The following is a 57,671-nucleotide window of genomic DNA, read 5'->3' on the forward strand; positions in this document are numbered from 1 at the left end:
TCGCTCCAGTAGCCTCCGCGCCACGCCGTTCGCACGCGTATTCAGCTCCGCATAGCTCCAGCTCCGCTCCCCTGCGCGGATCGCGATCCGCTGCGGCGTCTGTCTTACCTGCTGCTCGAACAGCTCATGCATCGACCGATCACGCGGGTAGTCCGCCGCCTCCCCATGCCATGCCTCTGCTGTTCCCTGGCGCTCCTGCTCCGTCAGCAGATCAATCTCGCCGACCGCAACATAGGGATTGGCGATCGCCTGCTCCAGCACACGAAGATAGAGCGAAGCGAGCTGCTCCGCCGTCTCCTTGGCATAGGCATGCGAATTGAACTCCAGCCGTAGCTCCAGCTCATCGGGCTGCCTCGTTACCAACATCCAGCCCATCTCCGGCTGAAGCGGAACCGACTCGTGTAGGCTATCCATGGCAACTAGCAGCGGGACGCGCATCTCCTTGGAGGAAGACGCCGAGCCAACCGCATTCAGCCTGTTCTGTTCGAGAAGCTGCTGCTTCACCTTCGCCATAATCTCCAGAAAGGAATCCGTGCGGGCGATAGCGGTGCGCACTTCAAGCCAGCCCCTCAATGGAGCGTTGGTCTGCTCCGACCGGAAGGGCAATGTGCCAGCTACGACCGTCTCTGCACCGGACACACGCGCCAACAATACCTGCACCGCACTCAGCAGACAGTAGAACACCTCATTCTCTGCAAAATGCACCCTGCGCTGCAATTCCAGCAGCAGCGATTGCGGGATGTCCTGGACAACCCGCTCCTTGCTGTATTCTCCGCGAGCCATATAATCTGTTGGCCAGCCTGTCATAGGCGGGGAGTCGGCGGACGGGCCGCTTGTATATGCTGTAGTTGCCGAGCTGCTCGATCGATTTACCATATCTGCTTATTCCTCCCCATGCGGATTTTTATAGACCGTATTGACTCCAAGGCTCTGCCATGGCTACAACGACCTTGCGCTCTCCGGCAAAGGGCTGGCGTCCATGGGCATTCAACATGTTGTCTAGGAGCAGAATATCGCCCTGCTGCCACGGGAAGATTAGCATCGTCTCCTCATATACACCGCGAATCTCATCGAGGATCGAAGCTTCGATCGGCGTGCCGTCCCCATAGTACACATTGCGCGGCAGGTTCTCTTCTCCCAGCGCAGCCACCATATATTCGCGCATCTCCTCAGGCAGACTCGTCACATGGAACAGATGCGCCTGATTGAACCATAGCATCTCATGGGTAATCGGGTGCCTCGCAAGCGCGCCACGTACAGACCGCGTTCTCAGCCGATCCTCGCCCAGCCATTCCACATCAATCCCCGCCTTCTGGCAGTAGGCATTGACATCATCACGGCTGTCCGTCTGGAAGACCGTCTGCCATGGAAGATCAATTCCGCCCCCGACATTGCGGACATACATCAGCTTTTTCTCTGCGAACCGCTCACGGATGCGGGGGCTGATGCGCTCATAGATTTCTCTGCTGTCCGCAATCGGCGTCTCCCCGCCGCTCCGTGCCTGAATAGCGCAATGAAACCAGATTTTCAGCGGCCAGGCGTGCGTGTAGGAATTTTCATTGTGAAGCGGAATGAACTGCTCCGCCGGATACTCGGTAGAGGTATAGATCTTGCCCTGCACCTCACTGCGCGGCGTCGAGCGCTCCTTGTACTCCTCCAGCATCGGAGTCAGCGCCTGGGACACCCGCTCAAAATAATCGATCGATGGCACCTCAAAGCCGCGAAACAGCACTCCCCCCGCCTGAGGCAGCTCGCCAAGCACCCACTCGCGATGCTCCGCGACCCAGTCGATCAGATCGATGCCCGCTTGCGCAGGCTGAACCAGCAACTGACGGTGCGCCGGGTGTATGCGCTTAACTTCAACATTATAGATGGATTGCAGCTCGCTCATGATATGATACGCTCCTTTTCATCGGCTTCAATGCCCTGGATTTCTTCCTGTACAGCAGGGGACAGCTCCACTAATCTTCGTGACCATAGCTCATGCAGCTCCGTCGCAAGCGAACGGCATAACTGCTCATCCTGTCCATAGGCGGCGAGCATCATGTCATGGATCGTCCGCTTGCCCTCCGCCTGCACCAACAGCTCGAATAGCTCGGCAGAGATCGGCATGTGATGGCGCTCCGAGTCATTCCTCCCGATTTCGGCCACCGTTGCCAGTTGCCCATCCGGCCCATGGCTCCGCTTTTTGCGAAGTACAGCATAGCAGGGCAGCTTGGGATACAGGTGCAATACGGCCTCCTCGCTGACCGCCTTTTTCCGAATCAGATAATTGCCGATGACCAAATAATGCAGCCTGGTGGTCAAATAACTGACAATCGCATCCGTTGCCGAGTCAACGATCGGCTCCACATTATTGTTGAAGGAGGTATTGAGCACGATCGGCACGCCCGTCAAAGCCTCAAAAGCCCGAATAAGCGACCAGTACCTCGGGTTCGTCTGCCTGGAGACCGTCTGGATGCGGGCCGTGCCGTCCACATGGGTAATCGCGCCAAGCAGGCTGCGCTTGTCCTCCTTCACATTCAGTACAAAGATCATATAAGGGAATTGCCCCGTCCCACCAGGAATCTCGAAGAAGTCTGCCGCCCTCTCCTCCAGCACCGATGGTGCAAAGGGTCTGTAGCCCTCCCGCATTTTGACCATCGCATTGATGATCTCCTTGTTCTCCGCCGGTCGCGGATCAGCAATGATGCTCCGGTTGCCGAGCGCACGCGGGCCGAACTCCGAGCGTCCCTGCACCCAGCCGATTACCGAGCCTTCTGCCAGCAGCGAAGCTGTCCGCTCCGCCAGTTCATCGCCGATATGCTCCCATTCCAGCCACGACTCCCAAGGGCGCAGCGTCTCCAGTATCGCTGTATCCTCCCCGATGTCCGGCCCCCAATACAGATGCTCCAATGGATAAAAGGGGTCCTCCGGCCGCTGCTCATAGTGAACACACAGCGCGGCGCCCAAGGCAGCACCTGCATCATGCGCCGCAGGCTGGACGAAAATATCCTCGAATAGCCCCGAATAGAGCAGCTTGCCGTTCATCGTGCAATTATGCGCCACACCCCCGGCTAGGCACAGATGCCCAAGTCCCGTCACCTTCTGATAATGAGTGACGATATGGGTAATGATCTCCTCCAGCGACTCCTGCAGTGCTGCGGCAATGTCCTTATGCTGCTGAGTGAACGGCTCTGACTTCCTGCGCGGTGGAACCAGCTCGAACAGCATCGCAAGATGAACATGAATCCGGTAGCTGCCGCCGGGAAGCAGACTATAGAATGTCTTGAACAGCGCCCGGTATACCGATGGATCACCATAAGGAGCCAGTCCCATAACCTTGTACTCGTCGAACCGCTTATAACCCAGGAATTGAATGATTCGCTCATAGAAATCACCTAAGGACTGGGCACGCGGCAGTTCATGAAGCGCTTTCATCTGCTTGTTCTCAGCCGACAGCAGCATGCCGGAGATGCCGTCTCCGCTGCCGTCCACAGAGAAGATCAGCGCCTGCTCGAAGCCCGACATCGCGTAGGCACTCATCGCATGAGCGAGCTGATGATTAATGAACAGGATACGCTCGCCGGGAAACTCATAGCCGAAGGCGAGACGGATATATCGCAAGATGCCCTGACGTGTCTTGTCCAGCTCCGACCTTGCCCGCTCGAAGGACAGATAAAAGGCAATATAGTCGATCTCCGCGATGCCGATGCCCCCTTGCTCCAGACAGTAACGGATGGCCTGTACAGGTGCTTTGGACGAATGCTTGATGCGATTCAGCCGTTCCTCCTCCACCCCCGCGATCACCTTACCATCTTGCAGCAGTACAGCAGCCGAGTCATGGGAATAAGCAAGCCCCGAGTCCGAGGCCTCCTCATAGGCCAGATCGGGCCCCGCATTCAAACCTAATATGTTCATCGATATGCCCCCTATGATTGTCCTTGTCCTACCGAATGGGATGGCTCCAACAGGATCAGCCGCTGCTCCCATAGCTCTCTTACAGACTGTAGGCAATGAGAAGCCTGCTCCCTGTCTGCCGTGATGCCAGCCGCCTCCATCAGCTCACCTAGTGGACGATGTCCATCGGCCTGCATCAGCAGCGCATGCAGAGTGGGCGACAGGCTGGCCTTCCATTGATCCGCTTGGGCACAGACTAACTCTGTGCTGCGTGCCATCTGATGCTCAGATCGATAGCCGATCCGCTCCACCATGCTCACATGTTGCGGCAACGAAGGCCGCAGCGATAATAACCCCCGCTTCTGCTGATCTTCGCGTCTGCTCAATAATGTATCTTCCACTGCCAGATAATCCAGCTTGCAGGACAGGAACGCCGCCATCGCTTCAGATAACGTCTCCACGATCGGCTCCACCGGGTTACGCAGGGAGGTATGGAGAAGAAATGGGAATCCGCTCTTGCGCTCGAAGCGCTCCAGTAATTGATAGAAGCGTAAATTATCACGCTCGGATACCGTGTGTACTTGTGCATACACCGCAGGCTCCATATAGTCATTGCCTGGCTTCCACTTCAGCAAGTAGTTGCCGAATCTGAATTGTGAAGCCGCCGCAGCGGCAGGAACGTCGAAATAATCCTTCAACCGATTCTCCTTAATCGATACCATCAAAGGATATGAGCTGCCAGCCTCGCTCCAATGCTTATACAGCTCATTGCTCGTATGGAACGCCTCGTAGGGATGCAGCAGCATACTGCGGTTGCCGAGGGAGCAGGTACCAAACTCTGCCCTCCCCTGCATCCATCCTACCGAATGGCGGCGAGCCAGCAGGTCGGCCGCCTGCTCCGCAATGCTCTCTGCGGATTCTTCCCTGATGGTGACCCAATCCCGCCACTGCTCGGCCTTTTCCTTAATCTGGTCTTGCGTTCCAACCGCAGTCCCCCAATACACATGCTCCATTCTTAATTGGGTCAGCCAGGTTTGCCATTCGCCTTGCGCTGTTGGGAGCTGTGACAGAGCCGCGCCCAATGCTGCTCCCGCATCATGTGTGATCGGCTGAACGAATACGGCGGCGAACAAGCCCGACGCCAGCAGCTTCGAGTTCAGCGCCTTATTTTCGGCAAGCTCCCCTGCCAGGCATAATCGATCCAGCCCAGTCTCTGTCTGGTAATGCCGGGCGACATGAAGCACGATCGACTCCAGCACCTCCTGCAGCGCAGCCGCCAGATTGCGCCGCTGCTCCATCCCGTCCGAGCGACCCTCCAATCGCAGCCCTTCAATCAGCGCATGGGGGTCAAATCGCAAGCTGTAGCCGCCATTAGGCAGCAGCTCATAGCAGCCCTGGAAGAAGACACGGTAAGGGGCAGCGCGACCCTCCATTGCGAGGAGCGACAGCTCTGTCAGGCTGCTGACCGGAGGACTCATAATCTCACCAACCTGATGACACAGACCAACCAATGAGTCAACATCATGAAAGGTATGAAGCCGCTCCAGTTGCCCCTCGCGGCCCTTGGCCACCAGCCCGGAGAAGCCATCCTCTGCACGATCAAGCGACAGCACCAGCGCTTGCTCATAACCGGAACAGGCCCAGGCGCTCATCCCATGCGCATGCTGATGCTTCACGAAGGTGATCGCGCGTTCATCTATCACATAGCCGCACGCCTTCTTCAGATACTGCTGAATAAGCTGCCGCATGGTCGCGTAGGTGGGATACCGATTCGGATTCGCAAGATAGCCCCTCTGAATAAAATGATTATAAAACTTCTCCTCACCATAGACCGCTACCCGGTCGATGTCCGCCAGTGTCAAGCCGGCTTCGTTCAGACATTTCTGAATCGCTAGCACAGGCCGCTTATTCGTGGCTGGGATGCGGTTGAGCCGATCCTCCTCGATAGCAAAGCGCACCCGTCCATCCTCTACCAGCACAGCAGCAGCATGCTCACGAAGCTTGCTCCAATTGAAATTGCCTGGCTCATCGTCCCAGATTGAGTCTAATCCCCCGCTTAACCCGAGTACTCTCATCATTTCGCCCCTTTGCTTATGTCTTTCATCCGTTTTCTTCTGAACGTACAGGCACAACCTTCAAAATATTGCGCGGGTCGATGATGACGTCGCCAATCACAATCGTCTGCGCCTGCCGCTCATTGATTTTGCGATTGATGTCTTCCGGGTTGTAATGCTCCACCGTCGTAGTGACCTTATTGTAGTCCTGCGTATAGATTTCGAGCTTGATCATCAGCATTCACCCCCTTCGACACCTGAATGATAACGTTTACATAATTAGGTTATTCAATATGCGTTCAGTCAGAGCTTCATCGGCCGTCTGCATCGCCAGAGCGAGCGTGCGAACCTTATCGACCGCCTCCCTGTCTGTGCCTAGTGTAATCTTGAGATAAGCATGACGCAGCCGCATCGTCAGATCGACCATCTCTCGGCATTGGCTCTGCAGCTCATCCGCATGGTTCAGCCGATGCTGCCCTTTCAAGTATTCCAGACGCATCGCCATGCATTGCTTATGCTCCATTAACAGATGAGTCAATCTGATGTCATAGTAGAGCTTGTCCTCTCTGACCTTATCCAGATGCTCCAGAAATCCGCGGTACACCCCCATGCCGAACTCATGTTGATCCGACAATGGGCTAATGAATGACCGCAGCCTTTTGCTAGAATTGTAGGCATGGATATAATCGGTCAGCGCGTTCTGAATTGCCTCCATATCCAGCTCATAATGAATCGTTTTCTTGTAGATCTGAGTGATGACGGCATCGACGCTCATAATCCCCTGCTCCATCTGTTCAAATCGCACCTTGGTCTCTCGATAGATCATATTCTCGTCATAGCCAACAATCGTATAGGTTCGGTCTGTGAGGTCATAGCCGCTGATTAAGACATCATGTCTGAAATGCTGCTGTCGGTAGGAACGCCGGTGGGGAATATAGTATTCATCTACGAAGGTATAAATATATAGCTGCTCTTGCAGTGAGGCTTGCAGTAACTCATGGATATTGCATCCTAACTTGCCCAGGAACACATCCTTGATGATGGGGCAGTAATCCAACCATGGAAAAGCTGTGTGGAAATCCTCCGACGCATTCAGAAAATCAATACGGTATGCATCCCGGTCGGCTCCTCTGCGGCCCACCAGTTGAATGAAATTGGAGTAGAACCACGGCCAGCTCTCTTCATGATGCAGAATAATAGATAGCCTGTAGGCATGAAGCTGTAAATACTTAATTGGTGAATTCGCTAAAGGAAGCGAGCATCTCTCCATTCATTCAACCCCTTTTTGCATCTTTTTTGTTAAGACTAGCACACTTTTCCAATCCAGTGAACCCTATAAATTATACTTTTTGGAATAAATTATAATGAACTTGAAGTAATTGAGAAAGGAGACTGTGAATCGGATCGGCAGGGGGATCAAATAAAGTACTGCCTGCAAACAGGCAGTGAGCGAGGCAAAATGAACAGGCTACGAGTGTACCCGGAGCAATGGACAGGAGGGTGGACAGAAGAGGGACAGGGGTGAGGCAGGCTCACCTCTTGCGGCACACACTGATGATGGAAGGAGACACAGGAGAGAATGGCGTCTTGTCCCAATCAGAATACTGGTTCTCTATACTGAAGCCGTGGCTTGCTAATAGACTTGTCAGCGTATCATTATCCGTGAACCGACAGGCAATGCGTGAGGTGGTTCTTCGGAATCCCCAATCACGGAAAGTAACCCAGTGCATAATCTGATTGGCGGCATCATAGGACTGCATCCCCGACACCTTGACAGGATGACCGTCCTTATCGATAAATGCTCCCCACTCGCTCTCCTCCTCGTCTGACAGATCCGTTCCTAAGGGATTGCGCGTCTCGAAGGAGAACACCCCGCTCGGCTCTAAGTGGTTATGCACGGTCGTGAGCAGAGCGGCCTGATCCTCGTCACTCAGAAAGGCTTGGAATGCATTGCCCGTCAGATAGATCATGGAATAACGCTTCTCGGATGTGAATGTGCGCGCGTCGCCTTCAACAAATTGCACAAGCAAGCCCTGCCCTTTGACTCGTGCGTATGCGAGCATGGCTGAGGATAGATCCACACCTGTTATAGGAATCCCGGCCTCGGCCAGGGGGATAGTCGTTAAGCCTGTGCCGCATGCCAGCTCCAGCACATCCCCCGGATTCAGTTGTGCCAGCTCAAGAAAGAACTTGTATTTGCCAGACTCTCCGCCAAATTCCAGATCATAATTCACCGGGTCCCGGTATTCTTCAAGATTGCTATGATCGATTACCATGCGTATGCACCTGCCCTCTTGATAGGTAGTAAATTGGAGTCTGCTAGGCTCTATTTGGGCCGTGTAGCCCTAGATAGGAGCACCCGAGCAAGTTAGTATCACGCATCCGTGTAGGATGCGACGATAATATCCATCCTTAATGCCACCTTATTTTTGTTTCAATCCACGCATCCGTGTAGGATGCGATGCAGCTCGTAAGCAGTTGGGTTTTTCTATCGATAATTTCAATCCACGCATCCGTGTAGGATGCGACGGTGCGGGATCTGCAAGCAGAGCTGGAGCGGCTCAAATTTCAATTCACGCATCCGTGTAGGATGCGACGTGCCATCACCAAGATCTGAAATGTACTAAACATACCCATTTCAATCCACGCATCCGTGTAGGATGCGACTTCCCGTAATGTCCTAGACTACTGCGAGACCGTCATTTCAATCCACGCATCCGTGTAGGATGCGACGCCTCTGACAACAGTGACGCATGTGTGTGTCTCAATATTTCAATCCACGCATCCGTGTAGGATGCGACTGTTTGAACTTCCGAACGGTGATCGAGTCAAGGGGATTTCAATCCACGCATCCGTGTAGGATGCGACGCTCTTTTCTTTTAAATGCGCCTTTGTTACGGATGATTTCAATCCACGCATCCGTGTAGGATGCGACACGCACGAACACCGTAAAGAGCGCCGGTCACGTAGATTTCAATCCACGCATCCGTGTAGGATGCGACCGAAGCAATGGGCGTTTCTAAGCAGCCGGGAGCAAATTTCAATCCACGCATCCGTGTAGGATGCGACATCAACAAAAAAGAAAACATGCAAAGCCATATAAATTTCAATCCACGCATCCGTGTAGGATGCGACGGATACAGAGAATAGGCCGATATTAATAGAATCCATTTCAATCCACGCATCCGTGTAGGATGCGACCAGGTCACCAAGGCTGAATGCCTCGACCTGCCCAAATTTCAATCCACGCATCCGTGTAGGATGCGACTGCGCTTGTCGCTCCTTCACCGCGGGCGTAGTGAAATTTCAATCCACGCATCCGTGTAGGATGCGACGATAACAATACCCTTGTGCCCAGTTGCCGAATACGATTTCAATCCACGCATCCGTGTAGGATGCGACGTTGCTCCATGCCCTTAGCAAGACCTTCGGCTATATTTCAATCCACGCATCCGTGTAGGATGCGACTCAATAACTCCTGACCAGTCTTATCCGCCTTGAATTTCAATCCACGCATCCGTGTAGGATGCGACTACAGCAGCTTGGGAAGAGAACAACGCACTAACTATTTCAATCCACGCATCCGTGTAGGATGCGACCCTTACTCTCAAGCTGCTGAACCTTCCCGTCCATTACATTTCAATCCACGCATCCGTGTAGGATGCGACACTGCGACTGGCTAAATCAAAAGGGGGAGGAGCAATATTTCAATCCACGCATCCGTGTAGGATGCGACTACCGGCTGCCTTAACTATTACGAGGGAGACATTGTATTTCAATCCACGCATCCGTGTAGGATGCGACCGCCTGCAGAAAGAAGTAGACGCGCTGAAAGAAGATTTCAATCCACGCATCCGTGTAGGATGCGACTTGGGTGCTGTCTAATGCGCCCAAGCAGCCAGCAATTTCAATCCACGCATCCGTGTAGGATGCGACTTTTTTGAACCATCCTCAATTTGCGTATGGTTCAAATTTCAATCCACGCATCCGTGTAGGATGCGACACTTCCCAATGTTTTTGAGGAATGCCATCTCGACATTTCAATCCACGCATCCGTGTAGGATGCGACTCCACTTATGCTTGATCTTGTGGAGCGCAACAAATTTCAATCCACGCATCCGTGTAGGATGCGACTTGGGCGAGGGAGTAGATGACATTAACACCGAAGAATTTCAATCCACGCATCCGTGTAGGATGCGACAATCACTATGGGGGGACAGATCTGTCACCCATATATTTCAATCCACGCATCCGTGTAGGATGCGACGGTTCGCAAGGAGATTCAGGAGTCGATTAAACAAATTTCAATCCACGCATCCGTGTAGGATGCGACAATCCAACAGGGCAAGAGGGGGAGCATAACGGCGTATTTCAATCCACGCATCCGTGTAGGATGCGACGAGGGTGGCTGACACAAGAGGTAACATGAAAAATATTTCAATCCACGCATCCGTGTAGGATGCGACAGCGAAAATAGGGTAAAACAAGGCATAAACGACGGCACAAGCTCGTTTTTATCCTCTTCAATGCTAACATCGATCAGAAAAATGAGCTAATCCATCATTAATCTATCATTTCAATCAAGAATTAGGTGCGAATCTCCTAGGGAAATCATGTTCACCTCACATTCGCACCAGTAAAATAATCCTTAGTATTAACCAATAAAAGGGATGGATAATATTTCTTCTATCATACCTTTGATGCAGTTCGCTGTAAAGTCAGCCACCACCGATTCCGTCATTTTCACCATGCTATATCCTCATCTTCACGACAAACCATCCTAAAAATCTAACAACATAAGCAGCCTTACAACAACAACGGCCCTTCCAAGTCCAATGCGGGTTTGGCACCGATATGTGTTACCTTGGTTTTATGATTATTGCCGAGCTGGTAGAAACGCAGACTGTCGACTTCTTCGTCAATTAGATCCGTCAGCTTTAATTTGAGCGTCGCAAACTGTGTAGCATCTACGATACATTCAAAGACCGAATTTTGCACACGCTGCCCGTATGCCTGACAGGTCTTCGCTACCTGTCGCAGCCGACGGTCACCGCCGCTGCTTACGGTGCATACATCATATGTGATTAATACCAGCATAAACTCCCCTACTTCCACAGAAATGGCGGATATTCATCCAGATCACCTCGTAAATAGCGCGCCAGCAACAAGGATTGAACATGCGGTACCAAGCCCCAGGTAATCTTCTCTCCCAGATACGGATGAGTCAGCGTCTCCTGCTTGCGGTTCTGCCAGGCGGTCATGAAGGTGCGCCGCGCTTCATCTTTCATTAGTACGGCACCGGACTCCTTGCGGATAAAGTCATCACCCGTCACAACCTTCTTGTTAATGAGCGACAATACGAACCGATCTGCATAGACTCCCCGTAGCTCCTCCATCACATCCAGTGCCAATGACTCGCGCCCTGGCCGATCCCGATGCAGAAAACCTACATATGCATCCAGCCCAACCGCTTCCAAGGCGGAGCGCATGTCATGTGCAAGCAGGGTATACGCAAACGATAGCATGGCATTCACATTGTCCATAGGCGGCCGCCGCGAGCGGATATGGAAGAAGAAGTCCTCCTTGTTTTGCAGAATCATCTGGTCCAGTAAGCGGTTATATTGAACGGCTGCCTGCCCCTCAAGTCCTCGCAGCCGCTCTAGATCCTCACACTCACGAACGACGTGCATCAGTTCGGACAACTGTGCGGATACCGCCTTGAATGCCGCCACGTCGATTCTCAGCGGATAGTCCCGAGTCATTCGTTCGAGCATCCATTTATGGTTAAACAGCTTCCCTACGATGAAATTACGCGCAATCCGCGCAGATGCTCTCTCGTCCTCCGAGAGCAGATATTGCTTTTTGCGCAGTACAACGTTCCCCTTGCTCTCGCCGATGACGCGTGCCAGAAATCGCCCGTTCATGGTCAGGAACACCAAGGAGATGCTGCGCTCCGCACAATATCCCATTAACGCCGGACTCGCTCCCGTGTACCCGAATGACACTACCGATTCAAAGTTATGCAGCGGCAACTGAGCTACCTTTTCCTGTTCGCGCTGGAGGACGATATTGTCTCCCTCTAATGATAAATACGTATTGGGCTGGGTGACATACAACGTATTCAGCAATTTCCTCATGCGTCCAGCTTCCCCTCAATATAGCTTTTGACGGTCCGTTTGTTCATTAACTCGGGCAGGCATCTGTGCTGTAGGGAACAGCTTTTGCAAAAGGAGCCGGTCTTCACCTTCGGCGTATGCTGGCGTTTCCTGTACTCGTGCATCTCCTGCACCGTTCGCTTGAGCTTGTCCCGCACCTCTTGCGTGATCGGCACTTCGACGCGTGTCCTGATCTCATGATAATAGAGATAGCCGGATTCCACTTGACACAGCAGCATCTCTTCGAGACACAAGGCCTGTGCCGCCAATTGCAGCACATCCTCGTCACCTCTCTTGGGCTTGCCTCGCTTGTATTCTACAGGAACCGCGATGTACCTGCCCTCTGCGCCACTGATCGGCACGCCCTGCTCATCTTCGATAAATTCGACCACATCGCAGCGTCCGCTGATGCCAAGCACTCTGGATTTCACTGCCATTGCACGTACAACCAATTTATCCCCGCGTTTTTCCCGCACGAAGGGCTGATCTGCCTTCTGATGCAGATATTGACCTTCCACGGTCAGGACATTCTCCTCCCATTGCTGCTCGATGTGAATCAATGCCCACTGTCGCTTGCAGAACTGGAAGTGCTGAATGTCCGACATCATTAGGAAGTCTTCCTCATCATAGTCCATCTATAATCTGAACTTCCAATCCATCCAACTGTGATACGGTAAAATTGAAATCCTCATACCGCTTCGCCTCGGGTTCCTTCCTCTCAATCACCAATGAGCGATGAACCTTGGCCGATGAGTATTGCCCCAGCTTGGATTTGTGCTCCCACCAGTACACCTGATGAACCTCCATACTGCCTTCTGGTCTGGCCGACGACACATCGTTGGCGAACAGGGTGATCAGCGCTTGCTTGATCTTATCGGCATCTTCTACCGTGAAGCCCGTTTTCTCAGCCAACTGTGTGTTGATGCTGCCATAGAACACATACACACCCGAATCCACCCGGTGCTTCATCCCCATCGTATCGGAGCCCCTGGAGGCTCCAGGCTCGGAGTTCACGCTCTTCGTAATCTGGGTGCTCGTAATGTCAATCGGGTGTAAGCTTGTAGCCGCGTGGAGCGAGACAGGCCCCCGGACGCCGACAGACACGCCCGTTCCAGTCTTCTCCCCCTTGAACGCGAACACCTGACCGAAGCTACGCACATCAATCCACGACTGGCAAGCCAATCTGGCGAACTCGTCCCCAGACCCGTTCTTGCTCTTCATAATCTTGTCCAGCTCCGGATTAGCATCCGCCCGTTCCCTAAGACTGCTGTAGCTATCCACCTTACGGTCGTTGGACTGAACAAAGATTGCCTCGCCCATATCCTGCAACCGATTGCGAATCTTGCGCTTGAGCGCTACATCCGAGATTTCACCGTAACCATCATAGTTTTGACGAGGACGGTTGCCATTCAGAGGGTCTCCGTTGGGATTGGCCTTTGTTACCGATAGCACCACGGCAAAATCTATCTTGCGATCCAATATCGTCATCTCTCATCGCTCCTCGTAATTAGTCTAATGTCGTTTCTTCCGAGATTTTCGGTTCCTTATCCCTCTTCTGATACAGATCATGCCGCTGACTGTAGAATCCTAACAGGTAGACACCGGTGAGCGGCTGGTTATTGAATTTCTCGATTGGAATACGGGAGCCTATCTCATCAATAATCTTGTTCCAATACGTCGCCTTGACTCCAAGCTTAGCCTGATACGGCTGCAGCGCTTGCTGAATCGTCATCCATGTTCGGGCAGGATGCCTGGAGAATTCATTCATATATCGGATCGCATTGGTTGTCCGCTTCTCGCTAGTTAACGCGCGTGTCTCCAACACATCAGCCACGGCCAGCAATCGGCCAAACAGGTAATCTCGGTTATCCGTCTCAGTATCCAGTGCCACAGGCTTTCTCTCCTTCTGATTAATTAGTGCGCAAGCAATGCTCAATGTCTTCTCCCACTCCCAGCTCTCCATACTTACGGGATTGGAGGCGCGTGCCATCGCGCTCTTGATGATGTCCCAAGGGATCGCTCGACCGTCGATAATACTGGGGAGCATCCGCTCCATCAGCCCTTTTACAAGCTTGTCATCTGCGCGGGAGCCATAGGCGGCAAAAGCAATATCCTTCGTTGCGGGGGCACCATAGAACTCCACCCACTCCCCCCCTTCATTTTTACGGTAACGATGGAGCCACACACAGCCTGCATGCCATTGGGCTAGTCGCTCTACGTAGGTATCCTTATAGAGGCTCCGGTAATATAGTACCGCCATCCGTCCCGTCGTCGCAGAGTCCAGGACGAGAATATTGACCTTATCATCCTTGATCTGCGATTCATCAAGCCGATTCTTATAGCCGCCCAGCGCCAGACCGAAGGACTTGGCGAATTCAGGGAATGTCCAAGAGCTGCGTTCCGGCCGGTTGGCCTCCTCCGGTGCCAGCGCGAAGAGATCCTCCGTCAGATCATCTTGCTCCGTCTCCTGATTGCCCCACACGAGGAAGACACGCTGGTCGATAGTCTTGCCTTGCCGGTTGATGAGCCATTTCAACGCATTATGTGCCTTCTGAGAGACATCATAGCCGACGCTGGCCGCTTCGCCACCGGACAGGAACCGTCCCCGAAATGTGAAGCCCGTATCATCATTAGAGGAGATGAGCTTCGCATTGTCTCCGGCGTGACGAATGCGCTTCGCATGACGCTCTGTCGTAGGCACACGTTCCCCGCTCACGTAACAGATGTCTTCCTCTCCTAGAATCGTAGCGTAGTAACGGATGAACGATTCATAAATCTCCTTATCCCGCCATACATCGGTGTATACACCGCTGGAATAGACATTGAATCGGATGAAGGCATCCTCCTGAGGGCCGGTAACAATGGTGAATATATCTGGCTTGGCTCCCCGTGTCTGCTCATGCGTCTTCTCCCACTTCTCGATCAATTTCCCGTCGGTATCTAGATGAAGTGCAGGACGAGGCATGTCCACCAGATCGCGGATCAGCGTCCCCTTGCTTAAGTAGCGATAGATACTCTGCACCTTGGCATGACTGTGAGGGGAGTTCGCCCATCTGCCCAGGGCTTCAAGATATTTGCCGTGATGCTCCAGCTTCTTGGGATTACGCCCATATATCGCATAGTCTCCAGCTACATAGCTCAGCTTATCGTGCAGCGGATAGGGTGCATTGACGCTGCCAGCTCGGCCTGCCGAATCCTCTGTGGCAGGGATGAGAGTCTCAAGCTTTCCCTTCTCCAGCACGATCGCCGAGTGAAATTCCCCTTGCTCCGTCACACGCACCTCGATATGTGCATTCTGAGTGGTATGGGCGATCGGCAGCAGCGTATATTCCTGATTCTTGCGATTCTTCTCTACGACACCGATCAGATCATGATTGGAATCGTAGGTCTCATACAGGTTCAGCAGCCAACTCATCGCTCCATTCCCTCCTCTCCCAGTTGCTCATATAGCGCATCGACGGATTCCATCTGTCCGATGTCAAATGCCTTCGGCTTCATCTCCTTCACCGTCCGCACCAGTTCACATGCTTCAGGCCGGATGAACTTCACCACACCGCGCTCCATTACTGGACGCCAGAGCCGAACCTCCAGTTGATCCCTGCCCGTCTCATCAGGATAGTTCAGGCCATGCACCATCGTGCCCATCGGCATCTCTTCATAATCATCGTAATACCCTTCCCCTTCGTCAAAATCACATGGCTCGACATAGCCCTGACACTCGCGGGTACCGAGGAAAATATCCCGCCGTCCCCCCGCTCTAAGCGAACGCTTCATAATGTTGTGATGCTTGTGCTCGTTATGATCTGCCGCCAGATCAGGCCGGTGCGGGTTGAACTCGAAGTAGGCTCTCACCCGGTAACGCACATCGCGCAAATAAGTGTAATTCGCCAATGTATTCCCTCCGCTGTACTCCAGTGGCCGAATGCCCTTGGATTCCATCCGAATCGGGTTCATCACACGCACTGCATCAATATAAATGATCAGACTCGGTTTCCAGTAAACGCTTTCAACTATTCCCTTGAGCGCCTGGTAAGTTGGAACATGGTAGGATAACTTCTCACCGCCAATCTTCGTTAGCGGATCGGTAAACAATGCGTAAGGAGCTGTTAGCTGAAATTCGATGGAGTTTCGCAGCACAAGATCACCTCCTTTATCTAAAAATGGTTGTTATTAGTATGAATCTATTGTATCTTGCCGAAAAAACAAAGTCAATAATATTCTTTTAATATTATATAAAGAAAAAGGTAAATATAGAACTGTGCTATACTCTTACCGTCTCACCGTCTTGCTCCCCACTCTTGTGAGTCGGGAGCCTGTGGATTGAAAAATATAGTATTAGAAGAACGCACGGAACAGGAACCTACCCTTCAAGCACAGGGTAGGTTTTTGTTAATAACCGCAAAACCCAAAACCACTATCATTTTCAATGCTCACACCATATTTCTTATCATACGCCCCCTCCTTCAACACCAAGACCCTGCCATCCAGAACTGCCTCCAGCCCCTGATGCCTTGTGAGCGTGTCACGCTCATGAAGGAATAGATTGACGCTGTACTGCTGCGCCTTGCGCAGAATCAAGCCTAATTCTGCAATGGATTTGCCGCTATTCAGCTCCGCGATGAGCTGCTTGCCCTCTCCATAGGGCGCGATGGCAGATACCGTCGGGCTGTTGATGACCTCAAAATGATCGGCAGCGGTACGCGGACTGTTCGTCATAAACAACCACGGGCGTGTGCCGTGACGAGCGACGTAGTTCTTGTAGAAGGACATCGGATGCTGCTGCGACTCCATCAGCAATGTCGTCATATTCAGTTGGAGGTCAGAAATATAATAATCGATCTTGTCCTGCATCGCGTGATAGAACCGTCGGAAATATAACTCCATCGCTTGTCTGGATAGCATATGCCCGCCGTGGCAGTCGGAGCTGCGGCGCAGGTCGATCAGAATTTCCCGTGTCTTCTCCTTGCCGATCTGAATTTCTTCCAGATGCTTGAGATTCTCCTCCTCATGATCGATGACATAGACCGGCTGGATGCCCTTCTCCCCATGACGATTGCACCGCCCCGCCGCTTGAGCGATGGAGTCAAGACCACTCATGGAACGGATAACGCGATGGAAGCTCACATCTACCCCGGCCTCAATTAACTGCGTACTGACACACACCACGCGCTGCTCATTGCGCAACAGCTTCCGAATATCATCCAGTTGATCCTTGCGATGCTGTGCACACATCGATGTGCTCAAGTGGAACACCTTGGCATTGCAATCAGCTAAGCGCTCGTAAAGCTTCTTCACGACTGATTTGGTATTTAGAATGACCAACACACTCGGTACCTCCGCCAACTGCTCCTCGACGAAGGAAGCCAGCTTGTCGGTATCGAAGGCCTCTTCTGTGGCACGATCAATCATCTCGACCCGCTTGAACGCTGCTTCTACCTGCTCCAGAGAGCCGATCATTTCGCCTTCAGGTTTAATATCCAGCTTGTGTCGAACAAAGTCGAGTGCCGGCTGCGTAGCGGTGCAGAGCACTAGTGTAGATGCGGCGTAATCCTTCAGAAAGTTAAGTGCAGTGTTAAATAACGAAATACAAGAAACCGGAACCTTCTGCACCTCGTCGAAGATGATGACGGCTTCACTCAGGTTGTGCAGCCGTCGAATATTCCGTGTTCCGCGAGCGTAGAAAACATTGAGAAACTGTACCATCGTCGTGAAGATAATAGGCACATCCCAGTTATCACGAGCCAGCTTCAGCTTCTCGGTTGTCGTTAGTTGACCATCCGTCTGCTCGTCATCTGCCAGATCATCAAGTACGATATTGGAGTGGTGCTCCAGCAACTTGCTGTCCTCCTGAATGATTTGGCGTATATCCTCGGCATTCTGCTCGATAATTGTCGTGAAGGGAACCACATAGATGATTCTCTTCTTCCCGTGCTCCATAGCATGCTTCAGGGCGTAGCGAAAGCTTGCCAGCGTCTTGCCGCCGCCTGTCGGAATGGAGAGTGTATAGATGCCGGATGGACGAAACGCAAAATTGTCACACTCTTCTGACATTTCCTTGCGCAATTGCTTGATATCCGTCTGCTCCTCCTTAGCGTAGCTGTTAAGACGCTCCATCAGTCGGTCATAAAACCCGGTAAATAATACATGACGCTCCACGGCTACTTGCTCAGGCTTGGCGGGGGGCGGCTCGTTGAGTTCAAATTGACGCGTATTCGTCCGATCCGCATCAATCAGCGCGCTGAAGATATATTTATCGAGGCAGAATAGCTTCTGCTCAGCGGTCAGCACTGATGGTCGCGCCATATAGCGCTCTAGCTCCTGGATAGCCTGCTCAATATACGCGGCGAATTCCGTTTCGCTCATGACTTCTTTGAAGAATTGACCCACTGCCGTGTCATAGTCGATGGCTTCGGCCTTCTTATCCTGTACCCTGCGCAAATAGTCCGATTCTAATGACTCATTCAGATAGTCGTGCATGTACGAATGATGAGAGATAACGGCATTCCCGACCAACTCAGCCAGCAGCCAGGTCATACGCGTAGGTTTGCCTTGATGCAAGCGGTCGAACAACAATTTGCCGCCAGCGGTGGAGTGATCTACTTCGCCACGTCTTGGCGCCTTCTCCGGGTGGTAGACAGCGTTCCAGAGATAGTCGCGAAACCTTGGCGTAAATTTCCCCAGATCATGCAACAGTCCAGCCAGCCCTGTAATATGAGCGATCCCCAGTTTGCTCCCGTAATACTCGGCAAGCTGCTTTACATCCAGCAGATGCTCGCGTACCGTCTGGATCATATGATCGCTCTCACGAATATGTGCAATGAAGGGCATGACTCACCTCCTAGTGAGCTTTTGTTCGAAATCAGGTCTAAAGACATGGTTATTTTATACTAAACGATGATATTCGACATAATCACCCAATATCCTCCTTTATTTATAAAATAATCATCTTTCTGCAGAGGCTTATAATTACTCGGAGCAGTGCATCACACATCACTCTCAGCACTACCACAAACAATAAAAGAGGAGAGCGTCTCCGCCCTCCCCGTTATCACATATGCTCTACAACGCCTTCAAATCCGCCAATATCCGCTCTACCGCCTCCAGCGGCACACGCATCATCGCATTCTCGCTAATCTGCTGCAAGGAGCATGGCTTGGCGATGCTCAGCAGCGCGCCGCCCAGCAGATTCGGCGCATGGCGTCTGACGATCTCGGTTGCCCGCTCATCCATCAGCAGCTCATTCATCCTCGTCTGCATCGAATATTCCTGACGGAACAGTCCGCTCGCCTCATAGATGAAGCAGTACGTACCGGAGCCTGCGCGGAGCAGCAGGCCACCCTCTTCCATCACAATCTCCGTAATTCCCTCGGCATCCTCAAGCGCACGCCCGCTTTCCGTGACACCACCTGGCACCGCGCCGCGCAGTATGATCTCAGCCGTCGTATTCGCTGGAATCGTCACGCTCAGCTCGATCCGCACGCCGTCACGCCGCCAGCCTGATTCGATCCGCCCGTACATCGACTGATGCGCTGCCCGCGCATAGGTCAACAGTGTGGAGCCATACAGCGGCTCGATGCGGATTCTCTTGTAGCCCGGCTCGGATGAATCCATATCCAGTCCCGCAATCTTGCGGTACATCCAGTCGCCGATCGCACCATAGGCATAATGGTTGAACGAGTTCATATCGTCGCTCCAGAACGAGCCGTCCGGCTTGATGCTGTCCCAATGCTCCCAGATCGTCGTCGCACCCTTGGAGACCGAGTACAGCCAGCCCGGATAGCTCTCCTGCAGCAGCAGCCGCACCGCCGTATCATGATAGCCGTTATTCGACAGGGCGAAGCACAGATACGGCGTGCCGACGAAGCCCGTGGTCAGATGGTAGTCATTCTCGATGATCAGATGATTCAGATCATCGGCCACACGACGCTTCGCTTCCCCATCCACCAGCTCGAACATGAGCGCCAATATATGCGCCGTCTGGGTTGGCGAAGCGACTCGCCCGTTCGCCGTGATGAATTCATCGCGGAAGGCCTGTACGATGCGGCGATGCAGCTCGCTATACCGCTGTGCATCTGCATCATGCCCGAGCGCCTGCGCCGCATCGCGCACGAGCCGCGTCGAATGAGCATAGTAGGCGGTAGCGATCAGCGAGGTCGGTGTTGCGCCAACATAGCTGTTCTCCTTGGCATCCAGTGCCAGCCAGTCGCCGAAGTGGAAGCCGGTATCCCACATGTCCTCCCGCTCGCCCTGGGCGCGGATATATTCCACCCAGCGCTTCATACTCTCATATTGCTCGCCCAGCAACCGCAGATCGCCATAATATTGGTATACGGTCCATGGACAGATGACCGCTGCATCGCCCCACGCCGCAGAGCTTGCTCCACCCACAATATCCGGGATGACGAACGGCACACCGCCGTCCGCAAGCTGCTCTGCCTTCAGATCGCGCAGCCACTTGGTGAAGAACGGGCCGCCCTGGTAATTGAACAGCGCCGTCGAGATGAACACCTGCGCATCCCCAGTCCAGCCCAGCCGCTCATCACGCTGCGGGCAGTCGGTCGGCACATCAACGAAGTTGCCGCGCTGTCCCCAGCGGATATTGCGCTGCAACTGATTCACGCGCTCATCTGAGCATTCGAACTCCCCTGTCGATGCCATGTCCGAGTGCATCACCTCGCCCTGGAAGGCTTCGATAGGCAAGATACCCTCGCGGAGCGGGAAGCCCTCTACCTTCACATAGCGGAAGCCCATGAAGGTGAAATGCGGCGCGTAGCTCTCCACGCCTGTCCCGCTGGCGATATATTCTACCGTCTGCCTGGCAGGACGCAGATTGCCGAAGTAAATATTGCCGTCCTTGTCGAGCACCTCCGCATGGCGCAGCACAATGCGCGTACCTGCTGGAGCTTCGACGGTCAGACGCATCCGGCCGACCATATTTTGACCCATATCGAGCACATGATCGCCCGCTGGCGTAACCCAGGCCGCAACTGGACGCAGCACCTCCGTCACCGTGACTGGCCAGCTCTCCTGTGCGACCAGTTGATCGTAAGGCAGCTCCACCCGCTCCACTGCCTTCCACCCTGCATCGTCGAACGGCTCGCTACTCCAGCCTGGCTGCTCCAGTCGAGCGTCATAGGTCTCTCCGTGATAGATATTGGAATATTGAACCGGAGCCAGCGCCGCCTTCCAGTCTGCTCCTGTGGCGATGATCTCTTCCGTCCCATCCTCATAGCGAACATGCAGCTCCGCGAGCGCAGCGCGGCAATCGCCATACATATAGTTGCGCTCATCAAAGCCCAGCCCGCCGCGATACCAGCCATCGCCCAGCATAATGCCGATGCCATTGCCGCCTGCCTGCAGCAGCGCGGTCACATCATAGGTCTGATATTGAATGCGGGTGCTGTAGCTTGTCCAGCCCGGAGCGAGCAGGTCGCCCGACACCTTGGCGCCGTTCACATACAGCTCATATACCCCCGCCGCTGTAGCATAGACACGCGCCGCTACTACGCCAGGACGAAGCTCGAAGCTGCGCCGCAGCAGGTACGCAGGCTGTGCGTCCGCTGCGATCTCGTCCCGATCCGGCGTAATCCACTGCGCCTGCCATGCTGACGCACCGCCTATGCCAGTCTCCAGGATGCCGTCCGTACTCCATTCCGACGGCTCGCCGGCCTCATTCCACACCATCACCCGATAACGGTACATGGTGCGGCTGCTCAGCTCCGGCCCTCTATATTCAACATGCACCGACTGCGAGGACTCGACCTTGCCGCTATCCCAGATCAGTGTCTCCACCCCGGCATCAGCCGTTATCGTACCCTCGCCATCGGCGCCGTCCTCACCCGCGCTTCCTCTATTCGCACCGCCTGCGTCCACGCTTCCTGCAGCACCGCTTGCGTCCACATTCCCTGTATCTCCAGCATGCGCATGTGTAGCAGTCGCCTCGCCGCCCTTCCCTACAGCGGCCCCTGGCTCTGCCAGCACCACCTGAATACGGTATGCAGACTGCGCTGCACCGCGTCGCTCTCCGGCATTGAGCACCCAACTGAACCGCGGTGCCTGGAGCTCCGTTCCTACCAGCCTAGTTTGATATTCGCATGTGACGGATTCAACACTCCATTTGGACATGTATCGCATTCCCCTTTGCGCAATAATGAGTACGGACATCATTTAATGATCGTTCATGAATTCGCTTTCCTTACTATCTTAACCTTTGACAGAGCCTGCTGTCATCCCGGCTACGATGCGTTTATTGAAGAACAGGAACAGCACGAGCGGCGGAATCGTAATGAGCAAAATATTCATAAACAGCAAATTGTACTGCGTGACAAACTGGCTCTGGAAATTGTACATCGTCAACTGCACCGTCGGCGTCTTCGAGCCCGGCAAGAAATAGAGCGGATTCGTGAAATCATTGAAGATCGTCACCGAGGAGAGGACGATGATCGTCGCTGTGACCGGCTGCAGCAGCGGCAGGATCATGCGGAAGAACAGCCTGAACCCGCCACAGCCGTCGATGACCGCGGCCTCGTCGATCTCGCGCGGTATCGCTGCGATGAAGCCCTTGTACAGCAGCACCGAGAAAGGAAAGCCGAGCGCCACCTCTACCAGAATCAGCCCGCCCAGCGTCTTGAACAGACCCAGCCCATCCAGCACCCAGATCGTCGGCACGATCGCTGGAGGGATGATCAGCCCCGCCAGAATAAGGAAATCAAAGATCGGGGTCGCTCTGTCCTTACGCCGCTGCAAGACATAGCCCGCCATGGCGCACAGCACGATGATCAGGACGATCGATACGACCGTCAGCACGGTGCTGTTAAGAAATGCCCGCAGCAGCATGAAGTCCCGCGCTTCCACCACAGTCTTGATATTGGACCAGAACTGCGAGGAGGTCGGCCAGCTCAGATTGAGCAGCGCGGCATCCTTCTCATTTTTGCCTGCATTCACGATGATGAAATAAAATGGAATCCAGAAGGCGACGACCGTAAATAGTACGCCGAGCAGCTCATAGCTGAATTGTCTGATGCGTCTCATCCTACAGGTCGACCTCCTTGCGGTTCAGATACGTATACAGCGGGAACGCCAGCGCGGTTACGACGAGGAACAGGATGACATTGCCTGCCGTCGCCAGGCCGTAGAAGCCGCCCTGATATTGCTTATAGATGATCGAAGCGATCAGGTCGGTCGTGAACCCCGGACCGCCCTTGGTCATCGCCCAGACAAGATCGAAGGAGCGCAAGCCGCCGATAAAGGCCAATATGATGACCGAGTTGGTCGCCGGGCGGCTGAGCGGCACGATAATACTCCAGAACTTGTTCCACCCATTGCCTCCATCGATCTGGAGCGCCTCGTAATATTCATGCGGAATCGACAATATTCCTGCAATATAGATGACGGTCGCAAATCCGACCCCTTTCCATACATCCACCATCGCGACGGACAGCAGAGCCAGCTTCGGGTTGCCCAGCCAATCCGGGCCTTCAATCCCGATAGCCGCGAGCGCTGTATTGATTACTCCCTCTGTCGGGTGCATCATCATGCTGAAGGCGATGCCGACCGCAATCGTGCTCACCAGTGTAGGAAAGAATACCACCGAACGCAAATAGTCCTTCGTCCGAATCTTCGAGGTCAACAGCACGCCGAGCAGCAGGCCGAGCACAACCTTGAGTGAGCAGGTGACCACCGCGTAGATCAGCGTGTTCTTGAAGCCGATGCTGAGCGACTGCTCGCGGAAGAACATGACGAAGTTCTCCAGGCCAATGAACTCCCATTCCGACAGATCCCAGCGCGTCAGGCTGAAGAAGAAGGACATTACCGTCGGCATGATGAAGATAATGAGGTAGACGATTGCCGCTGGCACCAGAAACCAGTAGGAATAAGTTCGCTTAAATACAGTGTTCATCACAATCTCCTCCAAGTGTAAACGGCTTCGACAGCCTCGACGGGCATAGATTTCGATTCGCGCAGGAATCGAAGACAGGTATATTTGTGCAGCCCATACTCTCTTTCGATTCCAATTGTAAACGTCTATATCGCTTTGACGGGCGCGGCTTCATTTCGCGCAGACATCTCAGACCCGCATACATAGACAGCTTATACTCTCTTCGACTTCTAACCTGTACACGGCATTCGCCAATCGTGGCGGGCAACGCCTCTTGCGCGTAGTCCGGCAACTAGGCTGCTGCGGTTAACCTCTGTTTGGTTCCTGCCGCTATCCTTCGACAAGCAGGAAGGGCGCCGGCCCTGCGCATTCACAGGGCCGGACATCCACTCGTGGCTTCAAGCTCTATATGCCTTCGTCCGATCGTGTATCTTACCAGCCCTCCAGACCAAGCTGCTTGGCCTGCTTCTCCACATCGCGGTCATACGCCTCTGCGCCCTGCTGGGCATTCTTGATGCCTGAGCCCACCTCTACAGTGATCTGCTCAAGGCTCGGCCCCTTGACCGGAGAGACAAATTCCAGTGCTGGCGCATTCTTGTTATCGTCGAAGTAAGGCATCATATCCTTGACGAGTGTCGGCACGCTGTCAGGCACCGTGGCTCCCTTAATCAGATAAGGACCTACCGGCGAGGAGGCGGCAGATACGGCCTCCGTTCCTTCGACGGATGCGATGAAGCTCACGAGCAGCTTGGCTTGCTCGATATGGCTGCTTTCCTTATACACATAGGCTGCGCCTGGCATCCAGACCGTCAGACCATTCTTGGAGGCATCATCCCCTGGCTGGGCGAAGAAGCCGATATTCTCAATCTCGTCCGGGAAATTCTGCACCAGCGACGGTGTCGCGAACGTCAGCATCGGGTAATGCACACCCTTGCCCTCCGCCAGCATCTTCATGCCTGCATCATAGGTCGTGGCAAGCGAATCCTTGTTCATATAGCCCTTGTCGTGAACCTCCTGCAGCTTCTCAAACGCGCGAAGCATCGCCGGCGTACCTGCATTGGTTGCCTTATGAGCCGTGAAATCCTCGGCAAAGGTAGGCGCCTGCGCCTGAACATTATAATAATCGGCCAGTACAATCAACTGGGACGTCCATGTATCCTTGTAGCTGCCGATGACCGGGGTCAGTCCAGCCGACTTGATCTTCTCATTGTTCGCCATCAGCTCCGCCCATGTCTTGGGCACCTCCAGCCCCAGATCGGCATAGAGCTTTTTATTGTAGAACCAGCCGCCCGCCATCGTGGAGGACACCGGAACGCCATATACCTTACCTTTATAGGCAACCGTCTGCTTGAAGGAGTCCATGACGTTGTCCTGGAATGCCTCGGCGGTCAGGTCGAGCATATTTTTTTCGGGGTTAAGCGCTTGCATTAAGGAGCCGGAGTTGTAGAAGAAGACATCCGTCATATCTCCCGTTGCCAGACGAGTCTTGACGATATTATCGCCCTCTCCCCCGCCAGGCCGGGTCTCCAGTTCCACCTTGATATTCGGATACTTCTTCGTGAAGGCATCAATATACGCATTGGCCTGGTTCACTGTATCCTGGTTGTTATCCACCAGCAGTGTCAGTGTAACTTCCTCGCCGCCCTTGTTCGCATTCGCTGAATTCGCGCCGGCATTCGCCCCGCCCTCTGTAGCTGTGCTTCCGCCGTTGCCGCTTCCGCAGGCAGACAGCAGTACCGCCGTCATTAGCGTACCTGCTAGCACTGAATACGTTTTTTTACCTTGTGCCTTCATTCGCTATTCCCCCTGACGATCTGTTGTGATGCGCTCTGTTGCGGGATGTTGTCCCGCTTATTCTCATTGTAAGGGGTGTTGCTACGCCATTAAAGCGCTTCATTTTTCAGATGAATGTCCGGTTTTTTTAGACGACTGCTGTTGAAAACGCAGGACAACCCGTGTCCCTTCACCCGGTCGGCTCCACACCTCCAGCGAGCTATCCTCGCCGTAATACAGCTTCAGCCGCTCCTTCACATTGCCCAGACCGAAGCCCTGACCGATACGCTCCATATCATCGATGCCTATCCCGTCATCCTCCACAGTGAACAGCAGCCAGCCTCCCTCACGCACTCCCGTCAGCCGGATCGTTCCCTCGCCCAGCTTAGGCTCCAGCCCGTGATAGATCGCATTTTCCACCAGCGGCTGCAGCAGCAGCTTGAGCATCTCCATACCCAGAATCGATTCCTCCACCTGCTCGATATAGCGGAACCGCCCATTGTATCGGATGTTCTGTATGCGCAGGTAATGCTCGATATGCTTGAGCTCGTTGTAGACGAGGATCGTCTCCTTGCCCTTGTTCAGACTGAGCTTGAAGCTCTCTGACAGCGATTCGGCCATCTGCGCTACCTGCTCATTATGCTGCAGGATCGCCATCCAGTACATCGAGTCCAGTGTATTGTACAGAAAATGCGGCTTGATCTGCGACTGCAGCGCTCTCAGCTCGGCCTCCCGTTCCTTGAGCTGCGACTGAATCAGCTTGGCGGTGAGCTCGTCATTCTCATACGCAATCCGCCGGAACGTCTCGCCGATCACACCCACCTCATCCTTCGCAAAGCTGTCGGGGAACTGGCGCGTGCCCAACGTCCAGTCCAGCATCATCTTCTTCAACCGCAGCAGCGGACGTGTAATCGTGCCGGAGAGCAGATAGGACAGCAGCAGGGCAATGACGGCGATTCCCGCGGCAATAGCTGTCGTCGCCCAGCGAATCGTCTGCGATTGCTTAAGCAGCTCCTTCTCCTGCACGACATGGACAAAGGTCCAGCCTGTCGTATGGTTATAGAGCGGATTCACCAGGTAGCCCTGCCCCTCCAGCTCACGGATCGTCTGCGGAATATCTCCGGTTAGCGGTGTCGGCGCTGATGCCGTCCCCTTCTGGTTGAATACGACAGAGGTCGCGCCATCCTTGGTCGCCAGTGTCAAGTAAGAGCCATAATCACCGGGCATACCGAATACTTTGCCGAAGATGCCCTTGGAGACGTTAACGACAAGGATGCCAATCGGCGCTCCGTTCGTATCGCCGGCATCGCGGAACAGCTTGACCGTCGAGAACGAGTCATCTGCCTCCTCGAACACATCCTTAGGGTAGTAGACCACCTTGCCGTTGCCGTCATACGCGCTGCGATACCAGTCGGAGGCGGTGATCCGGCTAACCTTGTCCGCGCCTTCATAGATGCCGGCATCGTCGGATCTGCCCGAGCAATAGGTCTGGAATTGCAGGTCAAACAGGCAGATGGACTTCACATATCGGGTATCGGCATAGCTGCTGCTGATTAGCCGTTGCAGCCGTGTGGACATCGTGACGCTCTGACTGTTGGGCTGTAGCTGAGGATCGCGTCCTGTCACTCGCATCTCGTCGCGGATCGCCTCGTTCACCACGATGGAATAATGCAGATTATTAATGTTGCGAAATAACAGATCAGCGATCTCACTGGAGGTGCGCAGCCGATCAATATTCGATGTCTTGTTCATCGTAACAACGGTATCGCGGGCGATATTAAATGAAATAAAGCCGACGAGCATAATAGAAGGCACCGACAGTACAATCATCGCGGCGAGGATGCGGCTGCGGATTCGGGTCATACGGAATCGTTGTCTCCACTTGATGTTCAGCATAGCGCTTCGCTCACTTTCCGCCCTGCCGGGCATCCCGATACTGTCCAGGTGTCATGCCGACGATCTTCTTGAACAGCTCTGTAAAATGTCTGTAGTTCAAATACCCCACCCGCTCGCTTACCTCCTGAACACGCAGCCCGGAGCGCAGCAGCGACTTCGCATGCTCCATACGCAGACGGGTCAGATGCTTGATATAGGAGATGCCCATCTGCTCCTTAAACAGCAGGCTGAAATAGGCCGGATTCAGTCCCACATGCTCCGCCAGCTCCTGCAGCGACACATCCTGTCCATAGCGCTCAGTCATATAGTGGAGCGCCTTCTCGACTGCAGGGTGGCGCTGGCTGCGCCTCCCCCCTGCCACCCAGGAGAGCAGCGCCTCCAGCTTGGCGCGCAGCCAGCGGAACATCTCCTCGCGCGCGTACATCTCATGCAATTCAAGATGGTGTATCTCCGCCAGCCCCGGCGGTTCGCCACCAGATTCGCGGGCAATCTCCAGCGCGAGATAGAGCAGCTTGAGCAGCTCCTGCTCCACCCGCTCAGGCGGCAGCTTCTGCTCCTCTGTCCATGCCTCGAAGCCGTCCAGTGCTTGTTGCATGCCTTCACGGTCTCCCGTGCGCAAGGAGACGATCACCGCTTCCTCATGCCGCGGCAGCTCGGCCAGCATGGAGGACCCGTCCCGCCCCTCCACATCCTCTATCCGCGTCCAGCCGTTCTCCTCCAGGAACAAGCCATAGCGCAGCGCCCGCAGCGCTTCGCGATAGCTGCGGGTCGCCTCCTCCAATGAAGCATAGGTTCGACCGGAGCCGAGCGCCGTCCGTGCTGTGCCCCCAGGCTCCCCGTCTACTCCCGCTTGCTCAGAAGAACCGGCTGTGCTATTCCCGGCAGCCCCCCTGCCAGACGGCGGTGACGCTCCCTGCGCCATATTCCCCGTACCGAGTGCCCCTGATATTGCGCCTGCCGTTCCAGACGCCAGCTCTGTAGAACTCGTGACATCAGCGACTTCAGCGACTTCAGCGGCTTCGGCGACTTCAGCGGCTTCAGCCACCGCCTCCGGCCCAGTCACAGTCACAGTCTCAGCACTGGACACAAGAAGAAGCGCATCCCATAGCGCTTCCGGTGGAAGCTCGCGGTGAAGCACCAACGATACATATTCGTTGCCGTTCGTCACCCGAATCACGTCATAGGAGGCGTGCTCTGGAAGCTCAGCGTGCTGCTCCCGGAAGGCGATTGCAGTCACACCCGCAATCTCTCCAGCCGCTAGGCTGCCGTATACCTCCCGCCACTTGGCGGCAGCCCTGCTACCTGCGAGCAGCAGATCCAGCGTCGCCTTCTCAAGCAGCTCGCTATGGCTTGAGACCAGCTTCTGCTTCATCTCCGTATAGGCCTGTTCCCTGTCTATGCGCTGAATCGTCTTACGGAGCACCTCTTCAATCTTCGCTACCGTAATCGGCTTCTCCAGATAGTCGACCACGCCGAGCCCGATCGCACGGCGCACATAGTCGAACTCGTTGAAGCCGCTGAAGACGATAAACATCGTCTGCGGCAGCTCAGAGGCTGCCGTCTCTATTAATTGCAAGCCATCCATCCCCGGCATCCGAATATCGGTGAGTACGATGTCTGGTCGGCTGTCCCGAAGCAGTTGCAGCGCCGTCAGTCCATCCGCTGCTGTGCCTGCCAACTGGACACCGTAACGCTCCCAGTCAATCATGCGTCTGAGCCCTTCCAGCACAATATATTCATCATCACATATAACCGCTTTCAACATGACAATCCCCCCCTGCTGCTGCTCTCTCGTTCCGATTGTTGGCTTGTTCACTGCGAGCCTGTTGCTCTGCATTACCCACAGTATACAGGCTGGAATCTGTTCTTATCCAGCGTATACGAGCGGTAAAGATATGCCTATGGCGGTTATTTTTGGCTGATGTCCGATTTTTTTGGGATGGGCAGGACACCTTGTAACAAGACAGGCCAGGTTCCTCGGAAGGAACCTGGCCTGCTACTTTATCACGTAGCAAAGCATCGCACGCTGGGTGCTATGCGCGGTGCTAGGTAGTATAAGTTAGGTCGGGCGGCTGAAGTAGCGCATCGCAGGCGAGCGCCGACTCGAAGTCCAGCACCGTCAGCCCGCCAGCATGCCACGTCGTATAGGTCAGCGTCACCCTGCGGTAATCGATGGCGATGAACGGATGGTGCTGCATCCGCTCCGCAGCCTCCGCCACGCGCACCGTGAAGGCAACCGCCTCAGGGAATGAAGCGAACAGGTAGCTGCGCCGTATCCGCTTCTCTTCCTCCCTCGTCCATCCAGGCAACAACGCCAGCTCCCGCTCGATCTCGGTCTCGCTCAGTCGTTCCGCTTTTGCCATTACATCCGCTCCCCTTCCCTTAATGATGCTTGCTTCATCGCAGCTTGCTTCTCCAAGCATACGTCATATTACCATTCCATCTTGGCATGAGCCTAGCACAGGAGGCGGGTGTGGTTCAACCGTAAACTTCGACAGGGTAATCTGACTTGGCGGCAGCTTCTTAGTCCTCTCCCATAGAACGTGACCAGTCCGTCCTTCCGAAGAAACGATAATACATAAAGAAAAGGACAGCGATAAAGATGATAACGAAGACGAAAAATTCGATCCTGTAGCCATATCGATAAAAAAACGTGCCTGCTACTGGCCCGATCGTCATCCAGACATAGCGACAAAAGTTGTAGACTCCCGTTGCGGTTGCTCGATGATTCGGCATTTCATTGGCCAGTATCGTGATCTGAACGGGCAGCGATAATCCAAGGCTCAAGCCAAACATGGCCAAGCTTATTACCATCGCGGGGATCGACAACGATGCCGTCAACGCGAACAGCAGTACGGACATCATATTAAACGATGCTAACAGCAACAGCAGCTTTTTGGCTTCGACATGCTCCTGCACACGTCCGCCAACCATGCTGCCGATGACGATACAGACCGATATGGGCAGAAACAACCACCCGATGCGGCTTGGCGTCAGGGCATATACATCGACCATAATGTTCGGAAGCAGAACAAGCAACGTATAGAACACCGCGTATTGAACAGAACCCAGTACAACAATCGCCAGTCCGATGCGGTGAGTCAGAACCGCCGTCATCTGCCGAAGCCGGAATTGACCGCCATCGACATGGGCAGCCCGGGTCTTTGGCAAACCAAAAAACATCACCAGCCAAAACGCTAAACTAATGGCAAACAGAAGCCAGAATAAACGATCAACACCGTAATGTTGTCCCACAATACCACCCACGACCGGCCCCAGACCGGGCCCCATGGCCACCAGCATTTGATAGATCCCCATAGAGCGTCCCCGTTTGTGCCCTTCAAACAAATCTCCGATGATTGTAATCGCCGCTACCGATCCGGCAGCAACCCCCATGGCCTGTAGCGCCCGAAATACAAGCAACTGCGTGACCGTCTCAGACAGGGCCGCGCCGATCGTTGCGCATACATAGAACATAAATCCAATCAACAATAATTCGCGCCTTCCAAATCGATCCATCAACGGCCCATATACGAGTTGCATACAAGCAAAAAAGATCGGATAAATGGCTATCGTTAAATTGACAGCGTCTTGAGAGGCTTGAAGCTGCTTGGCTAATTCCGGCAGCAACGGCGAATAGATGGTTTGTGTGAATGGGCCAAAAAACGCTGCCATCGAAACCAGATATACCAAAAACGTTTTGCGCATCTCTTCCACCTCCATAAATCTCTATTTACAACGCTTATCATACAAAATATACTTACAAAAGATAAGTACACACTTTTTCGTGTTAAACTTACCGGAAGGGAAGTGTCATTATGGAAACGCCTGCTATTCAATATGAATTCAATGGAAAGACGTATCAATGTCCAATCGAGCTTTCAGTCTCTCTCTTCTCCGGAAAATGGAAAACAACAATTATATGCAAATTAATGGATGGCACGAAGCGATACGGAGAATTGAAGAAGCTCATCGACGGAATTAACCATAAGATGCTTGCCGAGCAGCTTCGCGAGCTCGAACAGGCAGGAATTATTAACCGTAAGGTCTACCCTGTCGTCCCTCCCAAGGTTGAATATGCTCTAACCGAACTGGGCGAACAATTAAAGCCAGCCATCCGGCTCTTGCAGCAATGGGGCAGTCAGTTCGGGACGGAGCTTCCTATTGAGAGCCCGGCCCCTATCTCCATCCCATTATCCGTGGATAGCTAGACCGCTCCTAGCTTCCTCTGCCAACAAACAGCACAAAGGCAGCCTTGCGCATGATGAACATGCCAGGCTGCCTTTTTCAGCTCACTTACTATACTGTAAGTATCCACCCGAAAAGTGCGTACTTACTTTTATAAAGTAGATTGATTATGATGTAAAGGGTAAACAAACAAACTGCGAATGGAGAGATGTATATGAAAACATTGATTATCGTCGCTCATCCCGATCTGGCCTCATCTCGGATTAACCAAGCTTGGGAGCAAGAATTGCAGCGCCATGATCATATTACCGTGCACGACCTATACCGCCAGTACCCCGCTGGAACGATCGATATAGGTCATGAACAACTGCTGCTGGAGCAGCATGACCGTATCATCTTCCAATTCCCACTGTATTGGTATAGTAGCCCGCCACTGTTGAAATGGTGGTTTGACACTGTGCTCCAGGCAGGATTTGCCTATGGACCCGGCGGAAGCAAGCTGCAAGGAAAACAGATTGGCGCTGCCATATCGACTTATGGTACGGCTGAATCTTATCGGCCATCCGGATCCAACCGCTTCACGATTGAGGAGCTCCTGAGACCTCTGGAGGCGCTGGCTCGTTATGTTGGTGCAGACTATCTGCCTCCTTATTCGCTTCATGATGCTTCTAATATAACAGAGGAGCAGTTGGAGCAGAGCCAGTTACAGTATCTCCAGTATGTCAACGCTCCTGCTGTGCAAGCCGAAGGTCAACACATCTCCTCTTGATGCCTTCTGCGACTCGGCTCCCTCCACGGTGAACCGTCCAGCCAGCCGAACGACTCAGGAAGGGCTGCCTCAGGTCTCTTGTCTTGACCTGAAGCAGCCCTTCGCGTGCATTGCGACATAACCATGACGGTGAACGCCCATCTGAGAAGGAATATTCTCAGACCGTTGCCTAGGCACTCTCGGCTCTACCCCCAGCAGGCTGCTCCCGCTTCCGCTCATACGCCTGCTCGTGTGAGGGCGAGACCAAGAACAGCCCGAACCCGGTGCAGCTCCACCTGCACTTATTGCTCATGCCAAGAGGATGAGCGGTCTGAGAACAGAATTACGATAGCTCAGAGCCACTGCGATGGCCATACCTAGAATGGAGTATTTGTGACCGATTAGGCAGGTACGGCCTATTCCAGATTACATATAGACTCGCCTACCCACGCTCTCCGCTCATTTGTCTCCTGAAGGCTGCCACTGCCAGACACCCGATAGCAAGCACATAGCCAGACACCCATAGCAGATGCGGCCAGTACGCACTCCAGTCTCCGATTACGGCCGCTCTGCCCGCCTGTACAGCATGCACAAAGGGCAAGACATCGGCGATTCGCTTGAACCAGCCTCCGACCATTTCGAGGTCGAACCAGGTACCGCTCAGCCACGCAGATACATTAATCAGCAAGGCGCCACAGACGCCGCCAACCAGCTTGTCGCTCAGCACACTGCCTGCCCACAGCCCGATCCCGATGAAGAGCATCCCGGTTGGCAGCATTGCCAGGAGAGAGAGCACCGTCTGGAACGTCAACGGCAATCCGAGGAAGATCGCACCTGCATAACTGATCAGCAGTTGAGCCATAGCGATCGGAAACATCGGCAGCAGGTAGCCCAGGATATAATCGCGTGAAGGCATTGGTGTCGTGAATAGGCGCAGCAATAGCGACGTCTCCCGATCCTTGGCGATCAGCATCGCCGCGAATAGCGACAGAAATGAGAAGCCAAATACGACGATTCCAGGAAATAAAGGCTGAATCTCAAATATGGAGGCTGGAATGTGACTCTGTAATGCCGTTATTATCCCCAGCAAGATCAGGGGGAAGCCAATGCCAAAGGCCAGATTGAGCGGCTCTCGCCTGATTTCCTTCCAGTTGCGTCTTGCCAATGCCATCCATCTCATCCCACTCGCTCCCTCCTTTCCCTGGTCACAGCTACAAAAGCCTCCTCCAGTGAAGGGGTTCCTGTGCGACTCATCAGCTCCGCCGGGGTACCCAGCTCAATCATCTGTCCGCCCACCATAATGCCGACCCGGTCGGCTAGCTCCTCGGCTTCCTGCATATAGTGTGTCGTCAGCACCATCGTGATGCTCCCCTTGAGCTGGCGAATGCTTGCCCATAGCTCCCGTCTTGCCAGCACATCCAGCCCGAGTGTCGGCTCATCCAGAAATAGCACCTCAGGCTCTGGCAACAGCGCCATCGCCAGGCTCAAGCGCCGCTGCATCCCGCCTGACAGCCTCTTGCCACGGACATTGGCGGATTCCTCCAGTCGGAACGTCCGCAGCATCTCCTGTATTCTCCGTGCTCCTGCGCTCGCTTCCAGTTGATAGATACCGGCAATCAGCTCCAGGTTTTCGCGAACGGTCAAATTTCTGCCAATCGCACTCTCCTGAGGAGAGACACCGATGCGCTGCTTGCAGGCCTGTGCCTCGCTCACAATTGAATGCCCCAGGATGCGCGCCTCACCTGCCGTCGGCATCACCAGACCCGTTAGCAGCTTGATGGTCGTCGTCTTGCCAGCTCCATTCACACCCAGCAGGGCGAACAGCTCCCCTCGCGGAATCGCCAGCTCCAGCTCCTTGACCGCATGATGCTGCCCATACGACTTGGACAAGCTCCGTGTCTCGATCGCTAACATCGTTAGTCCTCCCTCTGTGCGTCCGCTTGCAGCACACCCTTAGCGAATTCTACATACTGCTCCCGTCTCACGAGTGCCAGACCGCTCTCTTCATCCCCTAGCAGCAGCCAATAATCCCCAGGCACGATGCCGAACAGCTCGCGCGCTGCCGCAGGCAGGACGATCTCCCCCTTCTCCCCAACCTTCACCATGCCAAACATATGCTTGCCCTTAGGCCCTATGCCGATCCCTAATGCTTCCTCCTCATGGTGCACCAGATCATCCAGCGTAACCTCGTACATAGCTGCCAGTGCCTTGCAATGATGAATATCCGGCGTCGTCTCCCCGCTCTCCCACTTGGCAATGGCCTGCCGGGATACGCCAATTTCATGAGCGACATCCTCCTGAGTAAACTTATGGAAGCTGCGCAGCCGCTTCAAATTTTGATGTATCATACGCTCCTCCGCCTTTCCAACTGCGTATTCTCCTCGCTGCCTCTTCCTATATCTTACAGCAAGCCAAGTGGGCGTACCACCACCCGATACGAACACAGCATGTTGTGACAGGTTGACAGCCGTTCTGTCAAGGGTACCTCCGTTCCGATTCGTCTTCATCTGATTGTAAGACCGATCACAATCTGGTTTATCACACGATTTTTCCTTGTATTTTGATTGCAATTAGATCGACTTAGCCCCTAAAATAAATGCATGGAACCATGCGAATCTTATCGCTGTTCATGAGACTTCCGGCTCATCGTGGCGGGGGAGAGTCTATCACTCTTGCCTGCGGCTGCTCATGAAGGGAGTAATCTATATTATCCAGTACGCTGACAGTCGAGGTGTCACCACATGAAAGGTATACATTCCCATAATATCCAGTCTGATTATACGCAGCCATCAAAGGAGTCGGGAGAGCTGCTGACGCTCAGGCAATGGATGAACCGGCGGCAGGAGAGCTTGCCTCAGACATGGATTCAGATGGCTCGGTCCATAACCGCCAGTATCGGAAAGCTGCATCAGCAGCACAAGCTACATCTCGCACTGCACCCTGAGCTAATCGCTGTCACGCCGGACGGACGGCAAGCAGAATTGCTCGATCACGGCTTGGCAGCAAGCATTCAGGCAGGGGAAGGGGCTCCCCCGGCGGCAGGAAGCTTACCTGCTGCTGCGCTGCCCTATTGTTCACCAGAGAATACTGGCCGGATGACCCGCACTGTCGATGAACGGAGCGACCTCTATTCCCTTGGCGTACTTCTCTACGAGCTGCTCGCTGGACATCGCCCCTTCGAGGCGGATGATCCGCTGGAATGGGTCTACAAGCATCTCACCCATAGCCCCCCACCCCTTCACAAGCTACCGCTTGCTGAAGAGCTTGAACCGATCATCATGAGGCTGCTGGAGAAAAACCCGGATCGGCGCTACGCCAGCGCTGCGTTCCTGCTCGCCGAGCTGGACAAGATCGGTCGTCCGCAGGAACGGATCGCCGCCAAGAGGGGCTTTTACGGAAGAGAGCAGGAGCTGGCTCTGTTATCGCAGGCCTTTCACTCCGTCTGTCTCGGCTCCTCGGAGATTGTTCACATCTGCGGCGCTGCCGGCATCGGCAAAACCAGCTTGATGGAGGAGCTGTTCCACAGGCATCAGCATGAACGGCCCTTCTATTATATTGTCGGCAAGTTCGACCCGCTCTCGACAGACAGTCCGTACCGGCCGCTTATGCAGGCCTTCCGCGGGCTCATGAGGCATATATTGGGCGAGCGCAACGAGCAGGTAGAATGGTGGAGAGAGCGCTTGCGCCAGGCGCTTGGGTCTGGCGCGGGCGTGATTGCCGAGATGATCCCGGAGGCGGGCTTGCTCCTCGGCACTGTACCGGAGGTTGAGGAGCTGCCTGCGCATGAGTCGAAGAAACGCTTTGTCTACACCTTTCGGAAATTTGTGCAGGCGCTCGCTTCCAGAGAGTACCCGCTTGTGCTATTTGTCGATGATCTGCAATGGGCAGACGCCTCCTCGCTGCAATTAATTCATGCGTTAGTCAGCGATTCGGAATGTCAGTACGTCTTGCTCGTCTGTGCCTACCGCGACAGCTACGTTCGCTTCCGAAATCTGCCCGGATATGAGCAGGATGGCACGGTGGCCAAGCAGGTGATGGTTCATCATCTCCAGCTCGAACCGCTCCAATTGGAGGAGATGAACCGGATCATGATGGAATCGCTCCAGCAGCCTGAACAGGCCACACTGTCCTTAACCGAGCTGCTGCACCACCAGTCGGGCGGTAATCCGTTTCATCTGGAGCAGCTAATACGTCGCCTCCAGGATGACCGGATATTGAGCTATAATGACGAATTGCGCTGCTGGCAATGGAATCTGGGACAATGGCTGGAGAACTCGCCAGGGTATACACTGCATGAGCTGGTGGAGCACAAGCTCATGCATCTGCCCCCGCTGGCACAAGAGCTGCTCCGTATCGCCGCTTGCCTGGGCACCTCCTTTCACCCGCTCGTTGCCAGCCTTGCTGCTGGCCTGGAGGAGGAGGAAAGCCGCGCGCAGTGGGACAGACTAGAGGCTGAAGGGCTAATTATGGCGGACGAAGCTGGCCTGCTGCGGCTGGCGCATGACAACATTCAGAAGCTCGTCTACCAGAATATGGATCATGGTCACAGACAAGCCTTGCACCTGGCGATCGGACGACTATTGAATGGAATGGAAGCGCGCGGAGAACGGCTTCCTGCCGCCGATTGGAGCGAGCGACTGTACGATGCGGTGAACCATCTGAACCGGGGTGCAGAGCTGATCAAGCTCGAGGAGGAGAGGCTGGAGCTGATCAAGCTGAACCTCAAGGCAGGACAGCGGGCCAAGGCGACATCCGCCTATGACATTGCGCTTAGCTATTTTGCAAAGGGTACAGAGCTGGCTGGGCCCGTCTATTGGGAGCAGCAGTTCGAGCTCATGTTCGAGCTGCACGCCCAGCAAGCAGAATGCGCGTATCTGTGCGGACATGCTGTCCAATCCGGCCTCAACATCAAGGAGCTGCTGGAGCGAGCGCGCACACCACTGGAACGGAGCCGCATTCAGATGATCCTCATCACGCAGTTGATTAACCAGGGCAAGTATCTGGAGGGGACGAGGCTCGGCCTGCAAAGCCTGAAGGAGCTGGATGTCATTATCCCTGCCGATCCCGGGGGCCTGATGCTCGCGATGGAGATCAAGCGGACAGAGCTGCTGCTTCGCAAGGGCGCGGACAAGCTGGAGCATATGGAGGAAATGACCGACCAGGAACGGATTGCCGCGATGAATCTACTGTTTGCGGTCATTCCATCCACTTTCTTCACAGATAAAAAGCTGTTCTTCCTGCTCGTCTGTCGCGCTGTTCAATTAAGCCTCAAGTACGGCAGCACCCCGGCGACGACAGCGATCTACTCTGCCTTCAGCATGCTGCTTGACCAGGCATTCCAGCAGCCTGAGCAAGCCTATGCGCTCTGCAAGACTGGAGTGGAGCTGTCTGAACGCTACGGTGTTGCTTCCGTGACCAGCAAGACCTACACAATGCTTGGCGGCGTCCTATGCCAATTCGCTGGCGATGCGCGCGAAGGGGACCGCTATCTGCAACGCGCGGCCCAACTGGGTATGGAGTCGGGAGACTATGTGTTTGCCAGTTTTGCAGCCGGTGCGCATGTCAACTCTCTGTATACTCGTGCTCCACTTGACGAATTAGCTCGCACCATTGCTGACTATATGGCCATCCTGGATACCACGAATGATGAGTTTGTGCGGCAAAATTTTCATCTGTACCAGCAGCATATTCTTGCACTCAAGGGGCGGACAGAGGCGCCGGACTCGTATAACAGTGTCGGGTTTGATGAGGAGCAATATGTCAGCCGCATCCGCAAGGAAGAAACGTCGAGCACCTCGTTGTTTCAGTACCATACGTACAAGGTGCAGCTTTACTATCTGCTTGGCCGCTACGAAGAGGCCAGGTACTGGGCGGAGCAGGCTTCACGCTATGAGAGCTATGCTACACACTTGCCTCATTTGCCGGAGTGCCGCTTCTATGGCCTCCTGGCCGCCATGTCCGACTCCGGGCAATCGCGGGGCAAGCTGCGGGAGATTAAGCGCGAGCTGCGTCGCTTCCTGCACTGGACACGCTGGGGGGCTGCGAATTACCGCTCCAGATATGAACTGCTGCAAGCCGAATACGCCCGGCTCCAGGGCGAGACACAAGCGGTCGAAGCCCTGTATGATCAGGCGCTGCGCGAAGCTAGGGAACACGGGCATCTCCATGTCATTGCCCTGGCGAGCGAGCGGGCAGCGAGGTATTATCAGGCGGCTGGCAAGCTGAAGACGGCGCTGTTCTATCTGGAGACGGCCATGGATAGCTATGCTCAATGGGGTCTGGAGGTTAAGCTATCCGAGCTCCGTGGATGGCATAGCCAATGGTCGAGCGCGGAACCGCGCCAGCAGCTCCCGGCGCGCACTGCATCGCCACAAGACAGTCGTCCAACCTCTGCTCTGCTTCACGACGCTGCCCAGCTTCGTGACGCTGTCCCGCTTCGTGACGCTGCGTCGCAATCCGCGGTGATCGCTCCGCAGCAGACGGGGGGAGCCGCCGAAGCACTGTCACTGCAAGAGGCCGATCTGACGGCCATCCTTCGAACGACACAGGCGATCACGAATTCAATGGATCTGTATGCCCTATTAAATGAAGTGCTGCGCACCATCCTTCAATATGCCGGAGCAAGCAAGGGAGCGCTGTTGACCGTGAACAAGGATAGGCTCTACGTGCAAGCTTACGCGAATGGTACGGAGAGCGGACTGCAACCGCCCGCAGAGCTGGAGGACAGCCTGCTGCTGCCGGAGGGCATCATCCGCTATGTCTACCGGACACAGGAGGATGTGCATTATTCCGGGGATGGCGGCAGTTGGCTATCCCTTAACCCGTATTTTGCCGCACAGCGGCCACAGTCCGCGCTCTGCATACCTGTCCAGGTGCATGGAGCGGCACTAGGCGTGCTTTATCTGGAGAATGAGCTAGCCAAGGGGCTCTTCCCGCCTGAGCGCAGGTCTGTGCTGCTTGCTATGGCGTCTCATGCCCTCTTCATCTGTATGCTCCAGCACACTCATGTACAGGAGAGCATGGATGAGCAGCATGAACAGCATGAGCTGGAGGTGCAAGCGCCGATGCCTGCGAACATGATGGAGGAGCCGCTTACAGACCGAGAGCTGGAGGTGCTGACACTGCTCGCCAAGGGGCTGTCCAACAAGGAGATCGCTGAACAGCTCATCATAGCAGTAGGCACCGTAAAGGTGCATGTGAAGAACATCTTTGCCAAGCTTAAGGTCAATCGGCGGATGAGTGCCGTGGCTCAAGCGAAGGAGCTGCGGCTGCTAAAGGAGGGAACACGGGGGCATTAACCTCTTCCCTGTCGGACAGCCCTGAGGAAGGCGGCTATGTTATATTGCTTCTATATAACGGAATGGGGCAGGCCTGGCACTGGAGATGCCAGACCTGCCCCATGATCTGTGATAAAGCCCCTTCCAGACTGTGACCCGTGGCTTCCTGCTACAGGGGTGCAATCCTGGTTGTATTCACGACATTCACAGGCTGGATGGCTGGGGCGAGCTAGTTAAGCTTGCAAGGGCAGAGCTTGCATCATAGACTATTAGTTCGTGCTGTTAATCAAGCTGGCGAGCGCCTCTTTGAGCGGTGTAGCTGGACGTCCGAGCAGCTTCTTGAAGTCATCGCTAGCTACTGCCAGCGTGCCCGCCTTGATGTCCTTCTGAATCTGACCCAGCAGTTGCACCACGAAATCAGGCAACGAGGCATTGGTCAGGATGGCGGCATAAGCGGCATCATCCACATGCTGTACCGCAACCTCCTTGCCAAGCACCTCTCCTACTGCCGCTGCCAGCTCATCTTGGGTCACCAGTTCCCCGGACAGCTCATAGATCGTATTGTCATGCCCGCTACCTGCCAGAACGGCCGCCGCGGCTGCCGCGTAATCCTGGCGGAGCGCATAGCCGACCTTGCCGTCTCCCGCGGCGGTTACCCATGGAGCTCCCGCCTGCACTCCCTGAATGCCGGACAATTCATTCTCCAGGTACCAGTTGTTGCGCAGGAAGGAGTAAGGAATGCCCGTCTTGGCGATGGCTTCTTCCGTTGCCTTGTGCACTGGAGCGAGCGATAAGCTGCTTGCCGCAGCATCCACTACACTTGTGTAAGCAATAAACTTCACCTGCGCGCGCTCTGCCGCCGCGACAGCAGCCGCATGCTGGCGAATGCGTGTCTCTGTATCTCCGTCTGCCGAGATTATCAGCAAGCGATCCACACCGCTAAAGGCTGTCTCTAGCGTCTCCGGGCGGTCGAAATCTCCGAGACGGACATCCACTCCGCGGGCCTTCAGCCCTTCCGCCTTCTCAGGATTGCGAACACTGACAGCCAGCTCGCTTGCCGGCACCGTTTGCAGTAAAGCCTCGACTACTTTCGATCCCAATTGTCCTGTTGCCCCTGTTACCAAAATTGTCATGTCGTTCTTCCTCCATTTATGTTATTTTTCGACATCGTTATAACCATAATAGTTACAACGAAGCGATAAATAAAAGCTCATCGTGAGCTCTCATTTTCCTGAACCCTGTCATTCAGTGCGCTTAATGTCGTCTGTGCCAAGCGCTGCTCCAGCGCAGCTTGCGCCGCCTGCAGCTCATCCTGCAGCACCTGTTCGATGTTGCGCCCGATCGGACATTGAATGCTGGGGTGCTCATGAATACGGAATAGCTGCTTATCTCCAGCAAGCTGCACGGCGCGATAAATATCCAGCAACGTAATCTCGCCCGGTGGCCGCAGCAGCGATGCCCCGCCTACACCAGGGCGAATCTCCACCAGCCCCGCCTTCTTCAGCATCCCCATTATTCTGCGGATCATAACCGGGTTCGTATTCACACTGACAGCTATGAAATCCCCAGTGCAATCCTTGCTGACGGATATGAGCGACAACGCGTGCACCGCCATCGAAAATCTTGAACTAATCTGCATCAAGGATTCACCACCCTTGTAACTATTATAGTTACACCAATGAGCAATGTCAACCCATCTGATCCGATTGATCCGCTCAACCGATCTGTGCCTGTTTCTCTCTCTACTATGTAAATGAGGCGCGCCCTCTCTGATGAGAATAAGAAACGCTCTGCCTTATGAAGGGCAAAGCGTCTCTCGTTCATTGCTGCTGTTCTCGTTGTCCTGTGCCTTAGCTCTGCAGCAGTAAGGCAATGACCTTGGCTGTCTCGGCGCGGCTGGCCAGGCTGTGCGGCTCGAACTGCCCCTTGCCATTCCCTTGCACGAGGCCGAGCTCGGCGGCTGCATCTACTGCGGCGACCGCCCACGCTGCGATGTCTGCCTTGTCGGCAAATTCGGCTCCAGCCGCCGCAGTGAGCTGCTTGCTGCTACGCAGCTCATAGGCACGCATCAGCATCACTGCCATCTCCTCGCGGGTAATATGCTGCTCGGGTTCAAAGCGCTTGGTGCTCTGGCCTTGCACGATTCCAGCAGCGTGCGCGGCAGCAACAGCCGGGGCGTACCAGTCCGTTGCTGTGACATCCTCGAACACTGCTTCAGTCGCCGTATCAGACCCCAAGCCAAGTGCCCGGACTAGCAATGCGGCAAATTCAGCCCGAGTTACACTGCGATCCGGCGCGAAGTGTTGCGGGCTTATGCCTGTCACAATCTGCCTGGCAGCGAGCTGCTTAATATATCCGGCCGCCCAATGATCGCTGCCGACATCTTGAAAGTCCTTATCGAACTCAAGCAGCCCATATGTGCTGAAGTGAGCAAGTCTTGCTGTCATCACTCCGTCCTCCAGCTTCCCGTCCACATATGCCAGCTTCCCGTCCTGCCCGATCGCATAGATGCCCAGCAGTTCGGTTGAGGTTGCTTCATCGACCTTCCACTGTAGAACGATCGGCTCCTTGAATGTGGCGAGCTCCTTAACGCCTCCATCCGTCTCCGCCAGTCCCAGCTCCAGTCGAAGCAGCGCCCCGGCAGCCTTCAAGCCTGTGCTGCCGTCGGCTGCTTGCGCCCGCTCCAGCACAACCTTCACTTCACTCTCCGCCAGCTCGGACATGCGGAGCGAGACCGACGCGCCGCTCTGTCCATCGCTTACGAGCGCCTTCACCTCATCCAGCACCGCTGCCGGAACCGTAACGGTAACAGAACCGCGCGTCACCTGCAGCTTGCTGCCTGTGGCAATCTGTGCCACAGGCAGGAGCACACGCTGCTTCGCCTGCTCCAGCTTGACAGCAATCGTACCGTTGCTGTCCGCTTGCGGATGCACCGTTACACTATCCTCAGGGCGCTGCGGCGTGGCAGCTCCATCTGTTGCCGCCGGCGATGCAGGTGAGGACGGATAATAGACAGTGGCTGTCGGTACTGCTGTTACTGCCGCGGACAGCTCCGATTCATGACCGTCGGCATTTACCGCCGATACCTGGAAGGTATACGATGTGCCGTTGGTCAGCCCCGTCACCTTGTAAGCAGCAGCAGTCGTCGTTGGCCCATTGCCTGCAGCGGCTGGCACACGTTTGCCATCCACGTATACGTTGTAGCCTGCCAGTTCCTGTGCGGCTGCCTGTCCGCTGGCGCTGTCCCAGCTTAATTGCACTGCGCCGCTGCCAGCGGCTGCCTTCAAGCCGCCCGGTACAGCCGGCGCCTCTTGCCCAGGCAGCGCTCCAAGGCGGATCAGCTCCCAGTCATCAAAATCTCCGCCAGCATCGATGCTGTGCGTCACCACCGCGCCGATCTCCAGCGTGCCATTGGCAACCTCAATCTGCTTCACCTGATTCAAGTTCCAGGCGCTCCAGCCGGAGACCGTCAGCGGGGTCTGCTTGCGCACACCTTCCGTCTCGGCGTACAGGTAGCTCTCCCCGATCGGATCGCTATTCGCACCAATTCGGGATTGCATCGATAACTGGTAGACACCCTTGGGCAATCCGGTAATCGTCTGCTTCACCGATACCAGCTCGCGATTCCAGAAGTGGATCGCGTAGGAGCCGGAGAACGGCGCTTCACCAGAGCGGTTGCTGCCCACAAGTGTCCAAGCGCTCATGTCGCTGTCCTCCATTCCCGGATTCACCACATAGTTGCGCGGACGTACTGTAATGACCGCCTGAACCGATTGGCCGTTGCCGAGCGCTGCGACAGCATGGTACGTACCTGCCTTCGTATAGTCATAGGCCGCAGGCGTCCAGGATGCGACCGGCAGATGACGATAGGCTCCATCCTCCATCAGCGCCTTCACAGTAGTTGGCAGCGGCACCTCCACACCCTCGCTGGTCGTAATCGCTACATCGGCGATTTCTTTAACTGCTGGCGGGGTGTAGCTGCTGTCAGAACCGCGTACTTGAGTAAATACACGGATAGAAGGCAACGCTTCTCCGAAGTAGGTGAACAAGGCCTGATTGGCCCATCCGCTGCCCCCATCCTCAGCGATCTCCTCGCCCTGGTAGGAGGAGGCATGCTTCGTTCCCCAGCCGGTATCTACGCCTGGCAGCCATGCAGGCTCCCAGTAGAATACGCCAATTCCCTTGTTGCCGGGCACCTCGGCGACGGCTGCAATCACATCACGCACTGCCGACGTCTGGCCAGCAACAGTGGCCTCATATCCGCCCGTCTTCGCCAGCGCCTCATTAATCACACTGCCGGTGGCGCCGTTATTCGGTACATCCTCAAGGGTGAAGCCGTAGGAGGTCTCGGCGACAGCCACTTCCTTGCTCAGATTGGCTGCCAGCCCGTTCATGACCTCTTTGATATTAGCGATCGTACCATGCCAGAATGGATAATAAGACAGTCCGATCACATCATAATCCAGATCAGAGTACGTGCTATAGAAGCTCTGTACCGCATTCAGCCCGTTATTCGGGTTGGCGCGATGAATCATAATCTTGATTCTGCCGCCATCCAGCGCCGCCTCCGCATCGCGTACCGCGCGAATGCCCTGGGCGATGAATGGCTTCGCCTTGGCTGGACTGTTGCCAGTCGGCCACAGCATTCCGCTGTTGATCTCATTGCCGATCTGTACCATGTCCGGATAAGCATCGGCAGCGGCCAATGCTTCGATAACCTCAGAGGTATAATCGTAGACCGCCTGCTCCAGCGCTTCCCCCTCCAGCGCTGCCCATGCCTTGGGCTTCGTCTGCCGAGCCGGATCAGCCCAGAAGTCGCTATAGTGGAAGTCGACCAGCACCTTCAAGCCCGCCTGCTTGGCCTGCTGCGCCATGTCTACGACACGTTCCTTATTCGTATTGCCTGCGCCGTACCAGTTCCCTTGCTCATCCCGCGGGTCGTTCCACAGCCTTAGCCGTATCCAGTTAACTCCATTCTCCTTGAGAATTGTCATCAGCGGCTGCTCTTGTCCCTGCAGGTTATAATAATGTCGTCCTGACTCCTGAATGCTCAGAATCGTCGATATATCGGCACCCATAATAAAATCCTCGCGCTTGCCATCCTGTAGCTGCGGTATCGGCTGCACGAACGTAACCGCGTTGCCAAGCTGCTGCATCGTAGCCGACACGAATACATCTGTCCGTCCACGCCACACCTGCTCTCCAGCAGTCGCTGTCACACGAATGACAGCTTGTCCGTCGCCAGTGGCCGTGACGAGCCCGGAGGCATTCACTGTCGCAACCGCCGGATTACTGCTCTCATAGGCAATTACAGCGTTCGCCGCAGCCTGCGGCAGTGCGAGCTTCAATTGCTGTCCTGCTCCCGGACGCAGGTTGGCACTGCTTGGCGACACCTTGAGCGACACGGCCTCCGCACCCGCCTCCAATGTCACATCGGCGAGCTGCCCCCAGTGGCCTGCACCAGCCTGAAGCGCGAAGCCCAGCACTGCAACCCCGTCACTGCCGACCTCGATACCGCTCACCGTCAGTGTCGCCCATACAGGGGGCGTTCCCCAGGCGCTGCCCGTGTAGCTGATGGGCGTCGCATAGGTCTGGCCGCCTGAGCGGGCATACATCTGCGAGCCGGCATTCGGCGCATCGCCTCCATATACCTTGGCCTTCATCGTATAGATGCCGGGCTGCAAGCCGCTCACTGCATGCTCCAGTGTAAAGTCCAGCGTGCCGGCATCCCAATAGTTGAAGCTATATTGCTGGTCTGCGAAGGTCGCCGGCTCGCGGCCGCCAACGCTCCAGTCTGCCACCTCCCCATTGACGGTGAGCTTGCTGGATGACTTGACCCTGGTCAAGATCACCTCGTCCACATAACCATAATGCTGCCCCCCGGCCTTCACCGTGAAGCCGATCGTCGCTATGCCATCTGCTCCAACGACGATGCCTGGCACACGAAGTGTAGCCGGGCTGCCCCAACTGCTGCCGACATAGCTGATCGGCGTCGAGAATGTATCCACACCCGTCTGGGCGAACATGACAGAGCCAGCCTGGGGTTCCCCTTTGTCCCCGTAGGTCTTCGCTGTCATCGTATAGGTGCCTGGCTCAAGCCCCGTCATCTCATGTATAAGAGTAAAATCGATGGCTTGTCCATCCCAATAATCAAACGCGCCCGAGGCGCTTCCATCTCCAAAGGTCGCTGGTCGCGTCCCACTCATCGTCCACTTCGCTACGGCTCCGTTAACGGTCAGATTGCTGGTCGCCACCAGCTCGCTGTCGGCCGCATGCGCCACCCCAAGCTGAAGCGGCAACGCTGCAACCGCTACGATGATTGCCATCATTGCAGCCAATCGGCTTATCCATGTGCGTGTCATATAACTCCTCCTCCATTCAAATCATATCTATTGTAGTCGCTTCATTCCCCCTCAGGGTAGGGCATATAAACAAGGTATCTACACTTTTAATAGTCAATGCTCCGTATCAGCATGCACGACAAACAGGCGAGTCGCAGTCACTAATAGACTGCGCTCGCCAAGACTGATGACCGTTGTTAGTTCAGGAAGCCCTCCAGCGCCACGGTCGGACGTCCGTCCGCCTGCCAGGCGCCCTTGTTGTAGCCGCCGTTATAGCCTGGAGACGCTTGCGGCTCCCAGTAGAAGACGCCTTTGCCCTTGCCATTTGGCAAATTGCGCACCTTCGTCTTCATGTCTGCAATAAAGCTCTTCGCTGCCGCAGGCTGGTTATAGTCCATGCCGATCTCCGAGATGATGATCTCCTTGCCATAGCGCGTAATCATATTATTTGCATTGCTGATCGTCTGGTTCACCAGTGTCGACCAGTTGGAGGCTGTCGGATATAGCGACATGCCGATCATATCAAAGTTAGCGCCGTTGGCGATCAGTCCGCCGATGTTCCACACATACAGTGCATTATCCTCACTAGTTGCCAGATGGACGATCGTCTTCGTGCCGCTGCTGATCGATTTGACCGCATTATGTCCGGTATTGATCAGCCAGGCGTAGTTGCGCATGTTGACCGATGCCTTGCCGTCCTCCCACAGCAAGCCGTTGTTCGTCTCATTGCCGATCTGTACCCAGTCCGGGGTAACCCCTCTGCTGCTCATCGCATTCATTACATCGCGCGTATAGTTCCAGACCGCATCCATAAGCTGTTGGAACGTGTAGTTGCGCCATGCAGCCGGCTTCGTCTGCTTGCCCGGGTCAGCCCATGAATCACTGTAATGCAGTGTCAGCATGACGCTCATCCCTGCATTTTTGGCGCGCTGGGCCAGCGCCGCCGCACGCTCCTTGTTCAGATAACCATTCCCATAGTCATTGGACGGATTGACAAAGACACGAATCCGTACCGAGTTGATCTGGTAATCATTCTTCAGAATCTGGATAATATCCCGCTGCACACCATTCTTGTCCTTCCATGTACGCCCCTGCGCCTCCATACCTGGCACCCAGCTAATATCCGCTCCCTTGGCAAAAGCCGGCGCCGCGCTGGCCTCCTGCTGCATCGGCAGCGCTACTGACGATAGCACCGTCGTGACCAACAGACAGACAGCGAGCAGAATCATCCTCATTTTTCTTCCCATTACAATTACGCCTCCTTTGATTAGTTGGTTTACAACCACATTGTAAGCGTTTTATGACAAAGCCTAAATGTCTGTATTTCAAGATTTTGGTTGTTTTCGCAACTTTGTCAGGATAGCGTAGTCAGCATGGGCTGCATAATGTAGGCTTAGGACTTCTCCTCGAGGCAACACTAATTTCCCACATTTTGCCCACATCGTGTAAAATGAAGACACCTTGGAATGATGGAAATCGCTCCAAGGTGTCTTCATTTTTTTTAATGCCATTCATCAGATCACTGAACATTTTGAATTTCAGCACAATAACCCTATATTTTCAACAAAGTCATCCCATACTCATTCGTAACAAAGTTCATGTCTGAATCCCGGGAAACCAGTACCAAATTAGCTGCAAAGGCAGTTGCAATAATGAGCGCATCGGGAGTTTTTATTTTCCGCCCCTTGCTTCTCTGCTCGCTTTGCATAGAAGCCGCTTTTCTTGCGATAGCGGAATCGACATGTATCATATGCCTAGGGGAGAAAAGCCTTTCTGCGATTAAGAACTGATTGTGTTTGACACCGCTCAGTACTTCACATTCCGTAATCGTCGAAAAGAATATTCGCCGTTTTTCTTCTTGGGCTTGTCGTACTAAGTTAACAGCGGCATGATCGTTGTCTAGAATGGCGATGACAATGTTCGAATCGAATAAATATCCGGAGTGGTTTTAGGTCACTTTCCCCAGTCCCCCCGTGACTCCTGAATGTGATCTAATAATTGTTGGGCTTCCCCCGGCTTCAGGATTCCAGCCACACTTAAAATGTCATCGACTGAGTAATCATCATAGTCCTCGATGGTTTCTGCTTCAAGGTCTATGACAAGCTTTTTGGTGGAAATATTGTTTTCAGATAAAAACTCCCTTAAGTCTCTTGCTATATGAGGATGGAGTTTGCGTACCATTGATATGGAGAACCACTCCTTTATCAAAATATGTTGCTAAATCGGTTCGCTTCCGCGATTTTTACTTATAAACAATTATACCCGATAATGGAATGAATGGATACGACCGCGTTGCACAGAACGAGCCATTATCGTGTGCCTTTCTTGTACGATTGAGATTGATGGTAGCACCCGCAACTTGCCCACATTTTGCCCACGAACTATTCGCATGCATCATATTCACACAAACCCCACCAAGCCCCTCTACTTCGTAGACGCATACCAAGCATTGACCTCATCGGTCATCTGCTCGCCCCCGCCAGAGCGCCACTGCTCCACGAAGGCGTCAAAGGCAGAGAGCGGCTGCTTGCCGTATATGATCTCATTGATCGTCTGCTGCTCCAGCTTATTCAGGTAATCCAGGCGTGATTGCATCGTTTCGGTCGGCGGCCCTGTGAATTGATTCTTGAAGGAGGTCTGCTCCTGGGACAACAGCACCTTGGCTGCTGCAGGCGTCTCCAGCCCATACGCATACTTGACCTCCTTCTCCAGACGTGTCGTGGCCTCCTTGCCGTCCGCCAGACTCAGCAGCGCCTTGATCTGCGCATCCGGGATACGCGCGCCATCGCGTACTAGCAGGTAGCGCACGGCATTGACATGGCCGCCAGGAATGTCGTTCCAGCGAAGCAGCGCTCCATCCGGTGCAATATCGTAATCATAATTTTGGAACAAGCCATTATCGAATACACTGCCCGGCTTCGGATCGGCATAGTAGTCGAACATATAATTCTGGTACGTGAAAAGCGCCTCCGGGTGCTTCATCTGGCTGCTGATCAGGGTGACGCCATTGGTGAACCGGGTGCCATGCCGCATCGCTATGCCTTCCGGGCCCTCCGGGATCGGGTACGGCTTCCAGACAGCACCCTGCACATTCTTCACGGTGTCTGACAGCGGCCAGCCACTCATCCAGTAAGGGCCGGGGATAATGCCAGCCGTCCCTGCTACAGCGGGCTCCGCCGTCTTCGTCTCATCCCAGAGCGCAGCCTCGGGCGGGATATAGCCTTGGGCGAACCAGCTTCTCAGTGTCCGTAGTCCCTCCTTCATCGCTGGATGGATAGAGCCATACTCCAGCTTGCCCTCCGCTCCGACATTCCATTGCTCCGGCAGCGTCCCATACGCCCCGAAGACCCAGGACGGATCGCCCATCCATGTGCTAAGCCGGTTCTTGAAGCCGACACTGAGCGGGATGACCTGCTCCGGCGCTATACCGTCGGGATTATGATGCTTGAACTTCTCCATTACCTGCTCCAGCTCGGCTATCGTGCGGGGTGCCTTCAGCCCCAGCTTATCCAGCCAGTCCTGTCTGATCCATAGCAGGTAATCATGGTTGTAGGCATAGTCAAGCACAGGGATGCCCATCCGCTTGCCATCGCGGATGTACGGGTTCCATACGCTCGCATCCAGTGACATCGCTCTCTTCCAGGTCGCTCCCGCATACTGGTCAAACAGCGACCCCGCCTCGCGGAACAATCCAGAGTCAATCAGCTCCTGCGCCAGTTGCTCATCACCGATCGTGACGACATCAGGCAGAGGCTCGCCAGAGGTCAGCGCCAGCCGCATCTTGGTGGCGAACGCATTATTCGAATCCGTCACGGACCAGAGCGTCCTGATCTCGATGCCAAGCGTTTCCTTGGCCCACCGGGTGGCCACATTGTTATCGATCGTCTCGCCGTTCTTGAACTTCAGCTCGGGGTCGATGCCCCATACGGTCGTCAGCTTGATCAGAGGATCATACTTGTCTCTGTACACACTAGGGCGATCCGTTCCCTGGCTGTCTCCCTTCTCTCCTGCGCTCTGCGCGCCTCCGTCCAACGTACCGCTTCGACTGTCCTTGCTGCCGCTGCTTAGGTTCGAGACCTGTCCTGTCCCACGCTCACTGCCGACTCCTGCTGCTCCGCCTTCGCCGGGCGCGGGCGCGGCACTGCATGCGGCAAGCAGCAGTGTCAGCAGGAGAAGCATACTGCCCAGCGCCTTGGTTCTGCTCCATGAAGCTCGCATGATGCGCCCTCCCTTACTGTCATGTTGATTGCTGCGGATCACGGAATTCGCCGGGTGTCACCCCGTAATGCTTTTTGAAAATTTTGCTGAAGTATTGCAGATTCTGATAGCCCAGCTCGGTCGTAATCTCATAGATCCGCTTATTGGTCGACTTGAGCATGTAGACCGCTCGTTCCATCCGCATTCGTATAATATAGTCTCCCAGACTTTCCCCCGTCTCGCTCTTGTAGAGCTTGGACAGATAGACGGGATGGAGAAATACCCTGTCGGCAATCGTCTTGACCGAGGTATCGGCACCCAGATCGCTCATGACCAGCTCCTGCACTTGCTTAATAATGTGGCGCTTGCCTGCGCTCTCATGCTGCGTCAGCTCTGCCTCCAGCTTATCCAGCATGCGATCTGCCCAGTTGCCCAGCTTATCCGGCGAGTCGATCAGGCTGCGATCCAGCAGCATATTCATACCGTCCGGGTCAATTCTCCCCATGTCCAGCCCCTGCTTATGCACCACGTACAATACGCCGTTGGTGATCGCCAGGAAGGCTTCGTACAGCTCCTCCCTGGTCAACGTCGTCCCTGCAAGATCAGAGAACACTGCGCGAATCTTGAGGCGCGCTGCGTCCCACTGGCCGGACTCCAGCAGGTGGATCAAGGTCGGCAGCCTGTACAGCTCCTCCACCGCCTTGCTGCTTACGGGAGTCCGCGCCACGAGCATATCCTCGATGAACAGCAGCGCGGCATCCTCGCGCTTTTGGCGGTACATCGCCATCAGCGCATTGCGATAGATGCCGGCCAGCCCTTCGGGAAAGGTGAACCATTCGGAGATGACGATTGAAATTTCTCCTTTGAGATAGTCGCCCACCTTCTGTTGAAGCTCCAGGCATAGCTGCTGCAGCCGTTCCCGGCGAAATATAGCAGTGCCGCTCCCCTCCCTCGCCGATACGATAATCGCCAGACAGTCGTGGGGCGCCTTGCTGTGCCAAACGTTATACATCGGAGAGAACAGCTCCTCTGCGATATTGCCGACCGCGTATTCCATCAGCGACACGGATGGATGGTCCATGGCTGCGAAGCTCTTGCCCAGTTGCACCGCGAGCAGCACAGCCGACTCGCCAATACGGGGCCGAACCTCATACTGCTCCAGCTTGTCCGCCAGCGTCAGATCCGACATATGCCGGCCAAGCAACAGCTCATGCATCATATTTTGACGCAATACGCTGTAATCCGACTTCATCGCATAGAGCAGTTGATGATAACGCTCGGCCTTATCCCATTCGTCCTTGAGTGCGTCAATGCTGTGGGCGATGCTCTGGATGAAGGCTTCATCATGAACCGGCTTGAGCAAGTAATCGACCGCTTTAAGCTGAATCGCCTTCTTGGCATAATCGAAGTCCGAATATCCTGTCAGCAGCATGGAGCGGATATGCGGCCAGCGCTCCCTGACCCGCTCGATCAGTTGCAGTCCGTCCATCTCCGGCATGCGAATATCGGTTACCATAATATCCACTGGCTGCTCCTCCAGCAGTTGCAGCGCCTCGGCGGGCGAGCAGGCCTGATATACCTTGTGCACCCCAAGCTCCTGCCATGGAATCGTCTTGGCCAGACTCTCCGTTACATAGGACTCATCGTCGACCAGCAATACCTCAATCATGCAGATGTTCCCCCTTGCCTTCCCCTGAATTTCCGTTCCAGACGAGCATCACTCTCAGTCCACCGAGCGGCGAGACCGCCAGCGACAGTCCCGCCCCGCGGCCATATCTTACCTGAAGCCGCTGATTCACATTCCATAGGCCGCAGCCTGTCTCCTCGTCCATAGGCCGCAGCAGCCGTCGTTGCAGAGCGGCTCTGTCCTGCTCCGGCATGCCTTTGCCATCATCATCAACGATCAGCATCAGCCCGCCCTGCTCCCGCTCCTCGACACTGATCAGGATGCGCCTTGCCTCCGCAGAGCGCTCGATGCCGTGCAGCACCGCGTTCTCCACGAGCGGCTGCACCGTCAGTGGCGGTATTGGCTGCTGCTTCAACCATGGCGGCAGTTGCACCTCATAGCTAAGCCGCTTCATTCTCATCTGCTGAATATCGAGGTAATTGCCCACCAGCGCCAGCTCCTCTGCGAGCGTCACCAGCTCCCGCTCCTGCCGAGTTGTATAGCGGTAGTAATCGGATAAATTTTGCGACATCGCAATGACGGCCTGGTAATCCTGCAGCTTGGCCATGCTGGAGATGAAGGAGAAGCAGTTATAGAAGAAATGGGGATTGATCTGAGATTGCAACTGCTTCAGCTTCGCCTCCCGCGCGTGAATCTTCTCCAGATAGACCCTGCCGAACAAATCCTGAATCTGCGCCGCCATCGCATTGAAGCGGGTGAACAGGAAGCCGAACTCTGTGCCCTCCCGAGGCTGCAGCCGCACCGAGTAATCCTCATTCTTCAGCTTCCGAAAGCTCGTCACGAGCTGTCTAATCGGCACCTGAACCTGCGCGTACAGGACATAGACGACCAGGAGACTCATGAGCAGCAGCGCTGCGGCCGAGATATAGAAGAGCCGGTTCGACTGCTCAATCGGCTGCATCACATCAGATAGCGGGAGGTAGTCGACCAGCATCCAGCCGGTTGTAGCCGAGCGTTCGGCATTGACCAGATACGGCTCGCCCCGCAGCTCAATGACTTGATCCAGCGAGGGCTCTGCCGCCGCGGACAGCTTGGAGGCCAGCTCCACAGCCAGCGACCGATCGGATGCGCTATTGTAGATCATGCCGGCCCCTTCCTTGAAGTAGAACGGGCTGCGCTGTCCGTCGCCCCGAAAGGTATCCAGCATTTGCCGGATGTTCGCACTGTCAAATTCAACCTCGATAATAAGGTTGGCCTTCTCTGGCTCATGAAATGATGCATAAGGAGATACGGAAATAAGCGAGAAATAGTAACGCTCCTCGCCGCTGCGATCCTGCTGTGCGCGCACATGCCAGCCCTGCTGGAGCCGTGTCTTCAGATCGGCATGATTGTAAGGGCTAACATCGCTCGCCGTAATGACGCGTTGCAGCGCTGGCGAATAGATCATCAGCCGACTGACCCAGTTCAGGGAGTTCTGCTGAATGCTCAGCTTCTGCTGGATACGCTTGACCAGCGTGATGGTATCCAGATCAAGGTACGGGCCTGTATCGCTGAATCGATCCTTCAGCTCCGAAATATCAGGGTCATGCAGCAGCAGATTCGGCCATAGGCTGATCGATTGGATCATGGCATCCACCTGATGCTGAAAGAATTGCAGCTGGTCGCGGCTAGATGCATGCAGCTCTGCCCGCAGCACGCCGGTGCTCGTGCGATTGGAGTAAACGTACAGCGCCATAATCGGGATGAGCATCACGATTATGATCGCCATCATTTTTCTGAACAGGTTGAACTTCGGCATCTCATCTGCTCCCCCGCGCTGTAGTAAAGGTGCGTCCATCCGATTCGAGTCCGGGGCTCGGGCGCTATGCCCGCTGCCCGGCAGCTCAACGTTCAGCGGCAGCTTGCCGCTTGCTCCCCTTATTGTAGCGGAATCCTCTATGGTTGCCTATAAGGACGATGAGACAGATGACCCCTGACCCTGACTGATGTTCCATTTCTTCCAATAAAAAAACTGCCATTGCTGGCAGTTGAAGAGTCTTCTGGTGATATTTCTGAGGATGTCCGACATACTCGCCCTGACTTAGCTCTGTATATGGACCGTCGGTACCCCTCGCTCCGCTTCGTTAATCTGGAAGAAGGCTTCCTGTCCAAATCCGAATAGGCCGGCGAGCATATTCGTCGGAAACGTCATCGTCGCCGTATTGAACGCTTCTACCGTGTCATTATAGAACTGTCGGGCAAAGCGGATCTTGTCCTCAAGCTCTGATAGCTGCTCCTTAAGGTAGATAAAGTTCTGGCTTGCCTTCAGATCAGGATAATTCTCCGCCACGACGATCAGGCGTTGAAGCATTCCTGAAATCTCGCTGCCTGCCTCCGCCTTCTGCTCCACCGAATCGGCAGCAGCATACCGGGTACGAAGCTCCGTAATCTTGTGTAAGGTTCCCTTCTCATACGCGGCATACTGCGACACAGTCTCCACCAGATTGGGGATGAGATCGAACCGGTTCTTCATCACAATATCCACCTGCGACCAGTTGTTACGCACCCGATTGCGAAGAATAATGAGCCGATTGTATGTAACGATCACCCACAGCGCCACGACAGCGATAACTGCCAACGAAATATATAGTCCCATCCTTTTTGCCTCCTCTTTCGTTATGGTGTCTGGTACCATTCAAATCAGAACGCGCCGCGTCCCCCGCCGCCCCCGCCTCCGCCGCCTCCCGATGAGAAGCCGCCATCTCCATCGGAGGACGAGGAGCTAGCGCTTGCAGCTCCGGATATGGATTGCTCGAACGAACCGACCCAGTCCGCATAGTGGTAGACGGATAAATAAGAGATGTCGGTATAATCGGTGCTGCTCGCCTCAGCCATCTTCATGTCGACGTTTTTTATCATCCTTTTCGCCTCGCCTACCGCAATTGCATATACAAAGAAATGATTCCACAGATGAACAGCCATCGGCTCCCTGGAGGCTATCTGGCTATAATCGCGTAGGAAGCGCCTGAACGCCCTCCACTTCGCGCGGGCAGTTGCTCCGGCCACGGTACGCCGCTTGCTGCGCGGCTTGAAGAATAGGAGCAGAATGCCAGCAATCATCAATCCCTGCCAGTTCTCGGAGCCGAAAATCCAGAAGCCAAACAGTTGCCCTAGCGCGGTCAAGATAACAATACGGGAAGCTAACTTTTGATATTGTACATAGTTCTGCTGATTGACCGCCAGGATCACCTCCTGCTTCCACGCTAACCACCGATCCAGAAATACCGATGCATTCTGCTGATCCGCTGCATAGGCTTGGATTCTCTGCAGTGTTACCTGACCCTTTGATCCTATCTCGCGGAACAGCCAATCGATCAGCATCTGCTCATGCGCCTGCAGATGCTCCGCTGGCCTGTCTGTCAGCTTGAACGAGAAATCCATCTTTTTCTTCGTACCCTTGGAGGCAGGGATGACTTCCATGCTCGCATGGCGCCTTCTTACCAGATCGATTAAGGTAGCCATCAAATCCTTGGGCCTGAGACGATAATTCATCAGGTAGCTCACAACGGCAGGGGACACATCCGCTGGAATCTCACGGTAATATTTCCCCTTCCACTCCGGCCTCGGGTCTCTGCTGAATCGGAAATACAGGATGATTCCTCCCACAGTGTTGACGAGCAGCAGCACCAGCAAGGCCATGCCTGCCGCCTCTTGATCTGCCAGCTCCGCGGCTGCCTGCTCCGTCCAGATGCGCTCTTCCTCCAGAATCTGCTCCAGCATCAATGTGAGGCTATTTCGATTACTGTCGGGAACATAGTGTTGGGGAAATAGCACACGCACCTCCAGCATCTCGCCTGAGCTGAGCGCCGCCACCTTATAGCGCACACTGCCATTATCTTCAATATGCACCTCGCCATGAAGCGGGCCATGCCCGAATGCTTTGACCTCCTCACGCTTCATGCCCTCTGGCAGGGAGATTGTAATGAGTATATCTTCCAGATACGTCGGATTGGTTGAATCAAAAAATTTCCAATAGAGCTGTGCTGTATCCGGGTATGTCTGAATTACATTTTTTACGATATAAGAAAACTGGTATACCTTCGTCTCATCTTGGGATGAGGAGTAGACATGATATAGTAGCTCATCTCCTTCCGGGTTCATCTCTGAATGAAGCGGAATGAGCTGCTCCCCCTCCACCTCAAAGGCCTCAAACTGCTCGATTCCATCCGAGCCGGATGCATTCAGCTCCACAATAATGCCATTATACGAGCCATCAAAGCGGTAGGTGTCTCTCTCAGTCACGTGCATATTGCCGCCATCGTCGATACGGGCATGGATGTTGACACTCGTAATCTCAAAGGTACGCGCCTCCCCTGCATACGCAGTGCCGACCTGCAGTAGCAGGACAATCAACAGCACTACGATAACGATGCGCCATATTGCCGCTGTCTTGGGCAGCCTTCCGGTTACTCTCTGCTTCAGTATCATTTCTCGGCTCCCCTTTGTGGTATGCTAGATTCCGCAATTGTAGAAGAATCCGGCGTGAAAGTAATCAAACTTTAGTTGGAGAAGAGCAAAAAAGAGCGAAAAAACCGCCCTTTAGAGGGGTTTTTCGCTCCTTTTGCCTGATTATGTCCGCAGAGTGAGATTAAGCTCACGCGCCCTGGCAATAGCCTGGCCGCGTCGCTTGACTCCCAGCTTCGTGTATACATGATGGGCATGGCTCTTAACGGTCGCCTCCGTAATGTTCAGCAGTTCAGCAATCTCTCGATTGGAATGTCCAGCGACGATCGCCTGCAGCACCTCTGTCTCCCGCTCTGACAACGCTTCGATGAGAGCATCAGCAATTGTGCTTTCTACTCCTTCATCCACCTGCGACGCACTGTGACTCCCCCAGCCTGAAGCAGCCGGCTGCTCCAGCAGCGCCCGATACATAAAGCTTCGCAGCAGCGCTTCGATGTCATCCGCAATTGCAGTGGAGAACAGGCCAGCGATCTGTGTGTTCTCCAGATACAGAGCTGCAGGGTGGCGCGAGCCAGGAAGCCGGACGGGAAGGCTGAGCACCGATCGAACCTTTCCCTCGGCAATATGACGGTCCGCCAGAAACTCGCTTTCTTGCGCGTCCTTCAGTACAATCCGCTCCTTCCTCGCCCACGCCGCGCGAACCACGCCTTGCGCCCACCCGCCTGCCGCAGCATGCCTTGCTCCATACCTCGCCAGCACGCGCGGAGATTCTTCCCCCGCCAGCTCCAGCAGCATGCCGCGGTCTGCCCCCGCCTTGCGGCACGCGATGGCTAGCAGTTCATCCTGCTGCTGCACGGATGGCGGCAGAGCCTCCGGTAAAGACTGTTCGTGTTCATCCTTCTGTTCCCTTCGAAGCCCTAGCGACACCTCCTGTTCGCGATCGGCTTGCAGCAGATGCGCCGTTGCTGCAAGCTCTGAATGCTCCCGCTCCAGATGGCTCCGCTTGGCGGGATATCCAAACGAGGCATATGTCGTCAACGCCTCCAGCAGCGCGATAAGCGATCCCGTTCTCATGCCTTGGTCACGGTAATACATCGCCATTCGCTCGAGACTGAGTGGCTGAAATATATTCGCCATCTCATGCTTGGCAGCCGCTAAAGCCTGCTCATACGCCAACAGTGCCGAGTGATGCTCCCCACTCACTCTAGCCCATTC

At 54.7% G+C, this 57,671-nt stretch carries 39 protein-coding genes, 1 pseudogene and 1 CRISPR repeat array (1 of these 41 running past the window's edge); of the genes and pseudogenes, 3 read left to right on the plus strand and 37 right to left on the minus strand.

The features are described from left to right. From ACY1JZ_RS22435 to ACY1JZ_RS22540, 22 genes are all read right to left on the minus strand, one after another. A partial coding sequence (locus ACY1JZ_RS22435; RefSeq protein ID WP_462631010.1) for a hypothetical protein occupies positions 1–876 on the minus strand: 876 nt, incomplete at its 3' end. Positions 877–904: 28 nt separating this feature from the next. After that, positions 905–1,891 carry a TauD/TfdA family dioxygenase gene (locus tag ACY1JZ_RS22440; RefSeq protein WP_462631011.1) on the minus strand — a complete coding sequence of 329 codons (987 nt, stop codon included), beginning with the start codon at positions 1,889–1,891 and terminating at the stop codon, positions 905–907. Further along, positions 1,888–3,900: a carbamoyltransferase family protein gene (locus ACY1JZ_RS22445; RefSeq protein WP_462631012.1), complete on the minus strand. Its 2,013-nt coding sequence runs from the start codon at positions 3,898–3,900 to the stop codon at positions 1,888–1,890. Before ACY1JZ_RS22445 ends, ACY1JZ_RS22440 begins: the two co-directional genes overlap by 4 nt. Positions 3,901–3,911: 11 nt before the next feature. Continuing rightward, the gene (locus ACY1JZ_RS22450; RefSeq protein WP_462631013.1) at positions 3,912–5,954 is read right to left on the minus strand and encodes a carbamoyltransferase N-terminal domain-containing protein; all 2,043 of its coding nucleotides are present in this window, start codon (positions 5,952–5,954) and stop codon (positions 3,912–3,914) included. Between the two features lie 25 nt (positions 5,955–5,979). Further along, positions 5,980–6,168 (minus strand): hypothetical protein, encoded by a 189-nt coding sequence (locus ACY1JZ_RS22455; RefSeq protein WP_270168207.1) that lies wholly within the window; start codon positions 6,166–6,168, stop codon positions 5,980–5,982. A 36-nt stretch (positions 6,169–6,204) separates the two neighbouring features. Continuing rightward, a complete protein-coding gene (locus ACY1JZ_RS22460) occupies positions 6,205–7,203 on the minus strand; it encodes a cysteine peptidase family C39 domain-containing protein (RefSeq protein WP_462631014.1) in 999 nt (332 codons plus the stop codon). Positions 7,204–7,465: 262 nt separating this feature from the next. Beyond that, on the minus strand, positions 7,466–8,209 hold the full coding sequence (locus ACY1JZ_RS22465; protein ID WP_462631015.1) for a class I SAM-dependent DNA methyltransferase: 744 nt from the start codon (positions 8,207–8,209) through the stop codon (positions 7,466–7,468). A gap of 90 nt (positions 8,210–8,299) precedes the next feature. Next, positions 8,300–10,399: direct repeats of the CRISPR family, unit length 32 nt; unit sequence ATTTCAATCCACGCATCCGTGTAGGATGCGAC. A gap of 340 nt (positions 10,400–10,739) precedes the next feature. Continuing rightward, the gene (cas2, locus tag ACY1JZ_RS22470) at positions 10,740–11,030 is read right to left on the minus strand and encodes a CRISPR-associated endonuclease Cas2 (protein ID WP_462631016.1); all 291 of its coding nucleotides are present in this window, start codon (positions 11,028–11,030) and stop codon (positions 10,740–10,742) included. A gap of 8 nt (positions 11,031–11,038) precedes the next feature. After that, a complete protein-coding gene (gene cas1c, locus ACY1JZ_RS22475) occupies positions 11,039–12,070 on the minus strand; it encodes a type I-C CRISPR-associated endonuclease Cas1c (RefSeq protein WP_462631017.1) in 1,032 nt (343 codons plus the stop codon). Further along, positions 12,067–12,723, minus strand: coding sequence for a CRISPR-associated protein Cas4 (gene cas4, locus ACY1JZ_RS22480; protein ID WP_462631018.1), 657 nt, complete (start codon positions 12,721–12,723; stop codon positions 12,067–12,069). Before cas4 ends, cas1c begins: the two co-directional genes overlap by 4 nt. After that, a complete protein-coding gene (gene cas7c / locus ACY1JZ_RS22485) occupies positions 12,713–13,576 on the minus strand; it encodes a type I-C CRISPR-associated protein Cas7/Csd2 (protein WP_462631019.1) in 864 nt (287 codons plus the stop codon). Before cas7c ends, cas4 begins: the two co-directional genes overlap by 11 nt. Positions 13,577–13,595: 19 nt before the next feature. Beyond that, on the minus strand, positions 13,596–15,503 hold the full coding sequence (gene cas8c, locus ACY1JZ_RS22490) for a type I-C CRISPR-associated protein Cas8c/Csd1 (RefSeq protein ID WP_462631020.1): 1,908 nt from the start codon (positions 15,501–15,503) through the stop codon (positions 13,596–13,598). Next, positions 15,500–16,222, minus strand: a complete 723-nt coding sequence (cas5c, locus tag ACY1JZ_RS22495) for a type I-C CRISPR-associated protein Cas5c (protein ID WP_462631086.1) — start codon at positions 16,220–16,222, stop codon at positions 15,500–15,502. The genes cas8c and cas5c overlap by 4 nt, the downstream gene beginning before the upstream one ends. 255 nt (positions 16,223–16,477) lie before the next feature. Continuing rightward, positions 16,478–18,916 carry a CRISPR-associated helicase Cas3' gene (cas3, locus tag ACY1JZ_RS22500; RefSeq protein ID WP_462631021.1) on the minus strand — a complete coding sequence of 813 codons (2,439 nt, stop codon included), beginning with the start codon at positions 18,914–18,916 and terminating at the stop codon, positions 16,478–16,480. Positions 18,917–19,147: 231 nt separating this feature from the next. Beyond that, a complete protein-coding gene (locus tag ACY1JZ_RS22505; RefSeq protein WP_462631022.1) occupies positions 19,148–22,213 on the minus strand; it encodes a family 78 glycoside hydrolase catalytic domain in 3,066 nt (1,021 codons plus the stop codon). A 78-nt stretch (positions 22,214–22,291) separates the two neighbouring features. Next, positions 22,292–23,119, minus strand: a complete 828-nt coding sequence (locus tag ACY1JZ_RS22510; protein WP_462631023.1) for a carbohydrate ABC transporter permease — start codon at positions 23,117–23,119, stop codon at positions 22,292–22,294. Between the two features lies 1 nt (position 23,120). Then, a complete protein-coding gene (locus ACY1JZ_RS22515) occupies positions 23,121–23,987 on the minus strand; it encodes a carbohydrate ABC transporter permease (RefSeq protein WP_462631024.1) in 867 nt (288 codons plus the stop codon). A gap of 411 nt (positions 23,988–24,398) precedes the next feature. Next, positions 24,399–25,760, minus strand: a complete 1,362-nt coding sequence (locus ACY1JZ_RS22520; RefSeq protein WP_270168185.1) for an ABC transporter substrate-binding protein — start codon at positions 25,758–25,760, stop codon at positions 24,399–24,401. 99 nt (positions 25,761–25,859) lie between these two features. Beyond that, positions 25,860–27,635 carry a cache domain-containing sensor histidine kinase gene (locus ACY1JZ_RS22525; protein ID WP_270168184.1) on the minus strand — a complete coding sequence of 592 codons (1,776 nt, stop codon included), beginning with the start codon at positions 27,633–27,635 and terminating at the stop codon, positions 25,860–25,862. A 10-nt stretch (positions 27,636–27,645) separates the two neighbouring features. After that, positions 27,646–29,400, minus strand: a complete 1,755-nt coding sequence (locus ACY1JZ_RS22530; RefSeq protein ID WP_462631025.1) for a response regulator — start codon at positions 29,398–29,400, stop codon at positions 27,646–27,648. A gap of 280 nt (positions 29,401–29,680) precedes the next feature. Next, entirely contained in the window at positions 29,681–29,998 is a 318-nt protein-coding gene (locus tag ACY1JZ_RS22535; RefSeq protein ID WP_462631026.1) for a 4a-hydroxytetrahydrobiopterin dehydratase, read from the minus strand. A 160-nt stretch (positions 29,999–30,158) separates the two neighbouring features. After that, positions 30,159–31,343 (minus strand): MFS transporter, encoded by a 1,185-nt coding sequence (locus ACY1JZ_RS22540; RefSeq protein ID WP_462631027.1) that lies wholly within the window; start codon positions 31,341–31,343, stop codon positions 30,159–30,161. Positions 31,344–31,453: 110 nt separating this feature from the next. Between ACY1JZ_RS22540 and ACY1JZ_RS22545 the strand changes: the two genes are divergently transcribed. Further along, the gene (locus tag ACY1JZ_RS22545; RefSeq protein WP_462631028.1) at positions 31,454–31,846 is read left to right on the plus strand and encodes a winged helix-turn-helix transcriptional regulator; all 393 of its coding nucleotides are present in this window, start codon (positions 31,454–31,456) and stop codon (positions 31,844–31,846) included. A 191-nt stretch (positions 31,847–32,037) separates the two neighbouring features. Continuing rightward, positions 32,038–32,592, plus strand: a complete 555-nt coding sequence (locus tag ACY1JZ_RS22550; protein ID WP_462631029.1) for an NAD(P)H-dependent oxidoreductase — start codon at positions 32,038–32,040, stop codon at positions 32,590–32,592. Between the two features lie 421 nt (positions 32,593–33,013). On the opposite strand, the gene ACY1JZ_RS22555 is transcribed toward ACY1JZ_RS22550, so the two are convergent. From ACY1JZ_RS22555 to ACY1JZ_RS22565, 3 genes are read right to left on the minus strand one after another with little or no spacing between them, the layout of a single operon-like run. After that, a complete protein-coding gene (locus ACY1JZ_RS22555) occupies positions 33,014–33,751 on the minus strand; it encodes an ABC transporter permease (RefSeq protein WP_462631030.1) in 738 nt (245 codons plus the stop codon). Continuing rightward, positions 33,748–34,485 carry an ABC transporter ATP-binding protein gene (locus ACY1JZ_RS22560; RefSeq protein WP_462631031.1) on the minus strand — a complete coding sequence of 246 codons (738 nt, stop codon included), beginning with the start codon at positions 34,483–34,485 and terminating at the stop codon, positions 33,748–33,750. Before ACY1JZ_RS22560 ends, ACY1JZ_RS22555 begins: the two co-directional genes overlap by 4 nt. A 2-nt stretch (positions 34,486–34,487) precedes the next feature. Beyond that, positions 34,488–34,919 carry a helix-turn-helix domain-containing protein gene (locus tag ACY1JZ_RS22565; RefSeq protein WP_462631032.1) on the minus strand — a complete coding sequence of 144 codons (432 nt, stop codon included), beginning with the start codon at positions 34,917–34,919 and terminating at the stop codon, positions 34,488–34,490. Between the two features lie 393 nt (positions 34,920–35,312). On the opposite strand from ACY1JZ_RS22565, the gene ACY1JZ_RS22570 reads away from it, so the two are divergent. Beyond that, complete coding sequence (locus ACY1JZ_RS22570; RefSeq protein ID WP_462631033.1) at positions 35,313–39,869, plus strand: AAA family ATPase; 4,557 nt, start codon at positions 35,313–35,315, stop codon at positions 39,867–39,869. Positions 39,870–40,117: 248 nt separating this feature from the next. Here ACY1JZ_RS22570 and ACY1JZ_RS22575 read toward each other — a convergent pair whose 3' ends face one another. From ACY1JZ_RS22575 to ACY1JZ_RS22630, 12 genes and pseudogenes are all read right to left on the minus strand, one after another. Continuing rightward, the gene (locus ACY1JZ_RS22575) at positions 40,118–40,981 is read right to left on the minus strand and encodes an SDR family oxidoreductase (RefSeq protein WP_462631034.1); all 864 of its coding nucleotides are present in this window, start codon (positions 40,979–40,981) and stop codon (positions 40,118–40,120) included. Between the two features lie 77 nt (positions 40,982–41,058). Then, positions 41,059–41,490, minus strand: coding sequence for an Rrf2 family transcriptional regulator (locus ACY1JZ_RS22580; RefSeq protein WP_462631035.1), 432 nt, complete (start codon positions 41,488–41,490; stop codon positions 41,059–41,061). A 208-nt stretch (positions 41,491–41,698) separates the two neighbouring features. Further along, entirely contained in the window at positions 41,699–46,210 is a 4,512-nt protein-coding gene (locus ACY1JZ_RS22585; protein WP_462631036.1) for a glycosyl hydrolase 53 family protein, read from the minus strand. A 176-nt stretch (positions 46,211–46,386) separates the two neighbouring features. Beyond that, positions 46,387–47,436 carry a glycoside hydrolase family 53 protein gene (locus tag ACY1JZ_RS22590; RefSeq protein WP_462631037.1) on the minus strand — a complete coding sequence of 350 codons (1,050 nt, stop codon included), beginning with the start codon at positions 47,434–47,436 and terminating at the stop codon, positions 46,387–46,389. Between the two features lie 305 nt (positions 47,437–47,741). Next, positions 47,742–48,113 (minus strand): annotated as a pseudogene (locus ACY1JZ_RS22595) (type II toxin-antitoxin system VapC family toxin); the annotation flags it as partial. A gap of 29 nt (positions 48,114–48,142) precedes the next feature. Further along, positions 48,143–48,370 carry a helix-turn-helix domain-containing protein gene (locus tag ACY1JZ_RS22600; RefSeq protein ID WP_462631038.1) on the minus strand — a complete coding sequence of 76 codons (228 nt, stop codon included), beginning with the start codon at positions 48,368–48,370 and terminating at the stop codon, positions 48,143–48,145. A 243-nt stretch (positions 48,371–48,613) separates the two neighbouring features. After that, positions 48,614–50,407 (minus strand): extracellular solute-binding protein, encoded by a 1,794-nt coding sequence (locus ACY1JZ_RS22605; RefSeq protein ID WP_462631039.1) that lies wholly within the window; start codon positions 50,405–50,407, stop codon positions 48,614–48,616. A 19-nt stretch (positions 50,408–50,426) separates the two neighbouring features. Further along, entirely contained in the window at positions 50,427–52,055 is a 1,629-nt protein-coding gene (locus ACY1JZ_RS22610) for a response regulator (protein WP_462631040.1), read from the minus strand. Continuing rightward, complete coding sequence (locus ACY1JZ_RS22615; RefSeq protein ID WP_462631041.1) at positions 52,048–53,811, minus strand: sensor histidine kinase; 1,764 nt, start codon at positions 53,809–53,811, stop codon at positions 52,048–52,050. Before ACY1JZ_RS22615 ends, ACY1JZ_RS22610 begins: the two co-directional genes overlap by 8 nt. Positions 53,812–54,093: 282 nt before the next feature. Then, positions 54,094–54,648, minus strand: a complete 555-nt coding sequence (locus tag ACY1JZ_RS22620) for a LemA family protein (RefSeq protein ID WP_462631042.1) — start codon at positions 54,646–54,648, stop codon at positions 54,094–54,096. Between the two features lie 44 nt (positions 54,649–54,692). After that, a complete protein-coding gene (locus tag ACY1JZ_RS22625) occupies positions 54,693–56,480 on the minus strand; it encodes a DUF2207 family protein (RefSeq protein ID WP_462631043.1) in 1,788 nt (595 codons plus the stop codon). Between the two features lie 141 nt (positions 56,481–56,621). Further along, positions 56,622–57,671, minus strand: partial view of a LuxR C-terminal-related transcriptional regulator gene (locus ACY1JZ_RS22630; RefSeq protein ID WP_462631044.1) — the final stretch only. The gene runs 3,186 nt beyond the window's last position; 1,050 of the gene's 4,236 nt are visible here — the last part of the coding sequence; its start codon lies beyond the right edge, outside the window — the gene reads right to left on this strand; it ends in the stop codon at positions 56,622–56,624.

It is taken from the genome of Paenibacillus sp. J5, assembly GCF_054955055.1.

Excerpts from the sequence above, each read along its gene's own strand:
- ACY1JZ_RS22600 (WP_462631038.1), bottom strand. The coding sequence starts at position 48,370 with ATGGTACGCAAACTCCATCCTCATATAGCAAGAGACTTAAGGGAGTTT.
- ACY1JZ_RS22540 (WP_462631027.1), bottom strand. The coding sequence starts at position 31,343 with ATGCGCAAAACGTTTTTGGTATATCTGGTTTCGATGGCAGCGTTTTTT.
- cas4 (WP_462631018.1), bottom strand. The coding sequence starts at position 12,723 with ATGGACTATGATGAGGAAGACTTCCTAATGATGTCGGACATTCAGCAC.
- ACY1JZ_RS22585 (WP_462631036.1), bottom strand. The coding sequence starts at position 46,210 with ATGACACGCACATGGATAAGCCGATTGGCTGCAATGATGGCAATCATC.
- ACY1JZ_RS22510 (WP_462631023.1), bottom strand. The coding sequence starts at position 23,119 with ATGAGACGCATCAGACAATTCAGCTATGAGCTGCTCGGCGTACTATTT.
- ACY1JZ_RS22610 (WP_462631040.1), bottom strand. The coding sequence starts at position 52,055 with ATGATTGAGGTATTGCTGGTCGACGATGAGTCCTATGTAACGGAGAGT.
- ACY1JZ_RS22615 (WP_462631041.1), bottom strand. The coding sequence starts at position 53,811 with ATGCCGAAGTTCAACCTGTTCAGAAAAATGATGGCGATCATAATCGTG.
- cas8c (WP_462631020.1), bottom strand. The coding sequence starts at position 15,503 with ATGAGTTGGCTGCTGAACCTGTATGAGACCTACGATTCCAATCATGAT.
- ACY1JZ_RS22560 (WP_462631031.1), bottom strand. The coding sequence starts at position 34,485 with ATGTTAGCGATCGAGACACGGAGCTTGTCCAAGTCGTATGGGCAGCAT.
- ACY1JZ_RS22530 (WP_462631025.1), bottom strand. The coding sequence starts at position 29,400 with ATGTTGAAAGCGGTTATATGTGATGATGAATATATTGTGCTGGAAGGG.
- ACY1JZ_RS22590 (WP_462631037.1), bottom strand. The coding sequence starts at position 47,436 with ATGGGAAGAAAAATGAGGATGATTCTGCTCGCTGTCTGTCTGTTGGTC.
- ACY1JZ_RS22620 (WP_462631042.1), bottom strand. The coding sequence starts at position 54,648 with ATGGGACTATATATTTCGTTGGCAGTTATCGCTGTCGTGGCGCTGTGG.
- cas2 (WP_462631016.1), bottom strand. The coding sequence starts at position 11,030 with ATGCTGGTATTAATCACATATGATGTATGCACCGTAAGCAGCGGCGGT.
- cas7c (WP_462631019.1), bottom strand. The coding sequence starts at position 13,576 with ATGACGATATTGGATCGCAAGATAGATTTTGCCGTGGTGCTATCGGTA.
- ACY1JZ_RS22565 (WP_462631032.1), bottom strand. The coding sequence starts at position 34,919 with ATGATACATCAAAATTTGAAGCGGCTGCGCAGCTTCCATAAGTTTACT.
- ACY1JZ_RS22460 (WP_462631014.1), bottom strand. The coding sequence starts at position 7,203 with ATGGAGAGATGCTCGCTTCCTTTAGCGAATTCACCAATTAAGTATTTA.
- cas1c (WP_462631017.1), bottom strand. The coding sequence starts at position 12,070 with ATGAGGAAATTGCTGAATACGTTGTATGTCACCCAGCCCAATACGTAT.
- ACY1JZ_RS22455 (WP_270168207.1), bottom strand. The coding sequence starts at position 6,168 with ATGATCAAGCTCGAAATCTATACGCAGGACTACAATAAGGTCACTACG.
- ACY1JZ_RS22550 (WP_462631029.1), top strand. The coding sequence starts at position 32,038 with ATGAAAACATTGATTATCGTCGCTCATCCCGATCTGGCCTCATCTCGG.
- ACY1JZ_RS22605 (WP_462631039.1), bottom strand. The coding sequence starts at position 50,407 with ATGCGAGCTTCATGGAGCAGAACCAAGGCGCTGGGCAGTATGCTTCTC.
- ACY1JZ_RS22445 (WP_462631012.1), bottom strand. The coding sequence starts at position 3,900 with ATGAACATATTAGGTTTGAATGCGGGGCCCGATCTGGCCTATGAGGAG.
- ACY1JZ_RS22515 (WP_462631024.1), bottom strand. The coding sequence starts at position 23,987 with ATGAACACTGTATTTAAGCGAACTTATTCCTACTGGTTTCTGGTGCCA.
- ACY1JZ_RS22570 (WP_462631033.1), top strand. The coding sequence starts at position 35,313 with ATGAAAGGTATACATTCCCATAATATCCAGTCTGATTATACGCAGCCA.
- ACY1JZ_RS22520 (WP_270168185.1), bottom strand. The coding sequence starts at position 25,760 with ATGAAGGCACAAGGTAAAAAAACGTATTCAGTGCTAGCAGGTACGCTA.
- ACY1JZ_RS22535 (WP_462631026.1), bottom strand. The coding sequence starts at position 29,998 with ATGGCAAAAGCGGAACGACTGAGCGAGACCGAGATCGAGCGGGAGCTG.
- cas3 (WP_462631021.1), bottom strand. The coding sequence starts at position 18,916 with ATGCCCTTCATTGCACATATTCGTGAGAGCGATCATATGATCCAGACG.
- ACY1JZ_RS22545 (WP_462631028.1), top strand. The coding sequence starts at position 31,454 with ATGGAAACGCCTGCTATTCAATATGAATTCAATGGAAAGACGTATCAA.
- ACY1JZ_RS22625 (WP_462631043.1), bottom strand. The coding sequence starts at position 56,480 with ATGATACTGAAGCAGAGAGTAACCGGAAGGCTGCCCAAGACAGCGGCA.
- ACY1JZ_RS22525 (WP_270168184.1), bottom strand. The coding sequence starts at position 27,635 with ATGCTGAACATCAAGTGGAGACAACGATTCCGTATGACCCGAATCCGC.
- ACY1JZ_RS22575 (WP_462631034.1), bottom strand. The coding sequence starts at position 40,981 with ATGACAATTTTGGTAACAGGGGCAACAGGACAATTGGGATCGAAAGTA.
- ACY1JZ_RS22505 (WP_462631022.1), bottom strand. The coding sequence starts at position 22,213 with ATGTCCAAATGGAGTGTTGAATCCGTCACATGCGAATATCAAACTAGG.
- ACY1JZ_RS22440 (WP_462631011.1), bottom strand. The coding sequence starts at position 1,891 with ATGAGCGAGCTGCAATCCATCTATAATGTTGAAGTTAAGCGCATACAC.
- ACY1JZ_RS22465 (WP_462631015.1), bottom strand. The coding sequence starts at position 8,209 with ATGGTAATCGATCATAGCAATCTTGAAGAATACCGGGACCCGGTGAAT.
- ACY1JZ_RS22555 (WP_462631030.1), bottom strand. The coding sequence starts at position 33,751 with ATGAGATGGATGGCATTGGCAAGACGCAACTGGAAGGAAATCAGGCGA.
- ACY1JZ_RS22450 (WP_462631013.1), bottom strand. The coding sequence starts at position 5,954 with ATGAGAGTACTCGGGTTAAGCGGGGGATTAGACTCAATCTGGGACGAT.